The sequence below is a fragment of the Enterobacter sp. HK-058-C-ECC genome (assembly GCF_047531125.1).
GTDB classification, from domain to species: Bacteria; Pseudomonadota; Gammaproteobacteria; order Enterobacterales; family Enterobacteriaceae; genus Enterobacter; species Enterobacter quasiroggenkampii.
Window position 1 is genome coordinate 1 of the sequence record NZ_JBLKCH010000018.1, and the last position, 55,062, is coordinate 55,062.

Consider the following 55,062-nt stretch of genomic DNA (forward strand, 5'->3'; position numbering starts at 1 on the left):
AAACAGTCGATCACCATGGGTAAAGGATGTTAAAAAGTGTTCACCATGTCCCCGAACACCTGTCTACCATGTCCCCGGACTGTACAGTGGGAGAGGGCTGGGGTGAGGGCATCAGGCCGCTCGAGCTTCAACGCTTCAATCCCTTCACATACTCCACCAGCTGATCCAGCACTATCCCCCACCCTTCGTGGAAGCCCATCTGTTCATGCTGCTCGCGGATTTCCTTCGTGGGGTGGCGCGCAATCGCCGTATAGCGCGTTTTGCCCTCGCCCACCTCTTCCAGCAGCAGGATCGCCGTCATAAACGGCTTCTCGGTTGGTTTCCAGCCTTCGGTATAGCCGTCGGTAAAGACCAGCTTTTTTCCCGGGTCGATTTCAAGGAACACACCCCGGTTATCCATCCGCTGACCGTCCACCTCAAACACGGTGTTGAACCGTCCGCCCACGCGGAGGTCAAGGTCGCATTCGGTCACCTTATGGGGAGCAGGAATGAAGAAGTTTTTGATATGCTCGGGCGTAGTCCAGCACAGCCACAGCAGGTCGCGCGGGGCATCCACCACGCGCTCCAGTTTTAAGTCTGTTTCAGGATCGAGCGTCACGATATTGTCCTCTTAAGGGAACCCCTTAAAGGATAGCCGGACTCAGGCGAATTTGCCGTTTGCCACCGCTTCCGGCGTGACCACACCCGTATCCAGCACCCAGCCGCTAATCAGCGAGGCGGGCGTTACGTCAAACGCCGGGTTATAGACCTGCGCGTTTTCCGGCGCCCACTGCACCGCGCCAAAGCTTCCGGCGACGCCCGTCACCTCGCTGGCGGCGCGCTGCTCAATCGGGATCGCGTCGCCGTTCGGGCAATCCGGGTCGAGGGTCGTTTGCGGCGCGGCCACGTAGAACGGAATGCCGTGGAATTTTGCCAGCACCGCCAGGGAATAGGTGCCAATCTTGTTCGCCACGTCGCCGTTGGCAGCAATCCGGTCTGCACCCACCCACACGGCGTCCACCTGCCCTTTCGCCATCAGGCTGGCGGCCATGGAATCGGTAATTAGCTGATACGGCACACCCAGCTCGCCAAGTTCCCAGGCGGTTAATCTTCCCCCCTGCAGCAGCGGACGGGTTTCATCGACCCAGACGTTGCTGACCTTGCCTTCCTGATGCGCGCGAGCAATCACGCCCAGCGCGGTGCCGACGCCCGCCGTTGCCAGCCCGCCGGTGTTGCAGTGGGTCAGCAGGCGGCTGCCGGGCTTCACCAGCGCGCTACCCGCTCTCGCAATGGCGTCACAGAGTCGTTTGTCTTCGTCGATCAGGCGCAGCGCCTCGGCGACCAGCGCCGGAACATACTCTTCCTGCCACAGCGCCAGCTTCATGCGGTCAAGGTTGTTCATCAGGTTCACCGCCGTCGGGCGGGATGCGCGCAGGGTTTCCAGCGCAACCGCCAGCTCGTCACGGCTTTTGCCGTTTTCCGCCAGCAGCGCCAGCAGCAGACTTGCAGAGAGACCGATCAGCGGCGCGCCGCGCACCCGCAGGGCGTGAATATGCCCCACCAGCGCCTCTACCGTTGAGGCATCCAGCCAGCGTTTCTCCTGAGGAAGGGCCTGCTGGTCGAGAATAAAGAGCTGATTATCCGCTACCCGCAGGCTGGTCGTCTGTAATGTCTGCATGTCGTTAATTCCCTGTTGCGTTGTTGTAGCACATTGTGTCAGGATGAAGTCCAGATGTATAGACGTCTACATGTCTTTATTAGCAAACCCGTGAGGAGCAGGCCATGTCGCAATACCGTACCTTTACCGCTCAGGACGCCGTGGAATATGCCAGGCAGTTTGGCGGCCTTGACGATCCTTCATCGCTGGTGGAGGCGCAGGAGGTAGGCGACGGCAACCTCAATCTGGTGTTCAAAATCTTCGACAGCGCGGGCGTGAGCCGCATCATCGTTAAGCAGGCGCTGCCCTATGTGCGCTGCGTCGGTGAGTCCTGGCCGCTGACGCTGGACCGCGCCCGTCTGGAGGCACAAACCCTGGTCGAGCACTATCGGCACAGCCCGCAGCACACCGTAAAAATCCACCACTTTGACCCGGAACTGGCGGTGATGGTGATGGAAGATCTCTCCAGCCATCGCATCTGGCGCGGCGAGCTGATCAAAAATAATTATTACCCGCAGGCGGCGCGTCAGCTGGGTGAATACCTCGCGCACGCGCTGTTCCACACCAGCGATTTCTACCTGCACCCGCACGAGAAAAAAGCGCAGGTGGCGACATTCATCAACCCGGAGATGTGCGAGATCACCGAAGATCTGTTCTTCAACGATCCGTACCAGATCCACGAACGCAACAGCTACCCGGCCGAGCTGGAAAATGACGTCGCCGCGCTGCGCGACGACGCCCAGCTGAAAATTGCCGTGGCCTCCCTGAAGCACCGTTTCTTTTCTCAGGCTGAAGCTCTGCTGCACGGAGACATTCACAGCGGCTCGATTTTTGTGGCCGACGGCAGCCTGAAGGCCATCGACGCCGAGTTCGGCTATTTCGGGCCGATGGGCTTTGATGTCGGCACCGCTATCGGCAACCTGCTGCTGAACTTCTGCGGCCTGCCGGGACATCTGGGCATTCGCGATGCCGCTGCCGCCCGCGAGCAACGTCTGACCGATATTCAGGAACTGTGGAACACCTTCGCGGAGCGCTTCCAGGCGCTGGCACACGAGAAAACACGCGACGCCGCGCTCAGCGCGCCGGGCTATGCCTCCGCCTTCCTGAAAAAGGTCTGGCATGATGCCATCGGCTTCTGCGGCACCGAGCTGATTCGCCGCAGCGTCGGGCTTTCCCACGTCGCGGATATCGACACCATTCAGGACGAGGCGATGCGCCACGAATGCCTTCGCCACGCGATAACGCTCGGCAAGGCGCTGATTGTTATTGCCGACCGTATCGACAGCGCGGAAGATCTGGTGGCGCGAGTGCGGCAGTACAGCTGAGTGCCGGCTTTGTGCCCGGGGGCGCTGCGCTTACCGGGCCTACGGGTGCAAAATGTAGGCCGGGTAAGGCAAAGCCGCCACCCGGCAATACTCACCCCAAATACTCAATCACCGACAGCCCGCCGTTATAATCCGTGCTGTAGATAATTCCCTGCGCATCCACGAACACGTCACACGACTGGATCACCTGCGGGCGATTCGGACGGGTATCCATCATTTTCGCCGGCGCGGCAGGCACCAGCGCCCCCGTTTCAACCGGACGATACGGATTGGAAATGTCATACGCGCGCACGCCCGCATTCTGATACGTGGCAAAAATCAGCGTGGAGCTGACAAAGCTCCCCGGCCGGTTCTCGTGCAGGTTATGCGGGCCGAAATGCGCCCCTTTCGTCACGTAGTCAGTTTCGTCCGGCTGTGGGAAGGTAGAGATGCTTACCGGGTTCGACGGCTCGCGGATATCAAACAGCCAGATCAGCTTCTCCCCGTCCTCCTGGTTGTCGAGCACCGCTTCATCCAGCACCACCAGCAGATCGCGGTCCGGCAGCGGCAGCGCGGTGTGCGTGCCGCCGCCAAACGGCGGACTCCAGTTACGGTGGCTAATGAGCTTAGGACGGGTACGATCCTTCACGTCCAGCAGCGTCAGGCCGCCGTCGCGCCAGCTGCCGTACGCAGTATCGCCGGCAATAATCGCATGGTGGAGCGCGTAGCGTTTCCCTTCCGGCCAGTTCGGCTGTTCACCTTCGGCCTGGTTCATCCCCGGCAGCCACCAGCGCCCTGCCACCTCAGGCTTACGCGGGTCGGCCAGATCGATCGTCAGAAAGATGTAGTCGGTAAAACCATCGATCAGCGCCGACACGTACGCCCAGCGGCCACCGACGTACCAGATGCGGTGAATGCCAATCCCGCTCAGCGACAGAAAGCCGATTTCGCGCGGCCTGTCCGGCGTGGAGATATCAAACACGCGCAGCCCGGCGCTCCAGCCTTTGTCCTGCACGTCGCGGACAGTCTCGCCCACCTGGCGGGTGTAGTAGACCTTTTCGTCGGCAAAGCGGGCATCGGCAAACAGATCCCGGGCGTTGATGACCAGCAGCAGGTCATCATGCGCCTGCAGATGCACGTTCCAGGTGCCGGGCGGCGCGGGCACGTAGCCCACCGCTTTCGGTTTTTTCGGGTCGCGCACGTCGACAATCGAAAAGCCCTGCGACACCATATGGCCGATATAAGCGAAACCGCGGTGCACCATCAGTTGCACGCCGTCCGGGCGACCGCCCTGATCGCTATGGCCAATCAGCCGCATGTTGCGGCTGTATTCGGGAGGGGGTAAATGAGTCACCTTGAGCTCCTTTCGCCCGGTGGCGCTGCGCTTAACGGGCCTACGGGTGCGAAATGTAGGCCGGGTAAGGCGCAGCCGCCACCCGGCTGGGTTTTATTTATTCTTCGCTTCCAGCGTCGCAAACCACGGCGCGATAAAATCTTCCGTCTGGCCCCAGCCCGGAATGATTTTCCCCAGCGACGCCACGTTCACCGCACCCGGCTGGGCGGTCAGCAGCGCCTGTGGAATAGCGGCCGCCTTAAAATCGTAGGTCGCAGGCGTGGCTTCCCCGGCAATCTTGTTCGCCACCAGACGCACGTTGGTCGCGCCAATCAGCTTCGGATCCACCGCCACGCTCACCTTCCACGGGCTGCCCGGCTCGCGCATCAGCTGCAGATCCTGGTTGGAGATGTCGATGCTGTAGAGTTTGATCTCGGTACGGCCGTTCTCTTTCAGCGCTTTGTACGCGCCCTGGCTGAAGGCGTCCCAGGTTCCCCAGATGGCGTCGATTTTACCTTTCGGGTATTTCGCCAGAATCGCGCCCACCTTGTTGGCGGTGTCGCCCTGCACGTCAGAGGAGACCGCGCCGATAGACTCCAGCTCTTTGATGTCCGGGTACTGTTTTTGCAACTCTTTATACGCCGCCTGACGACGCTCCATCGGCGGGAAGCCCGCCACCCACAGCTTGACGATATTGGCCTTGCCGTTGAAATCTTTCGCCAGTTGGCCGAAGGAGAGGTTCGTCAGGGAGGCATCGTCCTGCTGGGTGACGGTCACGCCCGGGATCTCGCCGTTGACGGCGGTATCAAATACCGCGACCTTAATCCCGGCATCCACCGCCTTTTTCACCAGCGCGGTGGAGTACGGATCGCGGCCCTGAGAAAGGATAATCCCGTCGTACTTCTGGCTGATGGCCTGGTTCACGAAGTCCTGGAATTTGGCGTCGTCCCCGTTGCTTAAAAAGGTGCTGACCTTAAAGCCAAGCTTCTTCCCTTCCTGAATGGCTCCGGCAATAAACTGCGTGGTGTTGTCGTCTGAGCCGAGGTTACGGATCACCGCGATGCGGATCGGGCCGTCATGGTTGGCAATGGCCGCCGGGAGCGGTGCGGGCGTGGCCGCGAAGCCAGGCTGAGCGGTGAATAACCCTAATGCCACCAAAGAGAGTGCAATCTTTTTCATTTTTTATCCTGTTGTGTTGTCAGCGTTTTTGTATATAGGTAATCGCCAGCGCTACCGCGAGCACCAGCCCTTTTATAATGTCCATGGCGTAATACGGCACGGAGAGCATCACCAGCCCGTTCGACAGCACGCCGAGAATAACCGCCCCGACCAGGGTCCCCAGCGCATTCGGCTTGCCGGACCCGGCCAGCGAGAAGCCAATCCACGCCGCCGCCACCGCATCCATCAGGTAACCGCCGCCCGCGTTCACCTGCGACGAGCCAATGCGCGAGGCCAGCAAAATCCCGCCCAGGCCCGCCAGCAGGGAGGCAATCACGTAGGCCGCCACCTTGTAGCGGGTGGTGCGAATGCCGGAGAGGCGCGCCGCCTCCGGGTTACCGCCAATGGCGTACATCCGACGACCGTGAGTGGTGAGCGACAGCCCCAGCTGCGCCAGAACCGTCACCACCAGCATGATGATCACAATCGTCGGCACCTGCCCCAGCAGGCTGAACGTCGCCGGAATGGTGCCTTCCGCCATGTCACCGCTCGGCAGCACCATGTTCTCGGTAATCGACCCGCCGTAGCTGTAGGTCATCGCCACGCCCTGGATCACAAACAGGCTGGCCAGCGTCGCGAGCATGTCCGGAATGCGCAGGATGACGATCAGAAAGGCGTTAAACAGGCCGACCAGCGTGCAGAGCGCGAGGGTGATCAGAATCGACTCGGTGGTGCCGAAGCCGTGCCAGACGAAAAGGGAAATCACCAGCGCGTTCGCCAGCGACGCGGTCGATCCTACGGAGAGATCGAACCCGCCAATGGTCAGCGAGATCGACACGCCGATGGCTATCACCGTCACGATGGCAATCGAGCGCAGAATATTGATGATGTTGTTTGGATCGAGGAAGCTGTCCGACGCCAGGCCAAAGACGGCCACCAGCGCGACGACGGTTAACAGCATGCCCCACTTGTAGAGAAAATCGAAAATCTGCTGACGGCCAGACGCCGTCGCGTTTACTGAAAGGGCCTTGCTCACGACGCCGTTCCTCCGGTTGAATAATAAAGTAGTGTCTCTTCACGGGCCTCGGCCCCGGCGATTTCCGCCACGATGCGCCCGTCCCACAGCACGCAGATGCGGTCGCACAGCCCGACCAGCTCGGCAAACTCGCCGGAGGCGTAAATTACTCCTTTGCCCTCGCGCGCCAGGCCGTCGATCAGCTGGAACAGATCGGTTTTGGCCTTCACGTCCACGCCTTTGGTCGGCTCGTCGAAGATCAGCACGCTCGCGTCATTGCGCAGCCACTTGCCGATGGCGACCTTCTGCTGGTTGCCGCCGGACAAACGTCGCAAAACCTGCCCGGGACCGCGGGCGCGCACGCCAACGCGGGCGATCACCTCCTCCGCCCAGCGCCACGCCTGACGATGGCCGAACAGGCTCCAGCGCGAGAAGCTGTTATCGGCGCACACGGCAAGGTTCATGCTCACCGGCTCGTCGATAAAAATACCCTCTTTGCGCCGCTCTTCCGGCACCAGCGCCAGGCCGCGCAGCACCGAGTCCGCCGGATCGCGCGGCTGCCAGGGCTGTTGATTCAACTCACCGCGCGACACGCGGCTTTTGCTGGCGCCAAACAGCGCCTTACAGAGTTCTGTTTTGCCCGCGCCCGCCAGCCCGGCAATACCGAGAATTTCGCCCTTACGCAGGTGCAAGGAGATATCTTTCAGCAGCGCGTCGTCGTGCAGCCCTTCTACCCGCAGCAACGTTTCGGCGCCGTGCGGCGGCCGCGCGGGCGGGTAGATATCGCTCAGCACGTGGCCGAGCATCTTCTCGACGATCGCTTCGCCGCTGAGATCGGCCATCGGGCCGGACTCAATCAGCTTGCCGTCGCGCAGCACCGTCAGGGTGTCGCAGATGGCCTTAAGCTCGTGAATGCGGTGGGAGATAAACACCACGCCGATGCCCTGCTGCTTTAACCGTCTCACCACCGCAAACAGGCGCTCGCTCTCGTGCGCGTCCAGCGGCGCGGTGGGCTCATCAAGAATGAGAAAACGGCAGTGGTGTGACAGGGCGCGCGCCAGCAAAATCTGCTGCTTTTCGGCAAGCGTGCAGCTGTCGATGGAACGGCGGACGTCCAGCGTAACGTCAAGCTGCGCCAGCGCCTGTCTCGCCTGCTGGCGGACGGCGCGCCAGCGGAAGCGATGCCCCGGCTGCGCCAGTTGGTCGAGCATGATGTTCTCGGCGATGCTTAACCCCGGGATCAGCGCCACGTCCACTTCCTGCTGCACGAGGTGGATCCCCAGCCGTTTGGCATCGAGCGGCTCGCGGATGCTTACCGGCTGGTTATTAATGGAGATTTCGCCTTCATAGTGGTCGTGCGTCCCGCACAGCACTGCCATCAGCGTCGATTTCCCCGCGCCGTTGGCGCCGGTCAGCGCATGTACCGATCCGCCGGTTAAGGTGAAGTTCACGCGCGACAGCGCCTGAAACCCGGAAAAGGCCAGGCTGATACCGCGCATTTCAAGGCGACTGGAAACCATCCGCGTAAATCCTTCATAACTCTTCTGATTTATCGAATTTTTCACAGCTCCGGTTGACTGACAACGACGGAAAAGGCATAAGTTAAAGCGAAATATTATTAGCCATCCGGATGTCCAGACATAACATCGGGTTAGCGCTTGCTAAAAAAGGACAACACCATGAGCAACACCGATATCCGCGTCGTGCCTGGCCCGGCGAACTACTTCTCCCATCCCGGAAGCCTTGCGCATCTGAATGACTTTTTTACCCAGGAGCAGCTTTCCCGCGCGGTGTGGATTTACGGCGAGCGCGCTATCGACGGCGCGCGCCCGTTCCTGCCGGAGAGCTTTCACGAGCCGGGGGCGAAACACCTGCTGTTTAAAGGCCACTGCAGCGAGCGCGACGTCACCCATCTTGCGAATGAATCCGGCAGTGACGCCAGCGTGGTGATTGGCGTCGGCGGCGGTGCGGTGCTGGATACCGTCAAGGCCGTGGCGCGCCGCTTAGGCGTGCCGTTCGTGGGTATCCCCACCATTGCCGCTACCTGCGCGGCATGGACCCCGCTCTCCGTCTGGTACAACGATGCCGGGCTGGCGCTGCATTTTGAGATCTTCGATGACGCCAACTTCCTGGTGCTGGTAGAGCCACAGATCATTCTCAACGCACCCGCGGAATACCTGCTGGCGGGTATCGGCGATACGCTGGCGAAATGGTACGAAGCGGTAGTGCTTGCTCCGCAGCCTGAAAACCTGCCGCTGACCGTGCGGCTGGGCATCAACGGCGCGCTGGCGATCCGCGACGTGCTGCTGGAGCACAGTGAGGAAGCGCTGGCCGACCAGCAGCGCGGCGAACAGACGCAGGTCTTTCGGGACGTGGTGGATGCGATCATCGCCGGCGGCGGGATGGTCGGCGGTCTGGGTGAACGCTATACCCGCGTGGCGGCGGCGCATGCGGTGCACAACGGCTTAACCGTGCTGCCGCAGACGGAAAAATACCTTCACGGCACCAAGGTGGCCTACGGCATTCTGGTGCAGAGTGCCCTGCTCGGCCAGGACGACGTGCTGGCGCAGCTGGTGGCGGCGTACCGGCACTTTAACCTGCCGACCACGCTTCGCGCGCTGGAGGTCGATATTCACAACCGAGACGAGCTGGATAAGGTGATTGCCCACACCCTGCGTCCGGTGGAGTCAATTCATTATCTGCCGGTGACGTTAACGCCTGAGGTTCTGCGCGCGGCGTTTGAGAAGGTGGAATACTTCAGCCGTTAATCTCCCTGACCGTCTATACCTAATGATGATTCTTATCACTCTCGTAACGAGGTCATCATGCAGATCGATTTAACAGGTAAAAAGGCGCTGGTTACCGGTGCCAGCCGCGGGTTGGGTCGGGCTATTGCACTGTCGCTGGCGCGCGCCGGTGCGGATGTGATTATTACGTATGAAAAATCCGCCGATAAAGCCCAGGCGGTCGCTGAGGAGATTAAGGCGCTGGGACGACACAGCGAAGCTGTGCAGGCCGACAGTGCCAGCGCGCAGGCGATTCAGGATGCCGTCACCCATGCGGCGCGTTCCCTTGGCGGGCTGGACATTCTGGTCAACAACGCGGGTATCGCGCGCGGCGGCCCGCTGGAGTCCATGACCCTGGCGGACATTGACGCGCTCATCAACGTCAACATTCGCGGCGTGGTGATCGCCATTCAGGAAGCGCTGGTGCACATGTCCGACGGCGGGCGCATTATCAACATCGGCAGCTGTCTGGCCAACCGCGTGGCGATGCCGGGTATTGCCGTTTACTCGATGACCAAGTCTGCCCTTAACTCCCTCACCCGCGGCCTGGCGCGCGATCTGGGCCCGCGCGGTATTACCGTTAACCTTGTCCACCCCGGCCCCACCAACAGCGATATGAACCCGGAAGACGGCGAACAGGCGGAAGCCCAGCGCCAGATGATCGCGGTCGGTCACTACGGCCAGCCGGAAGACATTGCGGCGGCGGTCACCTTCCTTGCCAGCCCGGCCGCCGGGCAGATCTCCGGCACAGGGCTGGATGTCGACGGCGGGTTGAACGCCTGATCGCAAATTTCCTGCAAGCCTCTGTCGCCCGGCAGAGGCCTTCTCGAGCCGCCTCGACGGTTTGCGTTTTGCCTCTTACCTGTATTTTTTCTCCGCTCTACAGTACCCATAAGAAATTCGGAATTTATCTAATAGTCTTATTATTTCCTTATATTTTATGTGGGCGTACAGTGGAGGTACGGATGAAGATTGTCTGGTCCAATGGTGCAAAGAAGGCGTTTTCAAAGATTGACGAGCGGTATCAGCACCGCATTGAGGTAAAGCTTAATGAGCTGGATGACCGTTCAGCTCCCCGGCCCGATATCAAAAAAATATCGGCGACCGAAAATCATTTCCGGCTACGCGTTGGCGATTACTGCATCATCTACACGCTTCGGGACGATCCCGATAACCATTGTTATGTTTTAGCCGTCAAGCGCAGAACTTCAACGACTTACCTGCATGAGGAGAGTGCCACCTATGGCTGTACAGCTAATCAAGGACGATAACGGGAAAACGCAGTATGCCGTTATTCCCTATCACGAATATTTTCGTATGCTCTTACAAATGTCAGAAATTGACGACGAAACCGATGACGATCTGGAGGATATTGAGGTCGAACACGATAGTCTGGATGACGTGGAATTGCCCGGAGAAGTGTGCAGCATCATGACCTGGCAGAACGTCAGCCTGCAGGCCGCTTGGCGTATCCTGCGCGGGCTATCCCAGCAAGAGGTGGCGGAGAAACTGGGCATCAGCCAGTCCGCCGTGTCGCAGCTGGAAGCGCTGGACTCCCGTCCGCAAAAGCGCACCCGTGAAAAGCTGGCAGCGATCTACGGCTGCAAGCAGGAGCAGATCAGCCTCTATTTACCGAAAGAGGGTTAACAGCACTTCGCCCCGCCCTTGCCGCCGTAACGGGCGTCCTGGCGGTCACGGAAAAATTCTTCGTAGGTCATTGGCGTCTGGTCCGGATGATTGACACGCATATGCTCGACGTAGTTGTCGTAGTCCGGCACGCCAATCATCATTTTGGCGGCCTGGCCCAGGTACTTACCGGCTTTGGAAAGGGTGTCGAACATGATTCTGATCTCACAGGGAATGCAGGCCGGGTAAGGCGAAGCCGCCACCCGGCACAAAGGTTAGTGCGCCCCTTTCGCCTGGGTCACAATCTCTTCCAGGTTTTCAGGCATTGGCTCATACGGCGTCTCTTTCGCCGTTGGCGTGTCGACTTTCAATGCCGCCAGCGCGGTCTTGAGAGAATACAACGCCAGCACCACGACCACCACCATAAAGAAGATGGTCAGCCCGGCGTCCAGACGGTTGTTAAACACCAGCTGCGACAGCTGTGATTCGGTGTACTGTGCCGGGATCTTGCCGCTGTCGATCATCGCCTGGAACTTGTTGGCAATTGCCAGGAAGCCCACCTTATTATCCGGACTGAAGGCCTTCTGCCAGCCCGCCGTCAGGGTACAGATCAGCAGCCACGCGGTAGGCACCAGCGCCACCCACGCATAGCGCTGGCGCTTCATCTTGAACAGCACCACCGCGCAGAGCATCAGCGCCATGCCCGCCAGCATCTGGTTGGCGATACCGAACAGCGGCCACAGGGTGTTAATCCCGCCCAGCGGATCGACCACGCCCTGATGCAGGAAATAGCCCCACGCCAGCACGCACAGCGCCGTCGCCAGCAGGTTAGCCGGGAGCGAGTCGGTCCGCTTCAGGTTCGGGGAGATGACGCCCAGCAGATCCTGCAGCATAAAGCGCGCCGCACGGGTTCCCGCATCCACCGCCGTCAGGATAAACAGCGCTTCAAACAGAATGGCGAAGTGATACCAGAACGACACGTCCATCAGCCCGCCCAGCGCGCCGTGGAGAATATACGCCATGCCCACCGCCAGCGTCGGCGCCCCGCCCGCGCGGGAGATTATGGACTGCTCGCCCACTTCGCTGGCGATGCTCGTCAACGTATCAGGGGTAATCGCGAAGCCCCAGCCGCTCACCACCTGCGCGGCAGATGCCACCACGTCAACGGTACCGGCCGGAGCCAGGACCGCCATCGGGCTGTTCATCGCGAAGTAGACGCCCGGATCGATAATGCAGGCGGAGACCAGCGCCATGATGGCCACGAAGGACTCCATCAGCATGCCGCCGTAGCCAATCAGGCAGGCCTGATTTTCATTCGCCAGCATCTTCGGCGTCGTCCCGGAGGCGATCAGCGCGTGGAAGCCCGACACCGCACCGCAGGCGATGGTGATAAACAGGAACGGGAAGAGGTTGCCGGTCCAGACCGGGCCGGTGCCGTCGATGAATTTGGTTAATGCCGGCATGGTCAGGGTCGGGCGCATAATCAGAATGCCGATTGCCAGCCCGACGATGGTGCCGATTTTCAGGAACGTTGAAAGGTAGTCGCGCGGGGCCAGCAGCAGCCACACCGGCAGCACCGCCGCCACAAAGCCGTAGCCCACCAGCATCCAGGTCAGCTGTACGCCGGTAAAGTCGAAGAACGGTGCCCAGGTCGGGCTTTCCGCCACCCAGCCGCCGGAGATAATGGCGAACACGAGCAACACCAGACCAATCACCGACACTTCACCAATGCGGCCCGGACGCAGGTAGCGGATGTAGATCCCCATGAACAGCGCCAGCGGAATAGTAAAGGCTACGGTATACGTTCCCCACGGGCTGTGGGTCAACGCTTTCACTACGATCATCGCCAGCACCGCGAGGATGATCACCATGATCATAAAGGTCGCCACCAGCGCAATCACCCCGGCCGTGGCCCCCATCTCCTCTTTCACCAGCTCACCCAGCGAACGCCCGTCGCGGCGGGTGGAGACGAACAGCACCATAAAGTCCTGCACCGCCCCCGCCAGCACCACCCCGGCGAGGATCCAGATCATCCCCGGCAGGTAGCCCATCTGCGCCGCCAGCACCGGGCCCACCAGCGGGCCTGCCCCGGCGATCGCCGCAAAATGGTGACCGAACAGCACTTTCTTGTCGGTCGGCACGTAGTCCAGACCGTCGTTATGGCGAACGGCAGGCGTCATGCGGGTGCTATCGACCGCCAGAACATTTTTAGCGATATAGCGACCATAAAAACGATAGGCGATCAGGTAAACGCAGACCGAGGCAACGACGATCCAGAGCGCGTTGATCTGCTCCCCCCGGTTGAGGGCGATGTAGCCCAGGGCAAAGGCTCCCACAACGGAGAGCCCTGCCCATGTAAGGTATTTCCCTGAGTTGTTCATAGTTGTTGTCCGTTGTTGTGAAACAGTGAGATGTTACATTTTGTTTCTAGAACAACCGGAAAAATTTAACAACTTTGAAACGCAATAATGCGTGGTCAAACCAGAGATTTACACCACAGTGTTAAGCCGATCACTTTGATCTGCCTGGGCTAGCCCAGCACCATCGTACTCAACCGGCAGGTACAGCACCGCCGCCCCTGCTCGTCGAAAACCACAATCTCCCAGCTCTGGCTCGAACGCCCAAGATGCAGCGGCTGACACACGCCACGAACCGTGCCGTGGGATACCGCCCGATGATGCGTGGCGTTCAGCTCCGTTCCCACCACGCTCTGCCCGTCGCGGGTCATCAGAAATCCGGCCATTGAGCCGAGCGTTTCCGCCAGCGCCGCCGAGGCCCCGCCGTGGAGCAGGCCAAACGGCTGATGGGTACGCGCATCCACCGGCATCTCCGCTTCCAGCGTGTCGTCCCCGAGGCGGGTATAGACGATGCCCAGGTTCGCCACCAGGGTATTCACGCTGGTGGCGTTCAGTTCCTCAAGCGATAAATGACGTTTCCAGATCATTTACGCCCCCAGCGTGGAGCCGCCGTCCACCACGATATCCTGCAGGGTGATATGGCTGGCGGCATCGGAGGCAAGGAACAACACCGTGCTGGAGATCTCCTGTGGACGGGCAATTTTGCCCAGCGGAATACCGAGCTTAAACTGCTCGCCGAAGCCGCGAATGCGCTGCTGCTCCGCATCGTCGCTTTTCCACAGGGTGCGTTGCATATCGGTGTCCGTTGAGCCCGGCGACACCAGATTGCAGCGCACGCCGCTGCCTGCCAGCTCCAGCCCGACGGTCAGGGCCAGGCTTTTCAGCGCCGCTTTCGATGCGCCATAGGCGCTCATGCCGATGCGCGGCGTGTGCGCCGCATCGGACGCCACGGTAACAATCGCTCCGCCCTGCTGACGGCGAAACTGCCCCATGGTCTGCTGGAACAGATTGAATGCGCCGCCAACGTTGACCGCAAAGGTGTCCTGCCAGTCCTTCAGCGAGAGCTGGTCCGTCGCCCCCATGCGCAGAATGCCCGCCGCGTTGACCAGCACGTCCAGCCGTTCGAGCGAAGCCAGTACGCGCCCGCACACCTCATGCACCTGCGCGGCATCCGCCACGTCCAGCGTTTCGGTGGCAAACGGATAGTGATCCTGCGGGAACGCCAAATCGAACCCGGTCACCAGCGCGCCGGCTTCGGCAAACGCTATTGCGGTCGCGTAGCCAATCCCCTTCCCCGCGCCCGTCACCCAGACGGTTTTACCGGTGAAATCCCATCCCATCACTTCACCTCGCGGGAAAGCAGCGCCCACCAGGCGTCGAGGGTCGGATTTTTCGCCAGCATCACGAAGTCGATATCGCCGTGTACTTTGCGCCAGCGGGCGGCCAGCGCCATCATGCGTACCGAGTCCAGGCCGTAGTCGATCAGGTTTTCGTCATCCATCGGCTCGTCGGACTCATCCAGCAGCGGCAGAATAAGCTCGCGCAGTGCGGCCTTCGAGGCCGGAACGGACGGCAGCAGTTCGTCGGTCATCACCACGCGACCCGAGCGTCCGGCTACATAGTTCAGCGACATCAGGTGCTCATCACGGGTGAAATCCGCCAGCGCGTCGGCAATGAAGAACGGCTTAATGTCGCGCATAAAGGCGTCGGTGGCGGTGGTCATGCAGCCGATGTGGGCGTAGACGCCGGTAATCAGCAGCTGGTTGCGGCCCGTCTCTTTCAGCATCTGCTCCAGCGGCGAGCGGTGGAACGCGCTGTAGCGCCACTTCACCAGCACCGTGTCCGCTTCGTCCGGCGCCAGCTCGGCGACGATGCGCTGCTGCTCCGGCGAACGGGTCAGGCCCGGGCCCCACATGTCGTTCAGCAGGGCGCGATCGTCATCGCTCTGCTCTTTTGGCTGCGCGGTGTAGTACACCGGGATATTGTGTTCTTTGCACCAGGCGCGCAGTCTGGCGATGTTCGCCACCACCTGCTGCATCATCTCGCTGTTTTCGCCCCAGAAGTTCAGGAAATACTCCTGCATATCGTGGATCAGCAGCGCCGCGCGCTCGGGCTCAAACGCCCAGTTCACCTTGCTAGTTGGCAACTCTGCGGCGGTCGGCAGCGCGTAAGCGGTTAATTTTGGAATGGCCATACTCTGTTCCTCAGCCCCGGGCGCGTTCAGCAAGCCACAGGCGCAACTGTTTCTTATCGACTTTGCCGACCGGCGTCAGCGGGAGCGCATCCACGCTCTCTACGCGGTCCGGCAGCTTGAATCCGGCGACGCCCTGCTCGCGCAGAAAGCGACGCACCTCGACCGCGCGCAGGGGCTGTTTCACCACCAGATACGCGCAGCTCTTCTCACCCAGCAGGCTATCCTCCATGCTCACCAGCGCGGCGTGGATCACCGACTCATGGCGCAGCAGCAGGTTCTCGATCTCTTCGGCAGCAATCTTCTCGCCGCCGCGGTTGATCTGATCTTTCTCGCGCCCCTGCACGGTGATGTAGCCCTGCTCGTCAATGGCGATCAGATCCCCGGAGCAATAAAAGCCGTCGGCGTCGAAGGCGCTGGCGTTGTGTTCCGGGCTGTTGAAATAGCCGCGGAAGGTGTACGGGCCGCGCGTCATCAGGCGCCCGACTTCCCCGCGCGGCAGCGGGTTGCCGTGCTCGTCCGCCACCCACACTTCGTCGTCCGGGCACATCGGTCGGCCCTGGGTGTTGATGATGCGTTCCGGCGCGTCGTCGAGCGCGGTGTAGTTCACCAGCCCTTCTGCCATGCCGAACACTTGCTGCAGCTGGCAGCCGATTTCTGCCGGAATGCGCGCCGCAAGCGTGGCGGAAAGGCGTGCGCCGCCCACCTGCAGCAGCTTCAGGGAGTTAAGCTGCGCGTTCCCCGCACCGTCGGCAATCGCCTGCAGCCAGAGGCTGACCGCCGGCGGGACCAGCGAGGTGACGTTAATCTGATGCTGTTCGATCAGCGGGAAGCAGAGCGTGGCGCTCGGATCGTTCGCCAGCACCACGCAGCCGCCCGCGGTAAAGACGCCCAGTGAGCCCGGCGAGCTCATGGCGTAGTTGTGCGCCGCGGGCAGCGCGTTCAGATACCGGGTATGCGCAGTGATACCGCAGATCTCGTTGCTGCGGCGAATGCTGTAGTCGTAGTCGTTGTGCGTCCGCGGGATCAGCTTCGGCGTGCCGGTACTGCCGCCGGAGAGCTGGAAGAATGCCACTTCGTCGGCGGGCGTCGGGTTAGGGATAAAATTGTCCACCGGACGCGCAATCGCCGTGTCCAGGGCATATTCACCCTTATCGCCGCGCAGGAGCACGACGCGCACCGAGCGATGTTCATCCACAAAGGCATGAAGAAAATCATCGCCCGCAAACAGCGCATGGTCGCGATCGGCGATCAGCACGGCGGGGTTGATCTGCGCCGCGTAGGCGTTCAGCTCGCTGCGCTGGTGGCTAAAGAGCGCGTTGACCGGCGCGACGCCAATTTGCAGCAACGCGAAGAAGGTCATGTAGAACTCGGCCACGTTGCCAAGCTGCACCAGCGCCGTCTCGCCACGCTGCAGCCCACGCGCCTGAAGGGCTGAGGCCAGGTTGTTCACGGCCTGATTCAGCGCGCGGTAGGTAATGTGGCGATCGCCATCGATAATCGCCACCGCATCGCTGTCCGCCCGATCCGTCAGGATGTGGGTCAACGGCAGATCCTGCCAGTAGCCTTTTTCACGGTAGCGGCGGGCAAATGCCTCAGGCCAGCGGGTAAAGGGAATGGTCATGAGTCTTCCTTAGTGCAAACCAAACACGTTGAGCATGGTAGAGAGCTTCACGCCCGTCTCGCGCCACTCGCCCACCGGGGAGGAGGCAGGCACAATGCCCGCACCGGCAAACAGGCGAACGGTATTTTCACGAAGACGTGCGCAGCGGATGGTCACCACCCACTCGCCGTTGCCTTCGCTGTCGCACCAGCCAACGATGCCGCCAAACAGCTCGCGGTCGAACGGCTCCAGCTCGGCAATCAGCTCTTTCGCCGCCTGATGCGGGAAGCCGCTCAGCGCCGGTGTCGGGTGCAACAGGCAGGCCAGGGTCAGGGCGTTCTCGTTTTCACGCGCCTCGCCTTCCACCGGCGTCGCCAGATGCCACAGCGTCGGCGTGGTAATCAACTGAGGAGAATCAGGCATGCTGAGATGGTGGCTGCGCGGTGCCAGAATGGTCTTCATCGCCTGGGTGACCAGGTCGTGCTCGTGACGGTCCTTTTCGGAGGCCAGCAGCTTGTTGCCCGCTTCGCGATCCAGCACGTCGTCCGGCTGACGGCGCGCGGAGCCTGCCAGCGGCAGCGAGCTAAAGTGCGCCCCCTCTTTGCGCAGCAGCAGTTCCGGGCTGGCGCCCAGCAGCACGCCGCCGTCTTCCAGCGGCACGTGGAAGTTGAAGCTCGCCGGGTTCTGGGCGATCAGGCGCTCCATCAGGGCGCCGCTGTCCATGCGTTTGTCGGTCGCGATATCAATCAGGCGCGACAGCACCACCTTGTTCACCTGCGGCGTGGCGGTCAGCGACGCGGCGCGAGCGACCATCTCTTCGAAGACGGGCTGCGGCGGGATCTCGGTGCGTTGTGCCACCTTCAGCGCCTGCGCGCCGGAAAAATAACGTGCGGACTGCTGACGTGCGGGACGGGAAAAGGTTTCCCAGCGTTGCGGAATAAACAGCGACGAGGGCTTGCGGGTGTCGAACGGGATCGCCCCCACCATCACCGGGTGAGCAATACCGCTGGCTTTTGCCGTGCGGAAGGCCTGGGCTAATTTTTGCTGGAAGCGACCCGCCGGATCGTCACCGCCGACGGCGGGTTCACTGAAGCGGGCAAAGCAGCCGGACGTGGTAAAGCTGCGGTAAGGCGACATAAAGAAAAAACGGTCTGATTCCAGCGTGGTTGCGGCGTGCTGAACTTCCTCAGCCAGGGACGTATCCATATCATCCTCCTCAAAATGATAAAAGAAGCAATAATGATTATCATTTATATTTTCGTCGGCTAACCTAATCCCACATCGCTTCGCTGTCAACCGTCGGGCAAATAACTTGTGCGACAAAAGCTTGCATCCCAGTGCGGCAACCATGAAAATGAGAAGCATTATCTTCAACAAAAACAGGATCCCGCGCTGTGAAATTCCCTGCCGTTTTCCGTAATCCCCTGCTTTTATTATCACTTTTTGTTTTAGGACTTACCTCAGCCGCTGCCGCCGACTGGCCGCGTCAGGTGACTGACAGCCGCGGGGTACATACCCTTGAGCACAAACCGACGCGCATTGTCTCCACCAGCGTGACCTTAACCGGCTCCCTGCTGGCCATTGACGCACCGGTCGTCGCCAGCGGCGCGACCACGCCAAACAACCGCGTGGCGGATGGACAGGGTTTCCTGCGCCAGTGGGGCGATATCGCGAAGCAGCGCAAGGTAGCGCGGCTGTACATTGGCGAGCCGAGCGCCGAAGCGGTAGCCGCGCAAATGCCGGACCTGATTTTGATCAGCGCTACCGGCGGGGATTCCGCACTGGCGCTGTACGATCAGCTTTCCGCCATTGCGCCGACGCTTATCATCAACTACGACGACAAGAGCTGGCAGGCGCTGCTGACCCAGTTGGGCACGATCACCGGACACGAAAAGCAGGCCGCCGGGCGCATAGCCGCGTTTGATACACAGCTCGCGCAGGTGAAACAGCAAATGACGCTGCCGCCGCAGCCGGTGAACGCCATCGTCTACACCGCCGCCGCGCATTCCGCCAACCTGTGGACCGCCGAATCGGCGCAGGGCAAGCTGCTGCACCAGCTGGGCTTTACGCTGGCGGACCTGCCAGCCGGGTTGCAGACCTCAACAAGCCAGGGCAAGCGCCACGACATTGTCCAACTGGGCGGTGAAAACCTGGCGACGGGACTGAACGGCGAAGGGCTGTTTGTGTTTGCCGGTGACGAGAAAGACGTGGCGGCGATTTACGCTAACCCGCTGCTGGCGCACCTGCCGTCGGTGAAAAACAAGCGCGTGTGGGCGTTAGGAACTGAGACGTTCCGCCTGGATTATTACAGCGCGATGTTGGTGTTGCAGCGTTTAGAGGCAATTTTCGGGTAATGCCTGCGCCCGGTGGCGCTTCGCTTACCGGGCCTACGGGTGCAAAATGTAGGCCGGGTAAGGCGCAGCCGCCACCCGGCAAATCACACAGGGGCACTCTCCTGCCTGAACCGCCGCAATTCCGCTAATACCATCAACAAAATCCCGCCAACTATCGCAAGTACAAACCCGCTGCTGCTCGCCGACGCCACCGGGCTCATTATCGCCCCCAGCCCGCCGAGGATCGCCGCGCCGATGGCATCGCCCGTGACGTTCTGCGCGGTCCACAGGCCGTTGATGCGCCCGAGCATCCCTTCCGGCGTCTGGGTCTGGATCAGGGTGTACTGCAAGAGCGAGCTGATGGCGCTCAGCCAGCCAAAGATCACCAGACACATCACCCCGAGCGCCCAGACCGGCATCAGGCTAAAGAAGCCAATGGCGATAAACGAGGCCAGCGTGGCAAGCAGAATAATCAACCCCGGTCGCGCGCTCTGCGCCAGGTTACCGCTGGTCAGCGCCCCGCAGGCCGCGCCGAGCGGAATCGCGGCGTACAGCATGCCAATCTCCGAGGCGCTCATCCGCCACTCTCCCGCTAACGCCGGATACAGCACGCGCACGGCGCTCGCCATGGTCAGCAGGCCACCAAGCAGCGCAATGCCGCCAATCAGCGGGTTACTGAACAGAAAACGAATAGCGGCCATCAGTGATGTCAGCGGATGCTCGCGCGGCTGCGGCGGGGGTGGCAGCAGCGGCAGGCGCAGCAGCGTCAGGGTGGTGATAAACGTCCCCGCCGCCGCCAGGCCGTAGTTCCACGCCACGTTGCCGGTCGCCAGCAGCAGGCCGCCGACCATCGGCGAAATCACCGAGCCGAGGCGCACGGTGAGCATGGTGATCGCCCCCGCCTGCATCAGATTTTCTCGCCCGACCAGCGCGGGCGTCGCCGCCAGCAGCGCCGTCACGCCTAAGGAGGCAAAGAAACCGTCCCACAGCCCGAGGGCATATATGACCATCAGCGACGGCTCCGGCAGCATAGCGTTCAGACACAGCCCGATAAAGCCCACGCCGCAGGTGCCGCGCGCCAGCAGGATCAGCTTTTTACGCTCGTAGCGGTCCGCCAGCACGCCGCCGACCATCAGGCCGATGAACATCGCCCCGCCGGTTAACGTCACCGATAACCCCACCAGCCAGCTGGAGTGCGTCATAGTCTGGATCTGGACCGGCACGGCCACGCCGAGCAGGCCGAGGGATAAAATGGAGATAAAACGAGCGATAAAGACGGCGCGATACGCCGGGTGCGTTTTGAGCAGGCTGAGGTTGAGCAGCCAGGATTTTTGATTCATGACAAAGCCTTGAGTGTAATTCTACCCATTCCATGGGCGCACATGCTAACATAGCCAAATAAGATAGATAACGATAATCACTATCATTATCAAATCATGGATGTTGCTATGTCGTTTTCCTCTTCTTCGGTGCGCGCCATTGCCGTGCCCGTTTTATTGCTGCTATTAAGCCTGGCGATTGCACTCAGCCTGCTGGTCGGCGCGAAGCCGCTGCCCGCCTCCGTTATCGTTGATGCGCTCTCCGGCACTTGTCAGAGCGCCGACTGCGTCATCGTGCTCGAGGCCCGCCTGCCCCGCACCCTTGCCGGACTACTGGCCGGTGGCGCGCTCGGCCTTGCCGGTGCGTTGATGCAAACCCTTACCCGTAACCCGCTGGCGGACCCCGGCATTCTCGGCGTGAACTCCGGTGCCAGCTTTGCCATCGTACTCGGCGCGGCGCTGTTCGGGTTGACGTCGCCCTCTGAACAGCTGGTGATGGCCTTTTGCGGCGCGCTGGCCGCCTCGCTGGTGGTGGCGTTTACCGGCAGCCAGGGCGGCGGACAGCTGAGCCCGGTACGCCTGACGCTGGCGGGCGTGGCGCTTGCCGCGGTGCTGGAAGGCTTGTCCAACGGCATCGCCCTGCTCAACCCGGACGTTTACGACCAGCTGCGCTTTTGGCAGGCCGGCTCGCTGGATATCCGCACCCTTGAAACCCTGAAAGTGGTGGCAATCCCGGTGATGATTGCCGCCGCCGTAGCGCTGTCGTTAAGCCGGGCGCTGAACAGCCTGAGCCTCGGCAGCGACACCGCCACCGCCCTCGGCAACCGCGTGGCGCGCACGCAGCTGACGGGCCTGCTGGCCATCACCGTACTGTGCGGCAGCGCGACCGCCGTGGTTGGCCCGATTGCCTTTATCGGCCTGATGATGCCCCATATGGCGCGCTGGCTGGTGGGAGCGGATCACCGCTGGTCCCTGCCGGTCACGCTGCTGGCCACACCTGCCCTGCTGCTGTTTGCCGACGTGCTGGGCCGCCTGCTGGTGCCGGGCGAGCTGCGCGTCTCGGTGGTCAGCGCCTTTATCGGTGCGCCGATGCTGATCTTCCTGGTACGACGTAGACGCGGAGGTGGCGCATGATTGCCCCGTCCCGGCGTTTAGTCGCCTGCGTCTCCCTGCTGGTTATCGCCATTCTGCTGCTGGCAACGTGGAGCCTCAGAAGCGGCGCGGTGACGCTCGATTTCACCCAGGTGTTTAACGCCCTCACCGGCAGCGCGCCGCGCAATATCACCCTGGTTGTCACCGAATGGCGACTGCCGCGCGTGGCGATGGCCATTCTGGTGGGCGCGGCGCTCGGCGTCAGCGGTGCGATTTTCCAGTCGCTGATGCGCAACCCACTCGGCAGCCCGGACGTGATGGGCCTCAATACCGGGGCCTGGAGCGGCGTGCTGGTGGCGATGGTGCTGTTCGGGCAGCACCTGACGGCCATCACCTTTACGGCGATGGCGGGCGGCATTCTGACGTCGCTGGTTATCTGGCTGTTGGCCTGGCGCAACGGCATCGACACCTTCCGGCTGATCATTATCGGTATCGGCGTACGTGCGATGCTGATGGCCTTTAACACATGGCTGCTGCTGCAGGCCTCGCTGGAAACGGCGCTTTCCGCCGGGCTGTGGTACGCGGGCTCCCTCAACGGCCTGACGTGGGGCAAAACCTGGCCCGCGGCACCGCTGATTGTGCTGATGTTTATCGGCGCGCTGCTGCTGGTACGGCGCATGCGGCTGCTGGAGATGGGCGACGACAGCGCCTGCGCGCTGGGCGTGGGCGTTGAGCGCTCGCGCCTGATGCTGATGCTGGTCGCCGTACTGCTGACCGCCGCCTCCACCGCCATCGCCGGGCCGATATCGTTTATCGCCCTTGTCGCGCCGCATATCGCACGACGTCTAAGCGGGACGGCGCGCTGGGGATTAACTCAGGCGGCGCTGTGCGGCGCGCTGCTGCTGCTGGCCGCCGATCTTTGCGCCCAGCGGCTGTTTATGCCTTACCAGCTTCCAGTGGGCGTGGTGACCGTCAGCCTCGGCGGCATTTACCTTATCGTCTTGCTCGTTCAGGAGTCTCGCAAGAAATGACAGATTCAACCACCCGCTTGCGCGGCGAAAATCTCACCCTCGGTTACGGCAAAAAAATTATTGCCCGTGATTTATCCGTCGCCATTCCGGACGGCCACTTCACGGCGATTATCGGCCCGAACGGCTGCGGAAAATCGACCCTGCTGCGCACCCTGAGCCGCCTGATGACGCCGGTGGAGGGCAGTGTCTTCCTCGACGGGGAGCAGATCCAGCGCTTCGCCAGCAAAGAGGTGGCCAGGCGCATCGGGCTGCTGGCGCAAAACGCCACCACGCCGGGGGACATCACGGTGCAGGAGCTGGTCTCGCGCGGGCGCTATCCGCACCAGCCGCTGTTTACCCGCTGGCGCAAGGAAGATGACGAGGCGGTGAACCGCGCGATGCGGGCGACAGGCATTACCGATCTCGCTCAGCAAAGCGTGGATACCCTTTCCGGCGGACAGCGTCAGCGCGCGTGGATCGCGATGGTGCTGGCGCAGGAGACCTCCATCATGCTGCTGGACGAGCCGACGACCTGGCTGGATATCAGCCACCAGATCGACCTGCTGGAGCTGCTGAGCGAGCTGAACCGCACGCAGGGGTACACCCTTGCGGCGGTGCTGCACGATTTAAACCAGGCGTGCCGCTTCGCCACGCACCTGATTGCCTTGCGAGACGGGGAGATTGTGGCCCAGGGTGCGCCGAAAGAGATTGTCACGTCGGAGCTGATCGCACGGATCTACGGTATGCGCTGCATGATAATCGACGATCCGGTGGCGGGCACGCCGCTGGTGGTGCCGTTAGGTCGACGGTAATTGCCGGGTGGCGGCTACGCCTTACCCGGCCTACACCCGGCGCTTTTGACGTTACCCCAAAATATTCTTCAACACCGGCCCTATCTTCTCAAACGCCTGCGGTGAAATGATATCCACGTGGGCGCAATCCTGGCTGTACACCTCAAGCTCCGACACCCACGGCGCCCAGGCCGCCTGCGGATCCATGGTTCGCGTGCGCTCGGCGACAAACAGCGTCGCTTTGCCGTCAAAGCGCGCGCTGTGCGCCGTGGTGAGCAGCCGCACCGCGTCGGCGTAGTTGCCTTCAATCGCGTTAAACAGCTCGCTGGAGCCCTGCCCCTGCTGGGCGGCGATAAACGCCTGACGTTCCCGCTCGATCTCTGCCAGCACCGCCGGGTCGAGGCCGTTAGCCTCTTTTTCCGCCCAGTTCTGGGTTTCCGGCGGCCAGGTATCCAGCAGGCCGAGGAATGAAACCACTTCACCCTGCTCGCGCAGGCGGGCCGCAATCCCCTGCGCCAGCGTGCCGCCGAGGGAATAACCGAACAGGTAATACGGCCCCTGCGGCTGCTGCTTACGTAACGTAAACAGGTGGCGCTCAATCACCCCATCCAGATCCGCACACTGCTGCATCGGCCCGTCCGGGCGCGGCGACTGAATGCCGACGATAGACAAGCGCGGGCTGAGGTAGCGCGCCAGCACGCTAAACTGCCAGGCGAAGCCGGATGCCGGATGGAAGCAGAACAGCGTCGGGCCGTCGCCCTCACGCAGCGGCAGAAGCGTTTCATACCCCAGGCGCTGCGCCTGCTCGTCGCTCATCTGCGAGTCCAGCAGGGCGCTAAGCTTGCTGACCGTCGAGGCGACCATAATCTGCCCCGGCGTGACCTTGCGGTTGAACGCACGGCTGAGCTGCGCCGCCAGACGCATAGCCAGCAGCGAGTGGCCGCCGAGGGCAAAGAAATCCGCCTTAATGTCGTTGATCTCGCAGCCCAGCAGCGCGGCAAACGACTGCGCGACGGCGATTTCGGTTTCGCTTTCCGGGACCCGTCCGGACGTTTTACCGGTCAGTTCCGGCAGCGGCAGCGCCTTGCGATCCAGCTTGCCGTTGGCGCTCAGCGGCAGCGCGCTGATTTGCAGCAGCACCACCGGCACCATATGCGGCGGCAGCTGGGTTTTGAGCGATTCCAGCAGCGCGTCGCGGTCCAGCGGTAAGCCGGATTCAGAAACCACGTACCCCACCAGCTGGCGGGCATCGCCGCCCGTTGCCGCCGCCTGGTTGAAGACGCAGGCGTGCGCTACGGCCTGGGCCACGTCCGGCAGCGACATCATCGCCCGGTCGATTTCACCCAGCTCGATGCGCTGGCCGCGAATTTTAAGCTGGTCGTCGCTGCGGCCCAGATATTCCACCGCGCCGTTATCCAGCCAGCGGGCAACGTCTCCGGTGCGGTACATCCGCTCGCCCGGCGCAAACGGGTCGGCGATAAAGCGGCTGGCGGTGAGATCCGGACGGCCAAGATACCCCTGCGCCAGCTGGATGCCGGTGAGGTAGAGATCGCCCGCCACGCCGAACGGCACCGGGCGCATCATCGCATCCAGAATGCGCAGCCCCGTGTTCCACACCGGGAAGCCGATCGGCACGCTGTTACCTTCCACCGCCGCCAGCTCAGGCCCAAACGCCGGATACCAGCTGACGTCCACCGCCGCTTCCGTCGGGCCATAAAGATTGTGCAGCGGCACGCGGGTCAGCTGTTCCCACTCGCGGCACAGCGCCGTCGGCAGCGCTTCGCCGCTGCAGAACACCTGCTTAAGCGCTTTGCAGCAGTCGACGTTTTCCGGCGACAGCGAGGCAACAAACGCCGCCAGCATCGACGGCACGAAGTGGGTAGTGGTCACGCCATAGTGGGCGAAGAAGCTTTGCATCGCCTGCGGATCGCGGTGCGCGTCCGGCTCGGCCATCACCAGCTTCGCCCCGGCGATAAACGGCCACCAGAACTCCCACACCGACACATCAAAGCTGCACGGCGTTTTCTGCGCCACCACATCGTCCGCGCCCAGCGGATAATGGTCCTGCATCCACTTCAGGCGGTTAACGATGGCAGTATGGCCGACCATGACCCCTTTTGGACGCCCGGTCGAGCCGGAGGTAAAGATGATGTACGCCGTCTGCTCCGGCTTCACCAGCCGCAGCGGCTCAGCACCCGCGGTCGGTAATAGTGTGTTGTAACTAAACATCTCGACGGAGAGATCGCTAAAGCGCGGAAGCTGTTCGTCAGTGGTAATAAGCAGGGACGGCTTCGCATCCTCCAGCATCATCCGCAGGCGATCGTCCGGGTAGCCGGTGTCAAGCGGCAGCCACGCGGCGCCCGCCTCCACAATGCCGTGCAAGGCTAACGTCAGGAATACCGAGCGCGGCAGGGCCACCGCCACGCTGTCGCCCGGCTTCACGCCGCGCGCGCGCAGCAGGTTTGCCAGCGCGATGACCTGCTCGCGCATCTGGCGATAGTTCAGCTCAACGTTCGCATCCGCCAGCGCCGGGGCGTCCGGCGTTTTGCTCGCCTGTTCCGCCACCAGATCCACGAGCGTAGTGGACGGCAGCGCCAGTCCGGTATCGTTGATGCGCGCGAGCTTTGCGTATTCCTGTTCTGAAACGGTTTCCACCTCGCCGCAGCGCAGGTCCGGGTTGGCCGCAAATTGCCTCAGCATCGCGTTCAGGCGCGCGACGTGACGCGTCAGCGTCGCCTCGTCGTAGCGCTGTTTATTGGCGAGGATCTCCATGCTCAGCCCGCCCTGCTCGTCCGGGAACAGCGCCAGTTCCAGATCGTTCACCGGGCCGGTCGCCAGCGTGTGGGTGATGGCCTCCACGCCGTCGATATCCAGCTGGTAGTCGAACACTTTCACGTTCAGCACCGGGCCAAACAGCGCTTCATCGCCCGCCGCTTTCCCACTGTCGCGCACGATCTGCTCGGCGTCGTAGCGCTGGTGGCGGCGCATTTTTTTCAGCTGGTTCGCCAGGCGCAGCGCCAGCGAGGGCAGGCTCTCCTGCGGATCGATATTGACCGCCAGCGGCAGGACGTTAAGCACCGGTCCGGTCGCGGTCAGGGCTGCGGACCCCATCCTTCGCATAAAGATAAACCCGGCGGCGTAGTCCAGCCGTCCGGTGAGGCGCCCCAGCCACAGCGCCACCAGCGCAAGCGCCAGGTCGGTGCGCTGTACCTTTTCTGCCGCCTGCGCAAGCTGGCTAAAAGCACGACCGTCGGCGACGATTTTCAGGCGCAGGATATCCGTTGTCGCGGCACGACCCGGCAGCGGCGCGGAGGAGAGCGAGACCGGAGAAGGCAGCTGTTTGCGCTGCTCGGCCCAGAACGCGCCGTCGCGCGGGTACGCCTCGCTGTCGCGATAGCGCTGGTACTCGTCCACCACCTCTGCAAATGGGGTAAACGGGGATTCAGGCGTGGGGTCGCCCTTTTTCCACGCGGCATAAATTACGGCGATCTGGCGGGTAATGGCCGGGAAACTGAAGCCATCCACTACCAGATGATGATAGCGCTGATACCAGTACCAGTGGTTTTCACCGACCTGAATCAGCTGGTGAAACGCCAGCGGCTGACCGCTGGCGACGCGCAGGTTCTGGTTAAGATCGGATTCCATCAGCGCCACGGCGGCAGCGTGGGAATCAACGCGAACAACGGACGGTTCCGGCAGAATGAAGGTCTCATCCACCCACTGCCACACCTCACCGTTTTCTTCTGCAAAACGCATGCGCAGGGTATCGGCCTGCAGCATGCCTTCCGCAATGGCTTTAACCAGCAGTGGCGCATCGATATCGCCTTTCAGCTCGGTGTAGTGCGCCACGCTCCAGGCGTTTGGCAGCGTGGACAGCTGTTCCGCCATCCAGATCCCCGGCTGGGCGGCGACGAGAGGAAGACGGTTCATGCGTTCTCCCCCACAAAGTAAGACGGCTCAAGCGTTTGCCAGTGCCCGGCAAGCCACTGCTGGCACGCCTCCTGCGACTGTGCTTCGCACACCACGCACCACCCTGCCGGCAGTTCGCACTGCTGAGGCCACAGGCTGTACTGCCCCTGGTCGTTTTGCAAAATGGCGAACTGTCCCTGCGGATTATCGAAAGGATTGCTGAATTCCATACAGACTCCGTTAGTGAATAAGCGGCTGCCAGAGGGTCATCAGCCCCTGCGTCAGCCCACCGCGCCAGCAAAGCGCATCGTGTCCGCCGTCAACCTGACGCCAGATAACCGGTTGGTGCGTGTGCAGCTCGGCGTAAATCGCCTGATTCGCGCGGAAGATGAGCGGCTCGTTGCGCCCGGCTTCGAGAATGATGCGTAGCCCGCGAGGGGATATTTCACCGGCTTTAAGTTGTTCGATTAACAGCCCGTCCTGCTGCCCACCGCGGTATGGCCACCAGAAGGATCCGGACTGGCTAAGCACGCAGCCAAAACGCTGCGGCCAGTGGAGGCCAGCATAAAGCGACGCGAGACCGCCAAAGCTCTGGCCAGCCACCACCGTACGGTCGGCGCGGTCGCTAAACGGCGCGCATTGTTGGACAAGGGGGAGAAGTTCTTCCTGCACCGCCAGCCAGAAATCGGGATTGCACGGCAGCTCGCGGTTGCGATGCTCCATATCGATAACATCAATTAAGACGTAGACCGCAGGCGGTAATTTGCGCTCGGCGGTGAGCGACGCCAGTGCAGGCCAGACCGGCATGCTTTCGGCCCAGAACTGCCCGTCGAGCAGCACCGCCAGCGGGCGTTCCGGGCTATGATCCCCGGTAGTGAAAATCCAGACGCGACGGCGATTTTTCAGGCGCGCGCTTTCCCACTCAATGCAGACTGGCGGCTGATACGGCGTATCGGGATGATTCCACCCCGGCTGAACCGGCGCGCCCGGCATCTCCAGCGCGGAGACGGCATGGCCGCGCCCGCCGCGCCAGCTCTGCGGATTCAGCGGGTCGGAAACCGCGTGCGGCAGCAGCTTGCGCCACCCTTCGCGCAGCGCCATGCGCTCCGGCTGCTCGCCTTCAAACACGACGCTGGCAAAATCGTTTTCATTCATGGAAGGGATAAAACAGTAGCTTCCACGCCACTCGGGGCTGAAATCGCCCTGCCACTGCCAGACGTCGGTATCGGGAATGCGTTCGAGAGACTGCGGGCGGGCATTTTGGTGGTGATCGGTCACGCCGGTGACGTAGAGCCAGACGCGTTTGATCGGTGACGTTCTTTGCGTTCCTGCCGGGTCACGCCACCAGAACGTGACGCGATAGTTTCCCTTTTTCGGCGTCCATTCAGGCCCGTTTTTCGACTGCCACCACGCTTCACTTCCCGTTGTTAACGCCGTCACCCTTATAACCTCATGTTTAACAGTCTTTTTTGTTTCAGAGCAAATTTTATTGATAATATTATTGATAACTATTTGCATTTGCAATAGCGTAGTGCCCGCGCTGTGGGAAGCGCTCATAAAACAACCACAAAAGCAGGACGTACAATGAATAAGAAGATTCACTCTCTGGCCTTGCTGGTCAATTTAGGGATTTACGGCGCCGCGCTGCCCGCTCTGGCAGACGACAACACCGCCTCTGCGCAGCACGAAGACACGATGGTGATCACCGCCGCCGAGCAGAATCTGCAGGCGCCGGGGGTATCGACCATCACCGCCGATGAGATACGTAAAAACCCGCCCGCACGGGACGTGGCTGAAATCATCCGCACCATGCCGGGCGTTAACCTGACCGGTAACTCCACCAGCGGCCAGCGCGGGAATAACCGTCAGATTGATATCCGCGGCATGGGGCCAGAAAACACCCTGATCCTGATCGACGGCAAGCCGGTGACCAGCCGAAACTCCATCCGTCTGGGCTGGCGCGGCGAGCGCGACACCCGCGGCGATACCGGCTGGGTGCCGCCGGAGATGATCGAGCGCATCGAAGTGATCCGCGGTCCGGCCGCCGCGCGCTATGGCAACGGCGCGGCAGGTGGCGTGGTGAACATCATCACCAAAAAATTCGACGACCAGTGGCACGGCTCCTGGAATACCTACCTGAATGCGCCTGAGCACAAGGATGAAGGTTCCACCAAACGCACCAACTTCAGCCTGAGCGGCCCGCTGGGCGGCGACTTCAGCTTCCGCATGTTCGGTAACCTGGACAAAACCCAGGCCGACGCGTGGGACATCAACCAGGGTCACCAGTCTGACCGAACCGGTGCCTACGCCGACACGCTGCCCGCGGGCCGTGAAGGGGTGGAAAATAAAGACATCAACGGCGTGGTGCGCTGGGACTTTGCGCCGATGCAGTCTCTGGAATTTGAGGCGGGCTACAGCCGTCAGAATAACCTCTACGCCGGTGATACCCAGAATACTAACAACGACAACAGCTCCAGTGGTCTGGTGAAAAAGAACTACGGCAAAGAGACCAACCGTATCTATCGCCAGAACTTCGCGGTGACCTGGAACGGCGGCTGGGATAACGGCATTACCACCAGCAACTGGGCGCAGTACGAGCACACCCGCAACTCCCGTCTGGGCGAAGGGCTGGCAGGCGGTCTGGAAGGCCTGTTCAACAGTAATAAATTCACCGACACCGATCTGGCCGACGTGATGCTGCACAGTGAAATCAACCTGCCGATTGATTTCCTCGTTAACCAGAACCTGACGCTCGGCACCGAGTGGAACCAGCAGCGCATGAAGGACTCGACCTCCTTCACCCAAACTCAGCAGGGCGGCACCATTCCGGGCATGAGCAACGACCGCAGCCCGTACACGTCGGCAGAGATTTTCTCTCTGTTCGCCGAAAACAACATGGAGCTGACCGACAGCACCATGCTGACCCCTGCCCTGCGCTTCGACCATCACACCATCGTCGGCAACAACTGGAGCCCGTCACTTAACCTGTCGCAGGGTCTGGGGGATGACTTCACGCTGAAGATGGGGATCGCCCGCGCCTATAAGGCGCCGAGCCTGTACCAGACCAACCCGAACTACCTGCTCTACAGCAAAGGCCAGGGCTGCTACGCCAGCTCCGACGGCGTGGGCTGCTACATGATGGGTAACGACGACCTGAAGGCCGAAACCAGCATCAACAAAGAGATTGGCCTGGAGTGGAAACACGACGGCTGGCTGGCGGGCGTCACCTGGTTCCGCAACGACTACCGCGACAAGATTGAAGCGGGCTACGCGCCGATTGGTCACACCTCTTCCGGTAAAGTGCAGACGGATATCTACCAGTGGGAAAACGTGCCGAAGGCGGTGGTTGAAGGTCTGGAAGGCTCCCTGAACGTGCCGGTCAGCGACACGATTAACTGGACCAACAACATCACCTACATGCTGCAGAGCAAGAACAAGGAGACTGGCGACCGTCTGTCGATCATTCCGGAGTACACGCTGAACTCAACCCTGAGCTGGCAGGTGCATCAGGACGTGTCGCTCCAGTCGACCTTTACCTGGTACGGCAAGCAGCAGCCGAAGAAGTACAACTACAAAGGTCAGCCGGTGACCGGGTCTGAGAATGACGAAGTCAGTCCGTACAGCATCGTGGGCCTGAGCGCAACCTGGGACATGACCAAAAACGTCAGCCTGACCGGCGGCGTGGATAACGTCTTCGACAAGCGCCAGTGGCGCGCGGGTAATGCCCAGACCACGGGCAACGCCACCACCGGTGCGTATATGTACGGCGCGGGGGCTTATACCTATAATGAGCCAGGCCGCACGTGGTATATGAGCGTGAATACGCGTTTCTGATAAAGGCAACAACGCCTCCCTCTCCCTGTGGGAGAGGGCTGGGGTGAGGACGAGGTGAAAGCAAAACGGCAACCCCGTTGCCGTTTTTAGTGTTTGCTCCCTCTCCCCGTGGGAGAGGGCCGGGGTGAGGGCATCAGGCCGCACTATTTGCTGATAGAGGAAAAACCATGCACACAACCCATACCACGTTCATTCTCGCCGGCCACACCGTTCACCACGTCACCTTCGACCCAACCACCTTCACCGACGCCGATCTCCTCTGGCTCCCCCACCACGCCGAGCTTTCAAACGCCGGGCGCAAACGCAAAGCCGAGCATCTGGCAGGCCGCATCGCCGCCGCGCATGCCTTACCTGACCACACCGTGCCCGGCATCGGCCCCAGTGGTGAACCGCTCTGGCCGGAAGACGTTTCAGGGAGCATCACCCACTGCGGCACGCAGGCGATGGCGGTTGCCGTCCGTCATCCAGATGCGCTTGTGGGTATTGATTGCGAAGCCATTCTTCCTGACCGTGAAGCCCGAGAAATCCAGGACGGCATCATTGATGCACAGGAAGCGATGTGCCTGACACGCTCGGGCTACCCCTTTGCGCTGGCGTTGACGCTTGCATTCAGCGCCAAAGAAAGTTTGTTTAAAGCCCTGTTCCCTACGGCAAGGCGCTACATGGGATTCGACTGTGCACGGGTCACGGCGTTGAATCAGCAAACTATCGCGTTGACGCTCAGCCATCCGGCAGGCCGTTATCAGCAGGGAAAATGCTTTAGCCTCGCCTGGCAACGTATTAATGGAGAGGTATATACCATGATTGTCGTTCAGGAATAATGCTGCCCTGTTTATTGCTCCAGCCATTTAGTTTTAATTAATACCAGATGAGTAATAACAAAACCATCCTCCCCTATAGCCACCAATCAAATAAACGTACACCCACCGGGAAAAAATGTTAAGCCCCTCCCTACCATTTATAATAGCCACCAAAATTTTCCTTGAGCATTTAAAAGTATGCGAGCAGGTTTTTTCATAACAGAACTCAGCCATAAAACCTCGAGCCAGATCAAAAATGCCAAGATAAAAAAATCAATAAACACAAAATAAATCATTTCAATTTTATAATTTTAGGAACATTATGCTTTCGCTGTTTTACATTAACTCAATATCACTAAGGAAAGTATAATGCGTGAATTAAACCAAAATGAAATGAGCAGTGTCGCTGGTGGAATTGGTGCTGGTAACGGGAACGGTAATCACAGTGGTAACGGCAATGGTAACAGTGGTGGTAACGGTGGTACCTGTAACGGCGGCAATGGTGGTAATGGTGGCCGTGGGGGTAATGGCGGCAACGGCGGTAATGGCGGAAACTGTGGTGGTGGTAATAATGGCGGACGCCGTTAATCACCCTTAACAGCGAATACGACGGCTCACGATAGATTTTTATTGTGGGCCATCGTGAAGGATGTACTTATTTCATCAGGAGATGAAAATGCGAAAATTACTGAATTCTGAGATGCAGCTTATTTCCGGAGGATCACAATGTGACGGCGGTAATGGCGGCAACGGGGGCGCCGGTGGGAACGGAGGTCGTGGAGGAAACGGTGGCACGTGTGGGTCAGGCAATGGCGGCAACGGCGGCAATGGTGGACGTGGAGGTAACGGAGGAGATGGCGGTAACGGTGGCCCAGGCGGGAAAGGGGGCAAAGGCGGAAAAGGAGGTCCCGGAGGACATGACGGACGCAATGGAAAAGATGGCTGAATCTTTACCGGGTCAACATTACTGACTGAGAGCTAATGGCCAGGACAGTCAGTGAACGTTTTGGAACAGGTGGAATAACCAGGCGCCATTCAGCTAAAAATGATCGCCTGGAATCAGGCTAAATCTAAAGACTTGCTTTACAAAAGGAATAGCATGCGTGTATCGCCAACAAGCGGTTGAATACAAAAAAATGCGATGGCAGGGAAAGGCCTTATTACTACCTGGTATTCCAATTTGGCTTGTTGCCGGATTATCTGCTTTTTTTATTGTTGCCTTTATCGTTTTCATTTTGACATTCAGCTATACAAGAAGGATCACAGTGATGGGTGAGATATCCACGTATCCCCGCTCATCAAATGTGTATGCCAGTGTCCAGGGCGTTGTAGTTAAACAGTTTGTCACTGAAGGTCAACTGCTCAAAACAGGCGATGCTATCTACATGATAGATGTTAGTAAAAGCACGCGTAGCGGTGTTGTGAGTGATAACCAGCGAATGGATGTCGATAACCAACTTACACGTATTGCTCAAATCACGGATCTTCTTCAGGAGAATAAAAGAAACACTCTGGAAATGCTAAAAAAACAAAAAGAGCAATACAGTGCGGCCCTCAAACGATCCTCAGACATTATCGCACAAGCCCAGGAAGGCATTCGCGTCATGAAAACGAACATGGAAAACTATCGGCATTATCAAGCGCGCGGACTTATCACGCAGGATCAGTTGATAAACCAGATAGCCTTATACTACGAGCGACAAAATAATATGCTTAATTTGTCTGCTCAAAGCGATCAGAACGCGTTGCAGGTGACCACTCTCGAAAGCCAGATTCAAACTCAGGCTGCCGAATTTGATAACCAGATCCACCAGATGGAGCTTCAGCGCTACGAGCTGCAAAAAGAGCGTCTAAATATTGATGCCGGGGGCGCAATTATCATCCGGGCAATGTCTGACGGGCGGGTAGACTCTCTGAGCGTTACGGTTGGGCAGATGATCAAACCTGGCGACAGCCTCCTGCAAATTATCCCTCTGACTATCGATCATTTTTCTCTTGTCACATGGGTGCCTAATGATGCCGTCCCCTACCTTTCTCCTGGCGACCGGGTGAACATTCGCTATGAGGCGTTTCCGGCACAAAAATTTGGCATGTTTGGGGGCTCCATTTCGGTTATCTCGCGTTCCCCTGCCTCCCCTCAGGAGATGCAAACCTATCAGGGGGCACTTAAAGCGACCTCACCCGGGGCCGCCCCTTACTACAAAATTATTATCAGGCCTGACAGACAAAACATTGCCTATGCGGGCAAACGTCTGAGTTTAGGCAATGGTATGCAGGCTCAAAGCACCTTATTTCTGGAAAAAAGAAAAATCTACCAGTGGATGCTTTCACCCTTCTACGATATGAAAAATAGCGCCGGGGGTCCGGTAAATGAGTAAACGCTCTCTTAAAACCCTCATCGAACAGCTGGATCTCCAGTTGCGCTCCCGGGTTCCGCTGGTTCACCAGACGGAATCGTCAGAGTGCGGCCTGGCCTGCCTCGCGATGATCTGTAGCCACTATGGCAAACAGAGCAACCTCATCGCCCTGCGTCAACAATTTAACCTGTCGGCACGGGGCACCACGCTGGCAGGCATGACGCAAATTGCTGAACAACTTGGACTCGCAACACGCTGTTTATCCCTCGATCTCAATGAACTCAGCGCGCTTAAAACTCCTTGCATCCTGCACTGGGATTTTAACCATTTTGTGGTACTCGTCAGCGTGAAGCAGAATCGAGCCATACTTCACGACCCCGCTCGGGGGCGAAGAAAAGTAGGTATGGAGGAGATGTCGAAATACTTCACCGGCATAGCGCTCGAAGTATGGCCCGGAAGTACATTTGCCGCACAGCCAACAAGCCATCAGTTCAGCCTGAGGTCCCTGGCCGCGAAGGTGCACGGCCTTAAGGGAATGTTAGGCAAAATATTTTTCTATTCGCTCATTATTGAAACCATCAACCTGCTTATACCGATAGGCACTCAACTCGCCCTGGATCATGCTATTCCCGCCGCAGATATGGGCTTGTTAACGGTGATTTGTATCGGCCTGTTTCTCTTTACTTTACTGCGCGTGGCGTTGAGTGCTTTACGTTCATGGTCCTCGCTGATAATGACGACGCTTATCAATGTGCAGTGGCAGTCCGGGCTTTTTACCCATCTCGTGCGGCTGCCTCTAAGCTATTTTGAGCGGCGCAAGCTGGGCGATATTCAGTCGCGCTTTGGATCACTGAACACGCTTCGAGAAACTTTTACCAGCAGCATCATTGGGGCACTTATCGATGGAACCATGATGATGGGTGTCATCGTGATGATGATACTTTATGGCGGCTGGCTGACTGGCGTAGTCATAGGCTTTACTGCGCTGTATGTTCTGACCAGACTAATGACCTACAGTACCTATCGCGAGTTATCGGAAGAAACCCTCATCAGAGATGCCCGCACCCGGTCCTATTTCATGGAAACGTTGTACGGTATCGCGACCGTAAAAATGCAGGGTTTGAGTGAGAGACGCGGCACTCACTGGTTAAATCTGGAAATTGACACGATCAATACAGAGATAAAAATCACCAAAATGGATCTGCTTTTTGGTGGGGTAAACGCTTTTATTATTGCCTGCGAACAAATAACAATGTTATGGCTGGGTTCAAAACTCATCATAGAAAACGCGATGACAATTGGAATGTTCATCGCTTTTGGCGTGTTCAGAGAACAATTTGCCGACAGAATCTGGTCACTGACAAATTTTCTGATGAAGTTGCGCATGATGCATCTTCATAACGAACGCGTATCCGATATTGCGCTTAACGTAAGAGAAATGAAAAAGCCTGACAGAGAAATCATAAATACCATGCAACCTGTTACTCTTGAAACCCATGCGCTGAGCTATCGCTATGACGAGCATTCCGCCGATGTTTTTCGCAATCTCTCATTCAAGGTTTCAGCAGGTGAAAGCGTGGCGATTACAGGACCGTCAGGAGCGGGGAAAACCACGCTTATGAGAGTACTTTGTGGGTTATTTGAACCACTTTCGGGCTCCGTCACAATCGACGGTTATGACATTCAACAGCTGGGTTTAAACAACTATCGTAAAATTATCGGCTGCGTTATGCAGGATGATAAGTTGTTCTCTGGATCAATCAGGGAAAATATTTGTGGCTTTGATGACAAAGGCGATAAGGAGTGGATGGAAGCCTGCGCCCGCGCCAGCTATATCCATGACGTGATTATAAAAATGCCTATGGGATACGAGACCCTAATTGGTGAACTCGGTGAAGGATTATCAGGTGGACAAAAACAACGACTCTTTATTGCGCGCGCGCTATATCGCAAACCCGGAATATTATTTATGGATGAAGCGACCAGCGCACTGGATGAAGAGAGTGAGAGCTATGTCAATGCAGCCATCAAAAAGTTAAACATCACACGCATTATCATCGCGCACAGAAAATCAACTATCGCATCCGCTGAACGTGTGATTCAACTAACGCCACTGACAGAACAACATGAGCCCAGCCAGAAATGAAACATTGCCTGATACCGAGAATAAAACCTATCAGCAAGCAGATAATTATTACGATCCTCGCATTTTTCGGCTGTCTCTTTTTCGCTCATGCTAACGCAAATCCCTATGAGGATGGCATGGATCCTTATCATTGGATGGAAACTCACCCCCAACAGACTGCTCGCTGGTTAAATCAACGCTCAAACCAGACGGTTAAGACACTCCACGCCCTTCCATGGAGAAACACGCTGGCGAAAAGGTTAAGCGAGCTGGAGAATACGGCCCCCACTATTTCTGATATTTATGATGCGGGACAAAATCGTTTTTATCTACGCTCAACGGTCGAACACCCATACCTGCGGCTGTTTGTAAGACAGAAGGGAAAACCGGAACGGGTGCTCATTGATCCGCCTGTTGGCTATGGGATTAATTTTTTTAGCCCTTCACATGATGGTCGCTATGTGGCTTTTGGGCTCTCAAGAAACGGGACTGAAAGCACGAGAATTACCGTTATCCGGGTTGTGGATAATGTCGTATTAGATACGCATATACCCGACGTTCGCTATCCCAGCGTTGTCTGGGCCGCGGATAATCAGTCCTTTTATTATAGTCTCAACACCATCACTCAGGATTCAGGACGACAAACCTGCGGCAAGGTCTACCTCCATCGTATAAAGCACGACAGAGACGTTATGACGTTTGACTGGCGCACGCTCCCTGAACTCGCACAAAAAGCCTGCGAAAACGTTAATCTGTACACCTCTCCTGATTCTGAATATCTGATTGTTAACGTTTCAAAATCCATCAGTGGTTATGGAGGCTACCTTTTTGCCGCTAAAAAAGACGCGGATGACAACAGCACACTCACCTGGAACAAAATTGTTGATACCGATAAAAATGTTTCTGCCTTTGTTTATTCCGGGAAGTGGATTTATCTGGCGAGCTATAACGCCTCCTCAGGCTATGATATTTCACGCATCAATCTGGCGGCTCCTGCCTCCACCAAAGAACACGTGATGAGCTGGTCGAACGGAGAGTTAACACAATTAAGCCTGAGTAGGGATTCACTTTATGTGGCTTATCATAACGCCGGAAGCAGTAAATTCATGCGTATTCCGTTTGCTGATATCAGTCACCACCAGGCAATTCCGGTCCCTGCAGATGAAGACGTGAGTGCGATATTTGCCAGCAGCGATAGTCAGGACATTCTCTTCACCCGTCAGGGCTGGCTTAATCCCCCCGTCATTTATCATTATCAACCTGCGGATAACATTATCCAGAAAACAGAGTTAATACCGCCGTTAAGCCAGCCCCTGACAGACTATGTGACGGAAGAAAAATGGGTCACTACAGCAGAGAATGTTCGCGTCCCACTGACTCTCATATACCGTAAAGGCATTGCGCGCGATGGTTCGGTCCCTACCTGGTTGACGGCTTATGGCGCGTACGGCGTGAGTACGTTTCCTTCATTCGATCTGACCCGTCTACTCTGGCTGGAACAAGGCGGTATTCTCGCTATCGCGCATGTACGCGGAGGCGGTGAAATGGGCCCTGAATGGCACGAAGCAGGAAGAGCGGATAAGAAAGAAAATTCCATTACCGATTTTATCCGTTGCGCGGAATATCTTATCGACAGTCGCTACACCTCACCGTCAAAATTGGCAATCGGGGGTGAAAGCGCGGGGGGAATTATCGTGGGTATGGCGATGACCCGTCGCCCGGAACTGTTTTCCGCAGTGGCCATAGACGCCGGGATGCTGAATACCAGCCGACTGGATAACATTCCGATAGGCGTGATGAACTATGACGAACTGGGATCACCGCTGACGCCGTCAGGCAGGCTAAACTTATTGAAAATAGATGCTTACCGGCATCTGGTACCTGAAAAACGTTATCCTCCCGTGCTGTTAACCGTGGGCCTGCATGACCAGCGCGTTTCCCCGTGGCAAACAGCAAAATTCGCCGCCCGTTTAGAGGACATCGGCTCGCCGCGCAGCGTGCTGGTTCTGGCTTACCGTCAGGGAGGACACAGTGCGGCAACCTATGCCGAGGCCGATTCAAAATTAGTCGACACGGTAAGTTTCTTCATCTGGAAAACCGGTCTTCACGTTCACGACAGGTGAAAGCGGCACCCGTTACGGGTGCCCTGTCATTCATACACGAAATGGTTCAAACATCCGGGAACATCACGCTATTCCCCGGCGCTTCCCTGTGCAGGTGGATAAAGTTCAGATGCCGTTCATACTGGTCCAGAATATCCGTAATCACCTGCTCCTTGCTGTAGTCCATCAAATCATTCCCCTGACTTCCTTCCAGCAGGAAGGTCTCAAGCCGGTAGTAGGTCGATTTCCCGCTGCGCGCCCGGTAGGTAAAGCCGGGCACCGAATACTGCTGCGGCCAGATCTGGTAGACAAAGTTCTGCTCGTCGCCCATGTGCACCAGCAGATCCAGGTGCCCCAGGGTCTCGCCCTCCTCCGGCGGCAGGTTTTTCAGCTCCACGTAGGCGCCGCGCAGCTTCAGCTCCTGCGCCACCTCTTCCATCGCCGGGAAGCAGACCGTCTCCATCATCTGTTTGGTGTAGCGCGTGCCCGGGTAGTTCATCAGGCGCGACAGGCGTTTCTTCCAGCTCAGCCTGTCCTGCGCGCCCATCGGGCGCGGCGCGGTGTCGCGGCTGGCGCTGACGCGGCGGTAGTCTTCCACCTTGAGCGATTTATACAGCCCGGCCATCACAAAGAAGATAACGAAGCTGAACGGCAGCCCCATGATCACCGTGGTGTTCTGTAGCGCCGAGATGCCGTTGGTCATCAGCATGCCGAGCGTCAGCAGGCCGATGGCGACGGACCAGAAGATGCGCAGCCAGTTCGGCGCGTCGCTGTTGATGTCCTTCAGCTTCGAGGTGAAGTTGCCCAGCACCAGCGCGCCGGAATCCGCTGAGGTGACGTAAAACAGCAGGCCGGTAATGGTCGCCACGGAGGCGCTAAAGGTGAACGCCGGGTACTGCGCCAGCAGGCTGTAGAAGCCGCGCTCCGGGTGCGCCATTGCGTCCTGCGCGAAGGTCGCGTTGCCGTGGATAATCTCATGGAGCGCGCTGTTGCCGAACACCGACAGCCACAGCAGGGTAAAGGTGAACGGGATAATCAGCGTGCCCATCACAAACTGACGGATGGTGCGGCCACGTGAAATACGCGCCAGGAACAGGCCGACAAACGGCGACCACGCGACCCACCACGCCCAGAAGAAGAGCGTCCAGTTGTTCATCCACTCCACCGGGCGGTCGAAGGCGAAGCTGTTCAGCGTCATGCCCATAAAGCGGTTCACGTAGTCGCCCACGTTCAGCACTAAGGCATTGAGCAGGAACGAGGTGTCGCCCATAAACAGCACGAACAGGATCAGGCCCAGCGCCAGCGCCACGTTCAGCTCGGAGAGCACGCGGATGCCCTTATCGACGCCCGACGTCACCGAAATGGTGGCGATAATGACGGAGAGCGCAATCAGCGCCGCTTTCGCCGCCATCGAATCCGGAATATCAAACAGCACGCTCAGGCCGTAGTTAAGCTGCACCACGCCAATCCCGAGCGTTGTCGCAATACCGAAGATGGTGCCGATCACCGCCGCAATGTCGACGCTGTGGCCAATCGGACCGTTGATCTTTTTACCGAAAATCGGGTACAGCGCGGAGCGGATGGTGAGGGGCAAATTATAACGATAGCTAAAGTATCCCAGCGCCATGCCCATGAGGGCGTACATTGACCAGCCGGTCAGGCCGTAGTGGAACAGCGTCCAGACCATCGCCTGGCGCGCGGCCTCCATCGTCTGCCCTGCCCCTTCCGGGGGCTGCATATACTGCGTGACCGGTTCCGCCACGGAGAAGAACATCAGGTCGATGCCGATGCCCGCGGCAAACAGCATTGCGGCCCAACTCAGCAGGCTGAACTCGGGCTTGGACTGCTCGGGACCGAGCTTAACGGAGCCGAAGCGCGAGCAGGCAATGCAGACCACAAAGACGATATAGAGCGTCGCCGCCAGCAGGTAGTACCAGCCGAAGGTCTTTGACACCCAGTTCAGGGTGCGCCCAATCCACTCGGCAGAAAAATCGCGAAAGAAGATCGTTGTCAGGGAAAACAACAAAATCAGCCCGGCGGACGTATAAAAAACGACCGGGTTGATTTTGTCTTTTTCTCTGTCCTGTGAAAGGTCTGTCATCCAGTATCCTCACTGTTTTTGTAACTATTAAAATCCAAATCCGCAACAATTAAGACACACTTTATATTGAACGTCCAATCAAAAACCGCTTTAATGGTTAACCAACGCTGATGAATGGAGTGGCAAAAATGCCCAAAGTGGGGATGCAGCCGATCCGGCGCAGGCAGCTTATCGACGCCACGCTGGAAGCAATAAATGAAGTGGGAATGCACGACGCGACGATCGCGCAGATCGCCCGTCGGGCGGGCGTTTCCACGGGGATCATCAGTCACTATTTCAAAGACAAAAATGGTCTGCTGGAAGCGACCATGCGCGACATCACCGGCCAGCTGCGCGATGCGGTATTGAGCCGCCTGCACGCCCTGCCGAACGGCAGCGCGGAGCAGCGTCTGCAGGCGATTGTCGGCGGTAACTTTGATGAAACCCAGGTGAGCAGCGCGGCGATGAAGGCCTGGCTGGCCTTCTGGGCAAGCAGCATGCATCAGCCGATGCTCTACCGCCTGCAGCAGGTGAGCAGCCGCCGCCTGCTGTCGAACCTGGTGTACGAGTTCCGCCGCGAGCTTCCGCGCGAGCAGGCCCAGGAGGCGGGATATGGGCTGGCGGCGCTGATCGACGGGCTGTGGCTGCGCGCCGCGCTGAGCGGCAAGCCGCTGGATAAGACCCTGGCGCAGTCACTGACCAGCCACTTTATCAGCCAGCATTTACCGACCGAATAACCGAGGAGAATTTATGTCCCGAATGGCAGAACAGCAGCTTTATATCAATGGTGGTTATACATCGGCCACCAGCGGTCGCACCTTCGAGACCATCAACCCGGCCAACGGTGAAGTCCTGGCGACCGTTCAGGCTGCCGGGCGCGAAGACGTCGATCGCGCCGTAGAAAGCGCAACGCGCGGGCAAAAAGTCTGGGCGGCGATGACCGCCATGGAGCGCTCTCGCATCCTGCGTCGCGCCGTCGACATCCTGCGCGAGCGCAACGACGATCTGGCAAAGCTGGAAACCCTCGACACCGGTAAAGCGTATTCCGAAACCTCAACCGTGGATATCGTCACCGGTGCGGACGTGCTGGAGTACTACGCGGGTCTGATCCCGGCGCTGGAAGGCAGCCAGATCCCCTTGCGCGAGACCTCATTCGTCTATACCCGCCGCGAGCCGCTGGGCGTGGTGGCGGGCATCGGCGCATGGAACTACCCGATCCAGATCGCCCTGTGGAAATCGGCCCCGGCGCTGGCGGCGGGCAACGCAATGATCTTCAAGCCGAGCGAAGTGACACCGCTTACCGCCCTGAAGCTTGCCGAGATCTACACCGAAGCGGGCCTGCCGGACGGCGTGTTCAACGTTCTGCCGGGCGTGGGCGCGGAGACCGGCCAGTACCTGACCGAGCATCCGGGCATCGCCAAAGTCTCCTTTACCGGTGGCGTCGCCAGTGGCAAAAAGGTGATGGCGAACGCCGCGGCCTCCTCCCTGAAAGAGGTGACGATGGAGCTGGGCGGCAAATCGCCGCTGATTATTTTTGACGATGCGGATCTGGATCTCGCGGCGGACATCGCCATGATGGCCAACTTCTTCAGCTCCGGCCAGGTGTGCACCAACGGCACCCGCGTGTTTGTTCCGGCTAAGTTCAAAGCCGCGTTTGAGCAGAAAATCGTTGAGCGCGTGGGCCGCATCCGCGCGGGCGATCTGTTCGATGAAGCGACCAACTTTGGTCCGATGGTCAGCTTCCCGCACCGCGACAGCGTGATGCGCTACATCGCCAAAGGCAAAGAGGAAGGCGCGCGCGTGCTGTGCGGCGGCGACGTGCTGAAGGGCGAAGGCTTTGACAACGGCGCGTGGGTGGCCCCGACCGTGTTCACCGACTGCACCGACGAGATGACCATCGTGCGCGAAGAGATCTTCGGCCCGGTGATGTCCATCCTCACCTATGAGTCCATTGAGGAAGCGATTCGCCGCGCCAACGACACCGACTACGGTCTGGCGGCAGGCATCGTCACGGCCGACCTGAACCGCGCCCACGGCGCCATTCATCAGCTCGAAGCGGGCATCTGCTGGATCAACACCTGGGGTGAATCCGCCGCAGAGATGCCGGTCGGCGGCTACAAGCACTCCGGCATTGGCCGCGAGAATGGCGTGATGACGCTGCAGAGCTACACCCAAGTGAAGTCCATCCAGGTTGAGATGGGTAAATTCCAGTCCATATTTTAACCGGGAGGTTTATTTGCAATTTGACTACATCATTATCGGGGCCGGCTCTGCCGGCAACGTGCTGGCTACACGACTGACTGAAGATCCGAACACCACCGTCCTGCTGCTTGAAGCGGGCGGGCCGGATTACCGCTTTGACTTCCGCACCCAGATGCCCGCCGCGCTGGCGTTCCCGCTGCAGGGCAAGCGCTACAACTGGGCGTACGAAACCGAACCAGAGCCATACATGAACAACCGCCGCATGGAGTGCGGACGTGGCAAAGGGCTGGGCGGCTCGTCGCTGATCAACGGCATGTGCTACATCCGCGGTAACGCGATGGACCTCGACAACTGGGCAAAAGAGCCGGGTCTGGAGCACTGGAGCTACCTCAACTGCCTGCCCTACTACCGCAAGGCAGAGACCCGCGACGTGGGGCCGAACGACTATCACGGCGGCGACGGTCCGGTGAGCGTCACCACCTCGAAACCGGGCGTGAACCCGCTGTTTGAGGCGATGGTGGAAGCGGGCGTGCAGGCGGGCTATCCGCGCACCGACGATCTCAACGGCTATCAGCAGGAAGGCTTCGGCCCGATGGACCGCACGGTCACGCCGCAGGGCCGACGCGCCAGCACCGCGCGCGGCTATCTGGATCAGGCGAAACCGCGCCCAAACCTGACCATCCGCACCCACGCCATGACCGATCGCATCCTCTTTGAGGGCAAGCGCGCGGTGGGCGTCGAGTGGCTGGAGGGTGAAAGCACCATTCCATCCAAAGCGACGGCAAAAAAAGAAGTGCTGCTGAGCGCCGGGGCGATTGCCTCCCCGCAGATCCTCCAGCGCTCCGGCGTGGGCAACGCTGACCTGCTGAAACAGTTCGAAATCCCGCTGGTACACGATCTGCCCGGCGTGGGCGAAAACCTGCAGGATCACCTGGAGATGTACCTCCAGTACGAATGCAAAGAGCCAGTCTCCCTCTACCCTGCCCTGCAGTGGTGGAACCAGCCGAAGATTGGCGCCGAGTGGCTGTTTGGCGGCACCGGCGTGGGCGCGAGCAACCACTTCGAAGCGGGCGGGTTTATCCGCAGCCGTGAAGAGTTCGAGTGGCCAAACATTCAGTACCACTTCCTGCCGGTGGCGATTAACTACAACGGCTCGAACGCGGTGAAAGAGCACGGCTTCCAGTGCCACGTCGGCTCCATGCGCTCCCCGAGCCGTGGGCACGTGCGCATCCAGTCGCGCGATCCGCACCAGCATCCGGCGATCCTGTTCAACTATATGTCCCACGAGCAGGACTGGCAGGAGTTCCGCGACGCGATCCGCATTACCCGCGAGATCATGCACCAGCCCGCACTGGACAAGTACCGCGGCCGTGAAATCAGTCCGGGTATTGACTGCCAGACCGACGAGCAGCTGGACGAGTTCGTGCGCAACCACGCCGAAACCGCCTTCCACCCTTGCGGCACCTGCAAGATGGGTTACGACGAGATGGCGGTGGTCGACGGCGAAGGCCGCGTTCACGGGCTGGAAGGGCTGCGCGTGGTGGATGCGTCGATTATGCCGCAGATCATCACCGGCAACCTGAACGCCACCACCATTATGATCGGCGAAAAGATTGCCGACGCCATTCGTGGACGCGAGCCGCTGGCGAAGAGCACGGCCGCGTATTATGTGGCGAACGGGGCACCGGTTCGCCGCTGAGGATATTTCTCCTCACCCTGGCCCTCTTCCCATAGGCTGAGGGATCCCCAGTAATTTTAAGCAGCATCAATAACGTTGTTTAAGAACGACTGAAGCCTTTCAGCGATGCCCTGGTCCGGCTGTAAATCGCTGAGGCGTTTCCTGCAGGCCGGGGCGAGGCGCATGGATGCGCCGAGAGGGCGGGCTTTACAGGGACGTTACCTCCGCCCGTACCCGATAAACCGGAAGGAATAAGCTGAGGGGACCGCGAAGCGGCGATTTACCGCCGGGAGCCCGGGTCGCCAGGGTGGTGGCGACTGCACTGAACCCCTAACCCTCTCCCCGGAGGGGCGAGGGGACTGTTCCGTGCTGCCATAACGTTGTGGGGATCCCTCAGTCATGTGGGGAGAGGGTGAGGGCATCAGGCCTCAGAGGCTTAAAGCCCCCGCACCATCAGCGCCTCATCCAGCTCCCGATACGCCTCTACCAGCTTGTCCAGCGTCGCCCTGTTGAGCCCGCTCGGGTTCGGCAACACCCACACCTGCGTCACGCCAATCATAATGCTCTGCTTACCCCACTTAGCCCCGCGCTGGCTGAATGCCTGCTCGTAGGCCTGCTTGCCGAGGATCGCCAGCGCGGCAGGCTGGTAGTCTTCAATCTTCTTCACCAGCTCCCGCCCGCCGCTGCGCAGTTCATGCAGGTTGACCTCGCTTGCCTGCACCGTCGGCCGCTCGACCAGCATGGTTATGCCGCAGCGCGTGTCCAGCAGGTGCTGCTCCTCTTCGGGCTTGAGTAACCTGTCGGTAAATCCGGCCTGATAGATCACCTTCCAGAAGCGATTGCCCGGGTGGGCAAAGTGAAAACCGGTGTGCGCCGAGGACTTGCCCGGGTTAATTCCGCAGAACACCACCCGCAGGCCAGGGGCCAGAATATCGTTGATCATCTTTACTCCCGCTGATACATCGTTATGGAAGTATAAAGGATTGATTATGCGTTGTTTATAAAAACAGCAGGCAGGTGTGAATGGCTGGATTGCTGCGGGGAGTTACTTTATAATTCACCGCCACGGCCCCTTAGCTCAGTGGTTAGAGCAGGCGACTCATAATCGCTTGGTCGCTGGTTCAAGTCCAGCAGGGGCCACCAGATACAGCAAGGGCTGGCGCTAAATGCGCTGGCTCTTTGTTTTTTCCGGGGATATACCGGGGATATTTCAGAAAAGTAGCCATAGTGATTTATGGTTAATTTATGACCACCCACACCATCTACCCCCTACCTCCAGCGCTGTGGTTCCCAATTAACCTGCCAGTCCATACACAATGAAAACGCATATATAGACACAGAAAAATGTCGGTTCAGTTGGTTCACAGTTCTGTAAGCCACGCTAGCAATGAATTTATTCGAACCAACATACGGCAAAATGAGGTTAGTTCAGCCCCGCAAAAAGTTACTGGTGGCACAGATAGATTGAGCCAAAAAGTCATTAAATCACGCCGTATTCACAATTATCTGCCGGGTGCTGTCCTCTAATTCTCGAGAGAAAATCCCTGAGGCAAATTTTCGCCTGTTATTTTTGGTTTTTTCATAGATGTAATCATGCGTGCTTCTGGTAGTGGCCGTAAGCTCACCAGACTTTACGTCATGCGGTTAATCAACTAATAACTCAAATCAAGAATGAATTAAACCGATTCACTGAAATTATCATTTATATTCATTTATTAAAAAAACAAATATAGGTAACAATGGTGATATAAAAACTTACAACCAGAAAATAATGAAGGAGTATTGTTTGGTTAATTTGTCAACTAAATGGAGTTAATTAGCATGGCTATACCCATTTATCTCCTGCTTTGCAACGATGAAGGGAAGCAGATAAAAGGTGGCTCTGATGTTCGTGGCCGGGAAGGCAGCATTGAAGTAGTAGGTATGCAGCACGATTTGTTTATTCCTGCCGATAACATGAGTGGAGCATTAACCGGAACGCGACAGCATGAGGCGTTTACATTTGAAAAAGAGATAGACCCATCAACCCCACTTCTTTACCGGGCCTTAACTACAGGTCGGACCCTGGCAAAAGCCGAATTCAAACTTTACCGCATCAATAATAACGGCATGGAAGAAGAATATTTCAATGTCGTGCTGGAGAACGTGAAGGTGTGCCACGTTGTGCCAATTATGTTTGATACCAAAGATCCCGATTTCGAAAAACACGGGCATATAGAGCATGTAGGCCTGCGTTACGAAAAAATCACGTGGAGCTATGTCGATGGCAACATCCAGCACGCCGATAGCTGGAAAGACCGTAAAACAGCATAAGGAGATCACTATGGCTAAATGGCTTTATAAGCAAAGCACCGGCGAACTGTTTAAAGATGGAAAACTGATTGAAACAGGTTACTCCGGCGCCCTCACCAATAAAAATAATCCAGACCGTGAGCATGTTCGCGGTATGGGGCCAATTCCACGCGGTATATGGAAAATCGGTAGTTCCGGCACCAGCAAAGGACCGCTGACAATTAAACTGAAACATATTAGCGGCAATTCATACGCGCGTGACATGCATTCTTTCCGTATGCACGGTGATAAGCGCGTCGGTATACCCGGATACGCATCTGAAGGCTGTATTATTATGAGTCCTTCAACCCGTCTACTTGTGAGCAATGATATAGGCGCATTGCTGGAGGTTGTACGATGATCCGCATAATTGCAATTTCCATCGTATTGTTGCCTGTGTGTGCAATGGCAGCTTCTACGGGTGGTGAATGTGCAGCACCCGGTCATTATATCGAAGGTATGCTGCTAACCAGCATTAAGAACGAGCTCGGCATTGATCTGACGTCTATCCAGTACAGCAAAACAACAGTGGAAGTGCTTGATGTGCTGCCAGTGTCAGATGTATTCGCCAGAAAAATGGCGATTGCAGATAGCCAGGCAGATTTAGAGAAATCAGCTGATATCAGGCTTTCTGAGAATGATTATTACAATATGTATCACGACAGGCATGTACTGACCGTGACGGCAAAATATACTTTTACGGACAAAAAAGGCAAACGTAGTGAATTCATTTCTTCAGCGTTCGTCAACGATGATGAATGCTCAGTACGGTACAATGGTTTTTTGACTTTATCGCGCGAATTTTGAATAGCAAAATCCAGGCATAAAAATGAGCATTACGCAAAACCCGACGAAAGGCAGTTTTTTCCGCCTTCAAAAAGTGATGTTGCCTTTTGGTGTCTGGTCGTAATCCTCCGTTGGGTCTGCTGGCTTCATATAATTAAGCCACTCAATTGAGTGGCTTTTTTATTGTTTTTTTTAAACCCGCTAACCCTGGCTCAGCGAAGCCGCCTGGACACGTCCAGCGGCACCTGGGGTCGCAATCAGACGCTCTACGGACTCCATCGTCACGAACGTACAGCTGCAGTCCACATTGGTGCACTGGTGATAGCGCTCTTTGGTATTTTCACTTAGATAGCGACTGGTACGCGCATGCGCAGAGTGCTTGCACTTAGGACAATGAAACATGTACCCCTCCATTTAATTCACATTTTGTGAATCAATAATACCCAAAACAAAACCAATAGCAACTATATTACTCACTATCAACAGTAAATTTTTCGTCGCTGACGTTCAGCTCAAGCTTAAGCTGCGTGGTAAATCCGCTATCGTTGAGGGTATGCACCACTTCGCTGATGATCCACGCCTGCTCGTCGATGACGCGTTTAAAACCGTTTACCAGCACCGGCGTTTCTGGGAACAGATCGGCGCGTCCCTGGGCAAGCTGGATGGAAAACTCTACGGTTCCCCGCTGAAGCGCGCGCCACTTAGCCTCTGCGGCCCTGAGCGCCTGCTCTTCAGAGGCATAAACCGTGGTGAGCTCAAATACGTTTTCCGCCGTTCCCACCAGCCTCTCTTGCGGCTTCTGCTCCTTGCCTCCTGTTTCCGCTACTGGTGCGACGGCATCCGGGTGCTGCAGTGCTTCTGTCGGCTGCCCCCCTGATTGACGTGAAATACTCAATTGAGGATTTTGTTGCTTTGGGTCGCGCGTTTGCAGCCATTTGGCCGTCACGCCGGAATAATTTTCACGGTCAGCGACGGAAAAAAGGTGCTTATCGCCATCCCCACGCTCAATCATCATTAAGGGAATCGGCGTGCCGCTGGCCGTCACGGCCTGGCCCGCTTTCATAAAGATAATCTTCCCGGCTTTGATTGAAACAAATGCTCCATTACGTTCAGCAAGGCGGGAGAGGAACGCCGCGTCTGTCTCCTGAGACTGGTCAATATGAGAGATGGCGATGGATGCAAGCCCCGACGCGACGCTGGCGGTCAACTGGTTACGCTGAGCGATGGTATCGACTATCGCGCCAATCGTCGTGTCATGCCATGACTGTTCGCGCCGCACGTTTAGCTTTCCACGAAAATCCGCGCTGCATCCCCGAATCGTCAGCGTGTCCGGTGCGCCCCGAAATTCAATCGTATCGATCGTAAAGCTCCCTTTCGGCTGGAGCGGGGTTCCCTCCCATCCCAACCATAAGGAGAGCCTTGCCCCCCGGGCCGGCAAGTCTAGCAGACCGTCGGAATCATCCAGTTGAATATCCAGCTGATCGGCTTCCAGCCCACGTTTGTCGATCATGCTCAGACTGATAAGACGGTGGCTGAAATTCTGTGTGACATCGCGATCGTCAAGCTTAAGCATAAAATCAGGGGCGATTTTCCCACCCGCCCGGATATTCATTTCGGTGATCATCCCACCAGCCCTCCAATGCTATTACGTGCGCTCGTCACCAGCTCTTCGACCTGGGTTCTCAGATCGCCAAACATCGTCACCAGCGATTCGTCCACGCGTTTCAGTTCCAGCGTAAAATTAATTTTTCGGGCAGTACCGTCACTGTAAAAATCCGAATGCGTATGCGTGACTTTCTCAATGATAAACATGCCGTGAATGATGCCGGTTCCGTCTATCAACGGCCATGCCCTCCCCTCATTCGCCATCAGCTCAACCGCCTTAAGGGAAAGCCGCCCTCCCGTGAGTTCCGGGTAAAGCAGTCCGGAGAGGGTAAAAGATGTCTCGCCTTCGCCAAGGTACTGCCAGGCTTTAGGTTTCCCGATCCGGTCGTTGGACGCCCAGCGGTAGTCCTTTGTAAACTGCATTGTCTGATAGGGTAAGGTTCGTCGTTCAAAGACAAACAGACCCAGCACCATTAACATTTTATCTCTCCTCAACCATACATTAAGCTGGATTGCTGCCGTCTCGCTTTATCCTGTTCAATGCTATCTATTGTCTCCCGGATTTGACGCGTCAGATCCGTTGCGGAGGCCGTGCCCCCCTGCAGCGTGATGTGATATTCGCTTTTACTCTGATCGACGTAAGAGCGTCCTCCCGGCACGAGGGTTGGCTGATATCCCTGGCCGCCGCCAGAGATCCCCGCAACCGGAATGGACGCACTGCCCGCAGGAGAAGATGCCGCGTCTGCTTTTGCCGCCGCGGCGTCGAGATGGCCCGACTCGTTTTTGATAAGACCGAGTTTCTCCAGCAGCCAGCTGGCCTTGCCGCTCAGGCTGTTAAAGAGATTAAGCGGTGCCATTAACGCATCACCCAGCGCCTGTCCAAAAATCACGCCAGCGTTTTTACAGCCATCCAGCGTTTCCTGCGTCGCCTTGATCGGCGTAATCAAGTCGGTGAACCATTGCCAGATACCGCCCAGCTTCTCCGAGATAGCGTCAAATACCGCCATCACCGGTGAGAACAGCGCCCCCAGCGGTGCGAAAGCCGTTGAAAGCCCTTCCATCACCCCGCCAAAGAAGGCGCTGATGGGCTCCCAGTATTTGAAAATCAGCAAAGCGCCGGCGGCAATCGCCGCGCCAAAGGCTATCACCGGCCAGCTAAGGGCGCCCAGCACCGTCATGACGGCACCGCCCACCACGCTGAATACCGTTCCTAACATCCCGGCCGCGGTAATAACCATATTGATGCCCGTCAAAACCGGACCAATAACCGTGCCTACGCCACCCAGTACCCCAGCAAACGCCTGCGCGCCGACAACAATGCTGGCAAGGGTCTGCGTCAGCTCAGGGTTGGCATTCACCCACAGGGAGGCCGTGCCAAGCCAGCCGGTTGCGGTTGTTATCAGGTTGCGCAAAGCGCCATCTGCTTTATCAAATACGTCAATCTTCAGCCCGCTCCACGCGGCCTGGAATTTGCTGATATCGCCGTCAAGATTGTCGGTCTGCACGGAAGCCACGAGCGCGGCACTGCCTGTTGCCCCCTGCAACTGCTGGCGTTTTTTATCAAGCGCGCCGTTACCTGCGGCTGAACGCAGTGCATCCGGAGCCTGTGGCTGTCGCAGCATCGCGCTGAGCGCGTCCCCGGCGTCGGCACCGTTCATTCCCTTTTCCGTCAGAACGCCAAGCTGCGCGATTGTCTCTTCAAGACCCATACCAGCCGCATCCGCAGCGGGCGCAGCGGAGGTGACGGCCGCCGCCATCTCAACGAGACTGGTGTTCGAAGAGGTAAACCCGCGGGTAAGTAAATCTGCGATGCGTCCCGCATCCGTATCGGCCAGGTTATAGGCGGCCTGCGTGCTGCTGAGAATATCGGCTGCTTTTGCCGCGTCGACATTCCCCGCCAGGCTGAGGTTAACCGTGGGTACAGTGGCAGCAATAACCCCATCAGCGTCGTAGCCTGAACGAGCCAGTTCGGTTTGTGCACGGACGACCGTATCTGCGGGTACTCCGGTCCTGGCACTGACCTCCCGCGCCTGCTGGCGAATGGCCTCAAGCCGGGCGTCGCCCTTATCCAGACCAAGGCTTGCCTGAATAGTCGACATCTGTTTTTCAAAACTGATGCCAGGCGCCATAAACCGGGACGTCTGATCAAAGCCCGCTTTGGCCATGCCCACGCCCGCATTAGCCAGCTGATGCACCCGCGCGGCAACGCGTTTGCCTGACTCGTAGCGATTCTGAACGGTACTCAGCTGCGCCTGCTGCTGATTGACGCGGGCCAGCGCATCCCGCTGTCGGTTAAGCTGCTGCGTTTTTTCGCCGATCTGACTTTTTAAACGACGCTCATCCGACGAAAGCGTTCGCGTGTTGATTCCCGCCTGAGCGAGTTCAGTCCGCTGACGCTGTACCGAGTAACGTAAGCTGTTGTACTCAAGCTTGAGGTTGGCTGCCGATTTTCGGGCTGCGGACAGCGCATTAGCCTGTGCCTGAGTAGGGTTTTGTGTGTTTTTAAACTGCAACGCCAGCGCCGCCGCCTGCTGTTTCGCCTGAGCAAGCGACTGCTCCGTCGTGGCGAGCTGGGCATTTGCTTTTCTGAAGCCATTAATGCGCCCCGCCTGCTCGTCGAGCGCCCCCAGCGCCGTCTGCGAATCATGGATATCGCTCGCGAGAGTCAGGCTGGCGTTCTGGAGAGCGTTAAGCGGTCGGCTTGCACGATCAACTGCCTTAAGCAGCTCCTGAAGACTGACATTATTACTCATGGTGGTTTCCGCTTCGCTGCAGCGCTTTTTCGCGCCATAAGAGGAGTTCGGTCACGCTAAGGGAGTACAGTTCTGACGGCGGCCAGTGAAAAATCACCGCGATATCCGCCATCAGATCGTCGACCGACAGATTTTCGGGAAATCTCAGCGAGCCGAAGCCGGTGACAAAAAACCGATCACCTTACCGGCAAAGGAGAGCAGATCGCAGGCATCCAGACGCGCAACTTCATGCTCGGTCAGAGCCGGCGAGGTCATTCGCGGCAGCACCTTGATCAGGGCATCAACGTCGGATTGCGCCAGCGAGGCCAGCGAGATCCCACGCAGAGTCCCGGCATTCGGTTTGGAGACCGTCACCTGTTCAATTTTTTGCTCACCGCGCAGAACGGGACTATCAAGCGTGACAATGTATGAGCTGTTGTTCATGGCGTTCTCGTTGCTATTTTCCATTTCATTACTCTTCTGAAAGTTAGCTTACCGGCCGGCTATCCCGGCCGGTTAAAGGGTTACAGGCCGATGGCCTTACGGTGTTCAGCCAGACGATCGACACCGTCGACTTTCAGCACCATGTTGATGATGTCGATCTCGATGATCTCTTTGCCATCAATGGTCAGCTGGTAGTAGGCGCACTCGGTGGACATCTTGGTGGTGCCGCTTTCGCCCTGCTTGTTCTCGCCGCCATCAAACTCTTTATGACGGCCGCGCATGACGATTTCGACGGCGGAGATTTCGCCGGTATCATCACGCTGGAAAGAGCCGGTAAAGCGCAGCGGCACGCTGTCCGCGCCCGGAGAGGCGTACTGTGCCCACAGCGCGGCGTCCGGCAGACCGCCAACGGTCCACTCCAGCGCCAGGGCATCATCGTCCAGACCGAGATCGACAGAGACCGAGCCCGGCATACCCCCGCCACGATACTTCTCCAGCTTGCGGGTAAGCTTCGGTAGGGTCACAGACTCAACAACGCCCATATAGCTCAGGCCATCGTTGAACATATTCAGGTATTTAAGTTTGCGTGGTAACGCCATGCTTCAGCTCCTTAGCTATTAACCGAATCTGACAGGTCTGCCAGATAGGTATCGGTGATGCGCTGGCGCAGGGTCAGATTTTCCAGCGGCGGGACAGGGGTGTAGTCGTAATCGATATACAGTTTCCCCGCTTTCAGGGTGGTTGCGTCGTTCGACTCAGGGTCATACCAGCAGGAGCCGTCGACGATATAGCCGTTGGTTTTCAGCTCGCGGAACTTGGCATTAATACCGGAAACGATGTCGCGGATAAGCGTTGGGGTGATGGGTTTATCCATCGCCCACGCGTGCGCTTCCGCCATGGTATCGGCCAGCACCTGCGCGGTACGGGTGTAGTTTTCAAAGACGAATAACGGGTCGTCAGAGCAGGTACGGTTACCCCAGAATTTGAAGCCGTCGTTGCGAATCAGCGTGGTGACGCCCGCCTGGTTAAGCAGGTTCGCATCGGTAGCCTGTTCCTGCAGATCCCAGGAGACAGAAGCGCTTACGCCCGTGACGCCGTTGACGCCAACGTTTGACAGGGTTTTATGCCAGCCGATGGTCTGGTCGATTTTGGCGCGCAGGCCAAGCGCGCGGGCGGTTGCCCAGGCCGTCGTCGTTGCGTTCGTGGTGGTATCCCATGCCAGAAAATCAGGGTGGATAACCATCAGCTCGCGCTGGCTGAAGTTTTTGCGGTAGTCGATCGCCTCAGAAATGGTTTTACATCCCCATGCGCTGACATAGCCGAACGCGCGCAGGCTCTGGCACATCGCGGCCAGCGCGGTTGCCACTTCCTGAGAATCCAGCCCCGGCACGCCGAGAATACGTGGCTTAACGCCGGTTACCGTTTTCGCCGTGAGAAGCGCCTTCAGGCCGGTATATTTACCGTTTTCATCGGTGGTACCGATGATGTTGGAAACGGTCTGTTTGCGCGCCTCCTCCGGGGTTTCTGCGGTGCCTTCAGCCACGCGAACAACAACGACAACCGGTTTACACTGGTCAGCAATCGCCTGCAGAGAAGCGGACAGCGTCCCCGCCTTGCCGGCTTTCGCAATCGCAGTTTGCACGTTGGTAATGAGCACGGGCTCGTTTAAAGGAAATGTCTTGTCGTCAGCATCGCTGGCCGTACAGACCATACCGATGATTGCCGTCGAGACGGTGGAAATGGTGCGGGTGCCATCGTTGATTTCGATAACTTCCACGCCGTGGTGAAAATCACTCATCCGTTTAACTCCTTGGTTAGTTGGTGAGTGATATTGTCGCGGCTGGAGTTGTTATGAGCTAACTGTCACCGTCCAGCGATGACTGACACAACGATTGTCCGATTACCGTGGCGGGGAATTTTTTATAAAGCGTTGAAACACCCACATCAAAAATTAACGCAACGCGCTGCCGGGATTCTCCGGCAACAATCAGTCTTCCAGCCTGAGCCCATTCCTCCTGCGTCAATTTAGGGCGTCTGCCACCAATTCGCCCCTGTTCCCGCGCTGCGGCCAGCCCGGCGCACGTCCTCTCGACAATGAGCTCACGCTCCATTTCAGCAAGCGCCCCCATGATATGGAAGAAGAAACGCCCCATTGGCGTTGAGGTATCAATGCTGTCAGTCAAACTGCGGAAATTAATGTTTCGCTGGCGTAGTTCCTCGGTCATTGAAACAAGGTGGCGCATACTGCGCCCGAGCCGATCGAGTTTCCATACAACGAGAGTATCGCCCGCATTCAGTTGTCTGAGGGCACGATTGAGTCCCGGTCTGTTTGTCGATTTACCGCTGATTTTATCTTCAAAAATGAGCTCACATCCTGAACGCTGCAGCGCGTCACGCTGTAAGGCGGTGTTTTGTTCATTTGTTGACACGCGTATGTATCCAATAAGCATGGTATTTCCCTTCGTCAAAATCGGAAATCATGCCATTTAATGGATAAACACGCATTTTCGAAAACCTTGGTTT

50 protein-coding genes and 1 tRNA gene are annotated in these 55,062 nt (G+C 58.3%); 23 read left to right on the forward strand and 28 right to left on the reverse strand.

All coding sequences use genetic code 11. From position 1 onward, the window contains the following. Positions 1-127 precede the first annotated feature (127 nt). A complete protein-coding gene (locus ACMWJS_RS21340) occupies positions 128-598 on the reverse strand; it encodes an SRPBCC family protein (protein ID WP_235402724.1) in 471 nt (156 codons plus the stop codon). A 42-nt stretch (positions 599-640) separates the two neighbouring features. Next, positions 641-1,657, reverse strand: coding sequence for an S-methyl-5-thioribose-1-phosphate isomerase (mtnA, locus tag ACMWJS_RS21345; protein ID WP_111967375.1), 1,017 nt, complete (start codon positions 1,655-1,657; stop codon positions 641-643). A 104-nt stretch (positions 1,658-1,761) separates the two neighbouring features. On the opposite strand from mtnA, the gene mtnK reads away from it, so the two are divergent. After that, positions 1,762-2,961: an S-methyl-5-thioribose kinase gene (gene mtnK / locus ACMWJS_RS21350; protein WP_196345975.1), complete on the forward strand. Its 1,200-nt coding sequence runs from the start codon at positions 1,762-1,764 to the stop codon at positions 2,959-2,961. Positions 2,962-3,052: 91 nt separating this feature from the next. On the opposite strand, the gene ACMWJS_RS21355 is transcribed toward mtnK, so the two are convergent. The 4 genes from ACMWJS_RS21355 to ACMWJS_RS21370 form a co-directional block, all read right to left on the reverse strand. Beyond that, a complete protein-coding gene (locus ACMWJS_RS21355) occupies positions 3,053-4,294 on the reverse strand; it encodes an LVIVD repeat-containing protein (protein ID WP_414747537.1) in 1,242 nt (413 codons plus the stop codon). 93 nt (positions 4,295-4,387) lie between these two features. After that, positions 4,388-5,452, reverse strand: coding sequence for a sugar ABC transporter substrate-binding protein (locus ACMWJS_RS21360; RefSeq protein WP_414747538.1), 1,065 nt, complete (start codon positions 5,450-5,452; stop codon positions 4,388-4,390). A 19-nt stretch (positions 5,453-5,471) separates the two neighbouring features. Then, a complete protein-coding gene (locus ACMWJS_RS21365) occupies positions 5,472-6,467 on the reverse strand; it encodes an ABC transporter permease (RefSeq protein WP_045909610.1) in 996 nt (331 codons plus the stop codon). Beyond that, positions 6,464-7,966 (reverse strand): sugar ABC transporter ATP-binding protein, encoded by a 1,503-nt coding sequence (locus ACMWJS_RS21370; RefSeq protein ID WP_414747539.1) that lies wholly within the window; start codon positions 7,964-7,966, stop codon positions 6,464-6,466. Before ACMWJS_RS21370 ends, ACMWJS_RS21365 begins: the two co-directional genes overlap by 4 nt. A gap of 159 nt (positions 7,967-8,125) precedes the next feature. Here ACMWJS_RS21370 and ACMWJS_RS21375 point away from each other — a divergent pair, with 159 nt between their 5' ends. The 4 genes from ACMWJS_RS21375 (at position 8,126) to ACMWJS_RS21390 (ending at position 10,879) form a co-directional block, all read left to right on the forward strand. Continuing rightward, positions 8,126-9,214, forward strand: a complete 1,089-nt coding sequence (locus ACMWJS_RS21375) for an oxidoreductase (RefSeq protein ID WP_414747540.1) — start codon at positions 8,126-8,128, stop codon at positions 9,212-9,214. Between the two features lie 57 nt (positions 9,215-9,271). Continuing rightward, a complete protein-coding gene (locus ACMWJS_RS21380; RefSeq protein WP_045909613.1) occupies positions 9,272-10,015 on the forward strand; it encodes an SDR family NAD(P)-dependent oxidoreductase in 744 nt (247 codons plus the stop codon). Positions 10,016-10,197: 182 nt separating this feature from the next. After that, positions 10,198-10,503: a type II toxin-antitoxin system RelE family toxin gene (locus tag ACMWJS_RS21385; protein WP_414747541.1), complete on the forward strand. Its 306-nt coding sequence runs from the start codon at positions 10,198-10,200 to the stop codon at positions 10,501-10,503. After that, entirely contained in the window at positions 10,475-10,879 is a 405-nt protein-coding gene (locus tag ACMWJS_RS21390) for a helix-turn-helix domain-containing protein (protein ID WP_045909615.1), read from the forward strand. The genes ACMWJS_RS21385 and ACMWJS_RS21390 overlap by 29 nt, the downstream gene beginning before the upstream one ends. On the opposite strand, the gene ACMWJS_RS21395 is transcribed toward ACMWJS_RS21390, so the two are convergent. From ACMWJS_RS21395 to entC, 7 genes are all read right to left on the reverse strand, one after another. Then, entirely contained in the window at positions 10,876-11,073 is a 198-nt protein-coding gene (locus tag ACMWJS_RS21395; protein ID WP_006809671.1) for a YbdD/YjiX family protein, read from the reverse strand. The genes ACMWJS_RS21390 and ACMWJS_RS21395 overlap by 4 nt on opposite strands. Positions 11,074-11,133: 60 nt before the next feature. After that, the gene (cstA, locus tag ACMWJS_RS21400) at positions 11,134-13,239 is read right to left on the reverse strand and encodes a pyruvate/proton symporter CstA (protein ID WP_045909616.1); all 2,106 of its coding nucleotides are present in this window, start codon (positions 13,237-13,239) and stop codon (positions 11,134-11,136) included. A gap of 149 nt (positions 13,240-13,388) precedes the next feature. After that, entirely contained in the window at positions 13,389-13,802 is a 414-nt protein-coding gene (gene entH, locus ACMWJS_RS21405) for a proofreading thioesterase EntH (protein WP_048226051.1), read from the reverse strand. Then, positions 13,803-14,555 (reverse strand): 2,3-dihydro-2,3-dihydroxybenzoate dehydrogenase EntA, encoded by a 753-nt coding sequence (gene entA, locus ACMWJS_RS21410; RefSeq protein WP_414747542.1) that lies wholly within the window; start codon positions 14,553-14,555, stop codon positions 13,803-13,805. After that, positions 14,555-15,409 carry an isochorismatase gene (locus tag ACMWJS_RS21415; RefSeq protein ID WP_045909619.1) on the reverse strand — a complete coding sequence of 285 codons (855 nt, stop codon included), beginning with the start codon at positions 15,407-15,409 and terminating at the stop codon, positions 14,555-14,557. Before ACMWJS_RS21415 ends, entA begins: the two co-directional genes overlap by 1 nt. Positions 15,410-15,419: 10 nt before the next feature. Then, positions 15,420-17,030 (reverse strand): (2,3-dihydroxybenzoyl)adenylate synthase EntE, encoded by a 1,611-nt coding sequence (entE, locus tag ACMWJS_RS21420; RefSeq protein ID WP_414747543.1) that lies wholly within the window; start codon positions 17,028-17,030, stop codon positions 15,420-15,422. Between the two features lie 9 nt (positions 17,031-17,039). After that, positions 17,040-18,215 carry an isochorismate synthase EntC gene (gene entC / locus ACMWJS_RS21425; protein WP_414747544.1) on the reverse strand — a complete coding sequence of 392 codons (1,176 nt, stop codon included), beginning with the start codon at positions 18,213-18,215 and terminating at the stop codon, positions 17,040-17,042. 188 nt (positions 18,216-18,403) lie between these two features. Between entC and fepB the strand changes: the two genes are divergently transcribed. Further along, complete coding sequence (fepB, locus tag ACMWJS_RS21430; RefSeq protein ID WP_414747545.1) at positions 18,404-19,363, forward strand: Fe2+-enterobactin ABC transporter substrate-binding protein; 960 nt, start codon at positions 18,404-18,406, stop codon at positions 19,361-19,363. A gap of 83 nt (positions 19,364-19,446) precedes the next feature. On the opposite strand, the gene entS is transcribed toward fepB, so the two are convergent. Further along, positions 19,447-20,682 (reverse strand): enterobactin transporter EntS, encoded by a 1,236-nt coding sequence (gene entS / locus ACMWJS_RS21435; RefSeq protein ID WP_414747546.1) that lies wholly within the window; start codon positions 20,680-20,682, stop codon positions 19,447-19,449. 108 nt (positions 20,683-20,790) lie between these two features. Between entS and fepD the strand changes: the two genes are divergently transcribed. Genes fepD through fepC form a run of 3 tightly spaced genes read left to right on the forward strand, consistent with a single transcriptional unit; the run spans position 20,791 to position 23,575 of the window. Beyond that, complete coding sequence (fepD, locus tag ACMWJS_RS21440) at positions 20,791-21,795, forward strand: Fe(3+)-siderophore ABC transporter permease (RefSeq protein WP_414747547.1); 1,005 nt, start codon at positions 20,791-20,793, stop codon at positions 21,793-21,795. Next, on the forward strand, positions 21,795-22,784 hold the full coding sequence (gene fepG, locus ACMWJS_RS21445; protein WP_414747558.1) for an iron-enterobactin ABC transporter permease: 990 nt from the start codon (positions 21,795-21,797) through the stop codon (positions 22,782-22,784). Before fepD ends, fepG begins: the two co-directional genes overlap by 1 nt. Then, on the forward strand, positions 22,781-23,575 hold the full coding sequence (gene fepC, locus ACMWJS_RS21450; RefSeq protein ID WP_414747548.1) for an iron-enterobactin ABC transporter ATP-binding protein: 795 nt from the start codon (positions 22,781-22,783) through the stop codon (positions 23,573-23,575). The genes fepG and fepC overlap by 4 nt, the downstream gene beginning before the upstream one ends. Before the next feature lie 51 nt (positions 23,576-23,626). Here the strand turns inward: fepC and entF are convergent, their stop codons facing one another. From entF to fes, 3 genes are read right to left on the reverse strand one after another with little or no spacing between them, the layout of a single operon-like run. Then, a complete protein-coding gene (gene entF, locus ACMWJS_RS21455; RefSeq protein WP_414747549.1) occupies positions 23,627-27,484 on the reverse strand; it encodes an enterobactin non-ribosomal peptide synthetase EntF in 3,858 nt (1,285 codons plus the stop codon). Then, complete coding sequence (locus tag ACMWJS_RS21460; protein WP_229225450.1) at positions 27,481-27,693, reverse strand: MbtH family protein; 213 nt, start codon at positions 27,691-27,693, stop codon at positions 27,481-27,483. The genes entF and ACMWJS_RS21460 overlap by 4 nt, the downstream gene beginning before the upstream one ends. A 10-nt stretch (positions 27,694-27,703) precedes the next feature. After that, positions 27,704-28,903, reverse strand: coding sequence for an enterochelin esterase (gene fes, locus ACMWJS_RS21465; RefSeq protein ID WP_414747550.1), 1,200 nt, complete (start codon positions 28,901-28,903; stop codon positions 27,704-27,706). Between the two features lie 144 nt (positions 28,904-29,047). On the opposite strand from fes, the gene ACMWJS_RS21470 reads away from it, so the two are divergent. The 7 genes from ACMWJS_RS21470 to ACMWJS_RS21500 all read left to right on the forward strand — a co-directional run bounded on the left by ACMWJS_RS21470 (position 29,048) and on the right by ACMWJS_RS21500 (position 38,702). Then, positions 29,048-31,297 carry a TonB-dependent siderophore receptor gene (locus tag ACMWJS_RS21470; protein ID WP_334755412.1) on the forward strand — a complete coding sequence of 750 codons (2,250 nt, stop codon included), beginning with the start codon at positions 29,048-29,050 and terminating at the stop codon, positions 31,295-31,297. Positions 31,298-31,464: 167 nt separating this feature from the next. Then, entirely contained in the window at positions 31,465-32,118 is a 654-nt protein-coding gene (entD, locus tag ACMWJS_RS21475; RefSeq protein WP_414747551.1) for an enterobactin synthase subunit EntD, read from the forward strand. 348 nt (positions 32,119-32,466) lie between these two features. Beyond that, positions 32,467-32,685 (forward strand): hypothetical protein, encoded by a 219-nt coding sequence (locus ACMWJS_RS21480; protein ID WP_045909632.1) that lies wholly within the window; start codon positions 32,467-32,469, stop codon positions 32,683-32,685. A 140-nt stretch (positions 32,686-32,825) separates the two neighbouring features. Beyond that, positions 32,826-33,068, forward strand: a complete 243-nt coding sequence (locus tag ACMWJS_RS21485) for a hypothetical protein (RefSeq protein ID WP_414747552.1) — start codon at positions 32,826-32,828, stop codon at positions 33,066-33,068. Positions 33,069-33,200: 132 nt separating this feature from the next. Next, positions 33,201-34,475, forward strand: coding sequence for an HlyD family secretion protein (locus ACMWJS_RS21490; RefSeq protein WP_167212087.1), 1,275 nt, complete (start codon positions 33,201-33,203; stop codon positions 34,473-34,475). Continuing rightward, the gene (locus ACMWJS_RS21495) at positions 34,468-36,600 is read left to right on the forward strand and encodes a peptidase domain-containing ABC transporter (protein ID WP_045909634.1); all 2,133 of its coding nucleotides are present in this window, start codon (positions 34,468-34,470) and stop codon (positions 36,598-36,600) included. The genes ACMWJS_RS21490 and ACMWJS_RS21495 overlap by 8 nt, the downstream gene beginning before the upstream one ends. Next, entirely contained in the window at positions 36,597-38,702 is a 2,106-nt protein-coding gene (locus ACMWJS_RS21500) for a prolyl oligopeptidase family serine peptidase (protein WP_414747553.1), read from the forward strand. The genes ACMWJS_RS21495 and ACMWJS_RS21500 overlap by 4 nt, the downstream gene beginning before the upstream one ends. A 46-nt stretch (positions 38,703-38,748) precedes the next feature. Here ACMWJS_RS21500 and betT read toward each other — a convergent pair whose 3' ends face one another. Next, a complete protein-coding gene (gene betT, locus ACMWJS_RS21505) occupies positions 38,749-40,782 on the reverse strand; it encodes a choline BCCT transporter BetT (protein ID WP_095428853.1) in 2,034 nt (677 codons plus the stop codon). A gap of 128 nt (positions 40,783-40,910) precedes the next feature. Between betT and betI the strand changes: the two genes are divergently transcribed. The 3 genes from betI to betA are packed head-to-tail and all read left to right on the forward strand — an operon-like array spanning position 40,911 to position 44,662. Beyond that, positions 40,911-41,498 (forward strand): transcriptional regulator BetI, encoded by a 588-nt coding sequence (betI, locus tag ACMWJS_RS21510; RefSeq protein ID WP_023343550.1) that lies wholly within the window; start codon positions 40,911-40,913, stop codon positions 41,496-41,498. A 13-nt stretch (positions 41,499-41,511) separates the two neighbouring features. After that, a complete protein-coding gene (gene betB / locus ACMWJS_RS21515) occupies positions 41,512-42,984 on the forward strand; it encodes a betaine-aldehyde dehydrogenase (protein ID WP_032656123.1) in 1,473 nt (490 codons plus the stop codon). Between the two features lie 13 nt (positions 42,985-42,997). After that, on the forward strand, positions 42,998-44,662 hold the full coding sequence (betA, locus tag ACMWJS_RS21520) for a choline dehydrogenase (protein WP_414747554.1): 1,665 nt from the start codon (positions 42,998-43,000) through the stop codon (positions 44,660-44,662). A 415-nt stretch (positions 44,663-45,077) separates the two neighbouring features. On the opposite strand, the gene mug is transcribed toward betA, so the two are convergent. Next, positions 45,078-45,584, reverse strand: coding sequence for a G/U mismatch-specific DNA glycosylase (gene mug, locus ACMWJS_RS21525; RefSeq protein ID WP_008503183.1), 507 nt, complete (start codon positions 45,582-45,584; stop codon positions 45,078-45,080). A 124-nt stretch (positions 45,585-45,708) separates the two neighbouring features. Here mug and ACMWJS_RS21530 point away from each other — a divergent pair. From ACMWJS_RS21530 to ACMWJS_RS21545, 4 genes are all read left to right on the forward strand, one after another. Next, positions 45,709-45,784 (forward strand) — tRNA-Ile (locus ACMWJS_RS21530). Positions 45,785-46,462: 678 nt separating this feature from the next. Further along, positions 46,463-46,954 (forward strand): type VI secretion system tube protein TssD, encoded by a 492-nt coding sequence (gene tssD / locus ACMWJS_RS21535; protein ID WP_167213393.1) that lies wholly within the window; start codon positions 46,463-46,465, stop codon positions 46,952-46,954. Between the two features lie 10 nt (positions 46,955-46,964). After that, positions 46,965-47,333, forward strand: a complete 369-nt coding sequence (locus ACMWJS_RS21540) for a tlde1 domain-containing protein (protein ID WP_229226315.1) — start codon at positions 46,965-46,967, stop codon at positions 47,331-47,333. Beyond that, positions 47,330-47,779: a Shiga toxin A subunit gene (locus tag ACMWJS_RS21545; protein WP_167213387.1), complete on the forward strand. Its 450-nt coding sequence runs from the start codon at positions 47,330-47,332 to the stop codon at positions 47,777-47,779. The genes ACMWJS_RS21540 and ACMWJS_RS21545 overlap by 4 nt, the downstream gene beginning before the upstream one ends. A gap of 180 nt (positions 47,780-47,959) precedes the next feature. Here ACMWJS_RS21545 and ACMWJS_RS21550 read toward each other — a convergent pair whose 3' ends face one another. The 9 genes from ACMWJS_RS21550 to ACMWJS_RS21590 all read right to left on the reverse strand — a co-directional run bounded on the left by ACMWJS_RS21550 (position 47,960) and on the right by ACMWJS_RS21590 (position 54,989). Further along, positions 47,960-48,160 (reverse strand): ogr/Delta-like zinc finger family protein, encoded by a 201-nt coding sequence (locus tag ACMWJS_RS21550; RefSeq protein WP_414747555.1) that lies wholly within the window; start codon positions 48,158-48,160, stop codon positions 47,960-47,962. A 67-nt stretch (positions 48,161-48,227) separates the two neighbouring features. Further along, the gene (locus ACMWJS_RS21555) at positions 48,228-49,382 is read right to left on the reverse strand and encodes a phage late control D family protein (protein WP_414747556.1); all 1,155 of its coding nucleotides are present in this window, start codon (positions 49,380-49,382) and stop codon (positions 48,228-48,230) included. Next, entirely contained in the window at positions 49,379-49,843 is a 465-nt protein-coding gene (locus ACMWJS_RS21560) for a phage tail protein (RefSeq protein ID WP_023616174.1), read from the reverse strand. Before ACMWJS_RS21560 ends, ACMWJS_RS21555 begins: the two co-directional genes overlap by 4 nt. Positions 49,844-49,854: 11 nt before the next feature. After that, entirely contained in the window at positions 49,855-52,116 is a 2,262-nt protein-coding gene (locus ACMWJS_RS21565; protein ID WP_414747557.1) for a phage tail tape measure protein, read from the reverse strand. Continuing rightward, entirely contained in the window at positions 52,109-52,228 is a 120-nt protein-coding gene (locus ACMWJS_RS21570; protein WP_023616176.1) for a GpE family phage tail protein, read from the reverse strand. The genes ACMWJS_RS21565 and ACMWJS_RS21570 overlap by 8 nt, the downstream gene beginning before the upstream one ends. Positions 52,229-52,260: 32 nt before the next feature. Beyond that, complete coding sequence (locus ACMWJS_RS21575) at positions 52,261-52,563, reverse strand: phage tail assembly protein (RefSeq protein ID WP_023616177.1); 303 nt, start codon at positions 52,561-52,563, stop codon at positions 52,261-52,263. Positions 52,564-52,619: 56 nt separating this feature from the next. Continuing rightward, complete coding sequence (locus tag ACMWJS_RS21580; RefSeq protein ID WP_045910027.1) at positions 52,620-53,138, reverse strand: phage major tail tube protein; 519 nt, start codon at positions 53,136-53,138, stop codon at positions 52,620-52,622. Positions 53,139-53,149: 11 nt separating this feature from the next. Further along, entirely contained in the window at positions 53,150-54,337 is a 1,188-nt protein-coding gene (locus ACMWJS_RS21585; protein ID WP_167213379.1) for a phage tail sheath protein, read from the reverse strand. A gap of 58 nt (positions 54,338-54,395) precedes the next feature. After that, positions 54,396-54,989, reverse strand: coding sequence for a recombinase family protein (locus ACMWJS_RS21590; RefSeq protein ID WP_406915561.1), 594 nt, complete (start codon positions 54,987-54,989; stop codon positions 54,396-54,398). Positions 54,990-55,062: the final 73 nt, after the last annotated feature.

Excerpts from the sequence above, each read along its gene's own strand:
- mtnA (WP_111967375.1), bottom strand. The coding sequence starts at position 1,657 with ATGCAGACATTACAGACGACCAGCCTGCGGGTAGCGGATAATCAGCTC.
- mtnK (WP_196345975.1), top strand. The coding sequence starts at position 1,762 with ATGTCGCAATACCGTACCTTTACCGCTCAGGACGCCGTGGAATATGCC.
- ACMWJS_RS21360 (WP_414747538.1), bottom strand. The coding sequence starts at position 5,452 with ATGAAAAAGATTGCACTCTCTTTGGTGGCATTAGGGTTATTCACCGCT.
- ACMWJS_RS21370 (WP_414747539.1), bottom strand. The coding sequence starts at position 7,966 with ATGGTTTCCAGTCGCCTTGAAATGCGCGGTATCAGCCTGGCCTTTTCC.
- ACMWJS_RS21375 (WP_414747540.1), top strand. The coding sequence starts at position 8,126 with ATGAGCAACACCGATATCCGCGTCGTGCCTGGCCCGGCGAACTACTTC.
- ACMWJS_RS21380 (WP_045909613.1), top strand. The coding sequence starts at position 9,272 with ATGCAGATCGATTTAACAGGTAAAAAGGCGCTGGTTACCGGTGCCAGC.
- ACMWJS_RS21385 (WP_414747541.1), top strand. The coding sequence starts at position 10,198 with ATGAAGATTGTCTGGTCCAATGGTGCAAAGAAGGCGTTTTCAAAGATT.
- ACMWJS_RS21390 (WP_045909615.1), top strand. The coding sequence starts at position 10,475 with ATGGCTGTACAGCTAATCAAGGACGATAACGGGAAAACGCAGTATGCC.
- ACMWJS_RS21395 (WP_006809671.1), bottom strand. The coding sequence starts at position 11,073 with ATGTTCGACACCCTTTCCAAAGCCGGTAAGTACCTGGGCCAGGCCGCC.
- cstA (WP_045909616.1), bottom strand. The coding sequence starts at position 13,239 with ATGAACAACTCAGGGAAATACCTTACATGGGCAGGGCTCTCCGTTGTG.
- entH (WP_048226051.1), bottom strand. The coding sequence starts at position 13,802 with ATGATCTGGAAACGTCATTTATCGCTTGAGGAACTGAACGCCACCAGC.
- entA (WP_414747542.1), bottom strand. The coding sequence starts at position 14,555 with ATGGGATGGGATTTCACCGGTAAAACCGTCTGGGTGACGGGCGCGGGG.
- ACMWJS_RS21415 (WP_045909619.1), bottom strand. The coding sequence starts at position 15,409 with ATGGCCATTCCAAAATTAACCGCTTACGCGCTGCCGACCGCCGCAGAG.
- entE (WP_414747543.1), bottom strand. The coding sequence starts at position 17,030 with ATGACCATTCCCTTTACCCGCTGGCCTGAGGCATTTGCCCGCCGCTAC.
- entC (WP_414747544.1), bottom strand. The coding sequence starts at position 18,215 with ATGGATACGTCCCTGGCTGAGGAAGTTCAGCACGCCGCAACCACGCTG.
- entS (WP_414747546.1), bottom strand. The coding sequence starts at position 20,682 with ATGAATCAAAAATCCTGGCTGCTCAACCTCAGCCTGCTCAAAACGCAC.
- fepD (WP_414747547.1), top strand. The coding sequence starts at position 20,791 with ATGTCGTTTTCCTCTTCTTCGGTGCGCGCCATTGCCGTGCCCGTTTTA.
- fepC (WP_414747548.1), top strand. The coding sequence starts at position 22,781 with ATGACAGATTCAACCACCCGCTTGCGCGGCGAAAATCTCACCCTCGGT.
- entF (WP_414747549.1), bottom strand. The coding sequence starts at position 27,484 with ATGAACCGTCTTCCTCTCGTCGCCGCCCAGCCGGGGATCTGGATGGCG.
- ACMWJS_RS21460 (WP_229225450.1), bottom strand. The coding sequence starts at position 27,693 with ATGGAATTCAGCAATCCTTTCGATAATCCGCAGGGACAGTTCGCCATT.
- ACMWJS_RS21470 (WP_334755412.1), top strand. The coding sequence starts at position 29,048 with ATGAATAAGAAGATTCACTCTCTGGCCTTGCTGGTCAATTTAGGGATT.
- entD (WP_414747551.1), top strand. The coding sequence starts at position 31,465 with ATGCACACAACCCATACCACGTTCATTCTCGCCGGCCACACCGTTCAC.
- ACMWJS_RS21480 (WP_045909632.1), top strand. The coding sequence starts at position 32,467 with ATGCGTGAATTAAACCAAAATGAAATGAGCAGTGTCGCTGGTGGAATT.
- ACMWJS_RS21495 (WP_045909634.1), top strand. The coding sequence starts at position 34,468 with ATGAGTAAACGCTCTCTTAAAACCCTCATCGAACAGCTGGATCTCCAG.
- ACMWJS_RS21500 (WP_414747553.1), top strand. The coding sequence starts at position 36,597 with ATGAAACATTGCCTGATACCGAGAATAAAACCTATCAGCAAGCAGATA.
- betT (WP_095428853.1), bottom strand. The coding sequence starts at position 40,782 with ATGACAGACCTTTCACAGGACAGAGAAAAAGACAAAATCAACCCGGTC.
- betI (WP_023343550.1), top strand. The coding sequence starts at position 40,911 with ATGCCCAAAGTGGGGATGCAGCCGATCCGGCGCAGGCAGCTTATCGAC.
- betB (WP_032656123.1), top strand. The coding sequence starts at position 41,512 with ATGTCCCGAATGGCAGAACAGCAGCTTTATATCAATGGTGGTTATACA.
- mug (WP_008503183.1), bottom strand. The coding sequence starts at position 45,584 with ATGATCAACGATATTCTGGCCCCTGGCCTGCGGGTGGTGTTCTGCGGA.
- tssD (WP_167213393.1), top strand. The coding sequence starts at position 46,463 with ATGGCTATACCCATTTATCTCCTGCTTTGCAACGATGAAGGGAAGCAG.
- ACMWJS_RS21540 (WP_229226315.1), top strand. The coding sequence starts at position 46,965 with ATGGCTAAATGGCTTTATAAGCAAAGCACCGGCGAACTGTTTAAAGAT.
- ACMWJS_RS21545 (WP_167213387.1), top strand. The coding sequence starts at position 47,330 with ATGATCCGCATAATTGCAATTTCCATCGTATTGTTGCCTGTGTGTGCA.
- ACMWJS_RS21550 (WP_414747555.1), bottom strand. The coding sequence starts at position 48,160 with ATGTTTCATTGTCCTAAGTGCAAGCACTCTGCGCATGCGCGTACCAGT.
- ACMWJS_RS21555 (WP_414747556.1), bottom strand. The coding sequence starts at position 49,382 with ATGATCACCGAAATGAATATCCGGGCGGGTGGGAAAATCGCCCCTGAT.
- ACMWJS_RS21560 (WP_023616174.1), bottom strand. The coding sequence starts at position 49,843 with ATGTTAATGGTGCTGGGTCTGTTTGTCTTTGAACGACGAACCTTACCC.
- ACMWJS_RS21565 (WP_414747557.1), bottom strand. The coding sequence starts at position 52,116 with ATGAGTAATAATGTCAGTCTTCAGGAGCTGCTTAAGGCAGTTGATCGT.
- ACMWJS_RS21570 (WP_023616176.1), bottom strand. The coding sequence starts at position 52,228 with ATGGCGGATATCGCGGTGATTTTTCACTGGCCGCCGTCAGAACTGTAC.
- ACMWJS_RS21575 (WP_023616177.1), bottom strand. The coding sequence starts at position 52,563 with ATGGAAAATAGCAACGAGAACGCCATGAACAACAGCTCATACATTGTC.
- ACMWJS_RS21580 (WP_045910027.1), bottom strand. The coding sequence starts at position 53,138 with ATGGCGTTACCACGCAAACTTAAATACCTGAATATGTTCAACGATGGC.
- ACMWJS_RS21585 (WP_167213379.1), bottom strand. The coding sequence starts at position 54,337 with ATGAGTGATTTTCACCACGGCGTGGAAGTTATCGAAATCAACGATGGC.
- ACMWJS_RS21590 (WP_406915561.1), bottom strand. The coding sequence starts at position 54,989 with ATGCTTATTGGATACATACGCGTGTCAACAAATGAACAAAACACCGCC.